Origin of the sequence: Priestia sp. LL-8 (genome assembly GCF_036227845.1) — a bacterium.
GTDB classification, from domain to species: Bacteria; Bacillota; Bacilli; order Bacillales; family Bacillaceae_H; genus Priestia; species Priestia zanthoxyli.
The window spans coordinates 3,402,299-3,457,299 of the sequence record NZ_JAZAQH010000001.1 but is presented as its reverse complement, the minus strand read 5'-3'; the positions used below and the strand labels follow the sequence as shown (position 1 = coordinate 3,457,299).

Below are 55,001 nucleotides of genomic sequence, written 5' to 3'. Positions count from 1 at the left end.
CCATCAGCTAAAAACAGTGAAACTCCCTTTTCATCTTGTTCAAATCCTGTAACGACTGAATTAAAGTGAACGTGTTCTTCAATACCACTAAGTAGAATTTGACATAATGTTCGGCGGTTCACGGCTGTATGTGGAAATTCTTCATCGTTTGGAGCACCAATATGAGGGCGAACACCTACTTCATTCAATTGCTCATCAATTAATACAGCCATTTCACGACGTGGATTTTTTCTTGACGTTTGTACATATAGTTTGTATAGATTTTCTGGAAGAGCAGCACGGAGCGATTCGCCGCCGTCCATATTCATATGTAACCGATATCCATTTTTTGATACTTCATCTTCACGCTCATATATAGAAAAGCTAATTCCTGCTTTTTTTAAATGTTGTCCTAGGCTTAACCCTCCAATGCCTCCGCCCGCAATCAATACATGTAAATTTGACATTTATTATTCCTCCTAAAAAAATATAAAGCAACACTATGTATGTTAAAATTCAAAGTGTTACTTTATATTTTACAATTCAGTTTGAAATCAACAACCATTAATCTTTCAGAAAATGTAGTTTAAGCAACACTTATATAGAGGGTGTTGTTTTAAATCTAAAAAATAATTCAAAAGTAGGAGGTCAATTGGAGATGAAAAAGGTTGATCGACGCATTCGGAAAACAAGAAAGGCCATTATTACCGCATATCTTTCCTTGTTAGAAGAAAAGAATATGCACGCTGTGTCTGTGAGTGATATTACAGAAAGAGCAGATATTAACCGTGCTACGTTTTATGCCCATTATGAGGATAAACAACAATTACAAGAACAAAGTATTAAAGAAATATTAGATGATTTAGAAGAAGCGATCGAAATTGACGAGTCGGGAGAGAGGTCAGCTGAATTTAGTTTAACGATGCTTCATGAAATTTTTCAGCGAATGTTTGAGAATATCTATATCCATAGAGAGTTTTATGCCGTTATGCTGGGGGAACATGGGCCATCCATATTTGCAGAAAAGCTCCAAGATATTATTCGAACGTACACACAAAAAGGGTTAGAGGTTGTTCATGTAAAAGATATTAATTTGATTGTATCTCCAGATATTTATTTAAGTTATGTGACATCTGCACAATTAGGCGTTATTCATTATTGGAGAAAGCATCAATTTAAACAGTCACCTGTTTTTATGGCCGAACAACTTCTTATGTTGTATAAGTTAGGGGGAGCAACAGTAGCTGAATATAAAGAATAAAGAATCACTAATAGCATGAGAACTGAGAACTTTAACTTTTCTTGTGCTTTACTAATTCCCAAGAGAGAAAAGGTATAAGAAAATAAAAAAAATCCTTTGCATACTTCTGCAAAGGATTTTCTTATTTTAACGAACTAAGTTGTAGATTACTTAATAGTATCGTAAAAAATGAACCTAAACATGATCATGATTAGGTTAACTGGTGTTGTATATGGTATACATAGTGCTTCACTGGCTTAATCCCAGACTTTAGGACGATCAACTCCCGTTGTTCTTAAATACTGTAAGAGTTGTCCTGCGTGTACGGATTCATGATAACCTATACGCAATAACATATCACCTAAGGAACGAATATAGCCTACATCTGAACGATCTATTTGAATACATGTTAAATCCTCATGTGAAAAGGTACTTATCATTTCTAAAAATTGTTGATGGTATGTTTCTGCAAATTCTAATTCACTTGTTACAGAAATCAATGGTTTTTTTTCAAAAGGAGAGTCAAATTCTTTTAAGCTACCCTTATTTTTAATAGCTAGATGATAATAATATTCTGATTCTAAGACGTGTCGAACCATCTCCAAGCATGTCATAGCTTCTGTATCTGGCTTCCAATCCAATTTACTTTGAGGAATTGCTTCCCATATCTTTATGCTTCTTCTTCTAATCTCTTTTATGTTTAATAATATGATTTCTGTTGTGCTCATGTTTCCTTCCCCCTTTTTATCTTCTTAGATAATTTCACCAAATTAAAAAGGGAAACATCTAACTAAACTTATTTCAAATGTTTATGGTTCTTATAATACGTTTTATGGTAACATACAGTTTAAAAACAGAAGAAATCTACCATTTAGAGGGGAAGGCTTCTTCTGCTACTTTAATTTTATTCTTAGATAAAATATCCACCGCTTTTTCTAAAAGTATAATCTCCTCTTTCGCAGTTACTTTTAAACTGTCTAAATTAAGGTATACATACTTTTCTAGATTTGAGTCAATAACTTGGACACAAAAAAAACTGTCTCAAATAAGACAGTCTAAAAACGAACGTCTATTAGAAAATAGGTAAATTATCTTCAGTCGATGATTGATAGCCATCACCTAAAATCCAAATTTGCTGATTATCTGGTGCAGAGTTCTTAGTGTATAAGACACTTTTTGGTGAAAGCACAGTGCTAGCTGTACCTGCTTTGATAATGTTAGAACTTGAACCTAAAGTTGGAGAGTATTGATAGTTTACAGCATCTGTATCGATTTCAAAATGTAAGTGTGCTCCTGTAGAATACTTCCCTGTGTTTCCGTAAATACCTAAAGACGTATCTTTTGTGACGCTTTGACCTTTTGCTACTTTTATTGATGCAAGGTGATTATAACGAATTACAATGTCTTTGGTCGCTTTTGTACTATGAATGTATGCTTGAGGATATTTTACTATAATCGTATTACCTAGAACCCCATCATATCCAGTGGCTAAAACTTTACCTTTACCACTTGCCCAAACTGTACGATTACTTGTTGCTGAGACTAAATCCCAACCATAATGTTTGAAGCCAAACTTTTGTTGGTATTTAGTATTGAGGTATCCGGCTGTAATTCGTGCATTATTAATTGGTTGAATTAACTTTTGCGAAGCCGCCTCTGCAAACGTTGGTAAAGCTATTCCCATAGAAAAAACAAATAATGTAACTAGACTAAGTATTTTTTTCATATTACCCTCCTTTTTTGTCTATATTATCATATAAATGTAATAAAAAATCCAAATTTACCAAAAAATAATATTTTACATTAAAAATACAATCTATATACAGCTATGTATTCATGTAGTGACCTTGGTTTAACTATGATTAAAGAAAATCAATAATCTGAAAGAAAGCTATATGTTTTTTTCTAATAGATGCAATTCTTGCTTTAAAGCACATTGAAATAATATTCTTCAAAGCATCATAGGAGACTTTCTATTAGATTCTCTGTAAATAGAAAAAACTTTTTTTAAATATATTAAGGTCTATGAAAGGTACTTCGACCTCTTTTAACGGAAGAGCAAATGGAATAAATTAATTTCACATTGATTGAAGCGTTATATACAAATAAACAAGTTTATCTTACATACTACAAAAAGGGACAAAGTATTACAGAATAGGGATTCATCCAGTTTGTTCATTCCCTGGAGAATTTGTTTGTTTTTATCGATGAAGTATTTGAATTGAAAATAAAATGAGTTTAAGTGAACTAATTGATGTTCAATTTGTGTAAGGATAAAATAGAAAGGCTAGCAAGTTAAATTAGGGTGAAGAATGTGATGATGTATAGTTTATAATTTAAAGTAATATTCTTGAATCCCTCATAAAACTATTAGTATATTAGTTAATCAATTTACTTGTAGTATATTTAGAAAAAGATGAAGAGAATGCATTGAGAGAGATCGTGAACGATATAGACTTCATATCTCATTATTTAACCTCTGAACTTAAGTTACTAAAAGAACCTTACTCTTCTGTTCGTGAGCTGGATGTTTTAAGCATGGTACACATATATGAGCCAAGTATAGTTTATCTTCAAAGGTCTCGTATAAAACTTGAACATGTAAGTGAAATCCTGCGTAGCTATTTACATTTTGAAAAAAAATTCTTATCAAACTAAATCTGCATCTTTTGTAGACATAAATGTTATTGAAGTTAAAATCGTACACCCTGTCAAGGTAATATGCTTTAAAGATAATATTAGATTGATTAAACTCACGTAATTGTCTAATAAAAGCAAAATAGAGAAGAGTGATTAACCTGGAAGAAATGAAGGAGCAAAAAATTGATTTTGATAAAGTATATGACTATGCTGAATTTCCGGATAAGGTTAGTGGCCGGTGCGATAACTGTAATTCAGCTTACTTCAAAAGTTCTGTAAAAGGTGGCGTTTTCTTACGTGAATGACGGGAATGCGGAATGAAGAAGAGTATATAAACATATGATAACTGGGTCCTTCAGAGTTTAAAGGGGCCTTTTTGTTTATATGTAATATGGTTTAGTAATAGATACTTGAGTTTAAGCGAGGAGGCTAATAATTCAAATATTACGGTTTAGGCTCAATGTAAGAAGGAAACTCGGTAGGGTGTTGCATTCCTGTTACAATTAAAAGATAAGAAAATACAAAAAATATAGTAATGATCCCTATCACTACAACGCAACGAAAAAACTTTTTAATTTTTCTATGCCTTCGGAACTCATAAAACTTAATAACATTATTCATAAAAAATCCTCCTCATCTTATTTTTTAGAAACACAGAATAAAAAAGGAAGATAAAATCTCCCCACTTATAACTCATAAGGTAGTTTTATCTCCCAATATACCATTACTTCAACATTAATATACTTAAAATTTAAAATTATCTGTTATTTAAAGTGTTAGCAACATTGTACACAACATTGAGAATTAGACTTTGTGACATTAGAGTTTCTAGATACAATACCTTTTATTTTTGAAAGGTAAGTCTCTTTAGCTAATAAATTAGTAGTATGTCTCTGTTGACGAGATGCATAATTCATTGCACGTTGTTCTTGCATGAGTATAAATTCTAGTTCATACATCATAATCAATCACTCCTTTTTAAGCTTCTTTCTTTTGCTCTTTATTAGCTTCACTTGAGCAACAAGTGCTTTTTTCTTCTTTTACTTCCACAATCTCAATATTGCAACAATCTTTCTCTTTCTTATTTCCTTTGAAAATCGACATTAGACCCATTTTCATCCACCTCCATTAAAGTTCTAATACTAAGAATAAATAGCCTGAAACAGTTGCCATTAAAAAGACTGATACAACAAATGCACTTACTAATTTCTTGTGGAAAATACTCTTCAACATGATGATTTCAGGTAAACTTGCACCAGCACCTCCTATTAGCAGCGCCATAGTCGGAGCAATAGGGAATCCATTAACAAGTAAAGCTTGAGCAATTGGTAACATCGTTGATAGACGAATGTATAATGGAACACCAATAATAGCTGCTAATGGGATAACCCACCATTGGTTTTGATCAGAAATAAACGTTAAGAAATTGGTTGGCACTGCTTCTTTAATAATTGCTCCTACGAATGCACCAATTAATATATATACGAGAACTGAACGAATTAAATCTATAGTTTCCTTAATGGATTCCTTAATATTTAAAACCAGATCTTTTCTGCGACGTTCATCTTGCTCTGGGAGATTCCCTTTAATCATGACTTTCTTTACTTGCTCTTTATAATTTTTCTTATTTAAATACCATCCAATAATCATAGAGAATACAAAAGTTGTAACGGTATAAATAGCTGTTACCTTTACTCCATAGATATAAGCCATTAACCCTAAAATCCAAGGATCTAATAAAGGTGAAGTAAATAAATATGTCATTACTGTTTGGAAAGGAACGTTACGATTGAGCATAGTTACTAGTAACGGAATAGTGGAGCATGAACAGAAAGGTGTTATAAAACCAAGTAGTGCACCAGCTAAGTTTCCTAGAAAAGGATTTTTGCTTCCCATCCATTTTTCAACTTTTTCGAAAGGTACGTATGCTTGAATAAAGCTGATAAAAAATGAAATACCCAGAAATAAAACTAATAAGTTCTTACTTAAAGATAGAAATTCTAATAATACTTTCGTTACTACATCTGGCATAAAGTATTCCTCCTTATAATTTGAATTTAGAAACTATGTACATTTACAATAGTTGCAAAATACAACTATTATTTTTGAAAAAAGAGGCATTAACAGCAACTGCTGTTTCTCATAGCCTCCAAAATTAAATCAATACTTTCTAAAACTTGACCACGTTTATTTTCTGGTACGTTAGAAAGGATTTCTTGAATATATACATTCATCTGTTTAGCAATCTCATCCTCGTATTTCTCTCCTTCAGGAGTAAGCGTAATTGTTACATACCTACGGTCAGTAGGGGATTGTATACGACTTACTAAATTACGTTCTACCAACCCTTGAATATGACGACTTAATGTACTATTGTCTAGCCCTAGTGAAGACGAGAGTTCATTTAATGATGGGTTTTTTGTGCGTTCTACTTCAAATAATATATGACTTTGTACTAAAGAAACTCCACAACATTGTGCACCTTCTTTTTCAAGTAAACCAAAGCGTCTAATTAAAATTTGTAGCATTTGACGAAATTGATGAGATTCTTTTCCTACTTTTACGTTGTTCATACCCTTTTCACCACACCTTATTTGCTTGTTGAAACAATTGTAATCTACAACTATTTCAATTGTCAATAAATTAATTGCCATTTTTTTCAGAATTTTTTTATTGACGCACCTAATAATTGGTTATATCATTTAATTAACAATAGAGAACATTTTTATTTTTTATATAAAAATGTTAATTAAGTTAAAGGGAGTGTTGCAAACATGTTAGCTTTAAATCAAAAATTAAATTCTTATTTTGAAACCTTTTTTACTGAAGCAGTAGAAGGAGGAACATTACCTGAAAGAGAAAAAGTTGTAGCTATTCTAACATCAGCTACTTTGTTAAATGATCAAGCTACATTGAAGAACGCAGTTCTGACAGCTAAACAATTAGGGTTTACAAAAGAAGAAATTGGTCAAATAACAGGTATCGCAATCGCTGTAAACTCTCAAAAATTAAAGGATCAAGTTGAGTTAAAGGTAGAAAGTAAATCATCCTCTACATGCTGCCAGTAAGGAGACGATCTATGGATAATCAATATGTTATTTTAGTTAGCCCTAGAGATAATGAAGTTCAATTGGTACAAGAACAAGGTTATAAAACCATTTTATTAAGAAAAGAGATTTCATTTGATGAAATTTTCGATGTGGATGTGCCTGTTGAGATTGATTTAAACCATGAAGAAACCGTGTTAGAAAAGTGTCTAGAACTGGCTAATCAACTTGATATAATTTCGGTTTTTACTATGAATGAATATCGAATTCCTTTAGCATCTAAGATAAGTGAAATGCTGCAATTAAAGTATCAACTACCTTATGAAGCTAGCTTAAGATGTAGAAATAAAAAAATGGCTAGGCAAAAATTAAATGAATCTGGTGTAGGAGAGGTTCAATATCGTCTTGTTACTTCTGAAAGGAAGCTAGAATCTCAACTTCAAGGCATGGATTTTCCTCTTATCGTCAAACCATCTAACGATTCAGGAAGTAAAAATGTTTACTTATGCCAGAATCAATCAGAAATATCAACAGCTATTAAACATATTGTGCAAAGTAAGAAGAATATCGTGGGTCAAACCATTGATTCAGACATACTTATTGAAGAGTTTTTAGATGGACCGGAGTTTAGTATTGAGTCTGTAACGGTTGATGCCCAAACTACTATTATTGGAATTACAAAGAAACTTGTAACTCCATACCCTCTTTCTATTGAAGTAGGACATGACTTTCCTGCAAACTTAAATGCTAATGAAGAGAATGAAATTAAAAGGCTAGTAGAACAAAGCTTAGCTGCTTTAGGCGTGGATTTTGCTGTTACTCATACTGAAGTGAAATTAACAAAAAAAGGGCCAAGAATTGTAGAAGTAAACGCTAGACCAGGAGGTGATGAGATACCACATCTCGTCAAAGCAGTCACGGGGATTGATCTTAAAGCATTAGCTTTCCTTGTTACTTTAGGTAAAGGCATCGACTCTTTAGTGACATCTTCATCTACTGTTCCATCTGCTTCTATTCGATTTCTTTTAGCTAATCAGGATGGAAAGGTACAGTTTGACGAACAGTTCCAGTCTTCCTGCATAAAAGAACAAAAGTGGTATGTTAAAAATGGGGAATCAGTCAAACGAACCGAAAGTAATTTTGAACGTTTAGGCTACTTCATTGTCTATGGAGATGAACAGAACCTTTCAAGTAGCATAGCATATTCCCTAGAAAAGGAGTTACCCCTAAAAATTGGTAACTTGTTGGAGATTTAAATATGATTATAGACGTTGAAAATAAATTTAAAGCTCTTGGTGATAAAACCAGACTTGCACTTTTAAAGGAAATTTCCTGCTGTAAGGAGTTATGTGTCTCTGATCTACAAAAAAAGTTTAATATTTCTCAATCGAAGTTATCTTATCACCTAAAATTACTTGTAGATGCGGGAATCCTTGTCCGTTGCGAAAGAGGAACTTGGTGTTACTATCAGGTAAACGATAAAGAAGTTAAAAGTATTCTGTCGCCTGTTACCTACCAAGAAATCATAAAAAAACAGTGAGTCCAAGTAACTCACTGTTTTTTATTAAAAGCATTCTTTATAGGAATCTGCAGCTTTCTGATAGTCTCCTAAATGGAAGTAAACGTCGGCCACCTTTTTGCATACATGATCACATGGCATTGCTTGGTTTACTAAAATCTTCTTTGCTTCCTCATAATTCTTTAGTGAGGTCTCTGTATTAGATAATTTATAATTAATATCTCCTAAAAGTTCGAATGCCTGTGCCTTATGCTTATTAACGTCATTTAGCTTTATAATGTCCTCGCATAAAGAAGACGCTTGTACATATTCTTCTTGTAAATAATATACTCTTGCAAGTTCTACCTGCGCATTCATAATTCGTGCTTCTTCAGCGTTAACATTCTTATAAATATTTATAGCTGTTCTCAAATCAAGGTCAGCTTGATAATAGTCTTTTTGGTAAGAAAATAAAATTCCTAGATTTGTATAGGTACCGGCTTCATGGTACTTATTTTCACTAAGTTTAAAGTATTTAAGAGCCCGTTCGTAAGAGATTTTGGCATCTTTATAACGTTTCAACTCCATATTACAAATTCCTAAAGCCATAAAGATTTCCCCAGATTTATAAAAAGTACCTAGATTATCATTTAAATCTCTTGCTTCTTCTAAAAAATTAATGGCAGAATAAAATTCCTTTAATTTACCGTGAACAACCCCTAGATTAACTAAGATTGATATCCTTATCATTCCACTAATTTGGTCATAAATCATAATACGATACGCTTTATTTAAGATATGAAGGGCTTTTTCATTATTGCTAACCTGACTGTGACAAGATCCTAGGGAATCTAAAGAGCGTAGCATCTCATTCGTATGTTTGCCTTTTTCAAGCTGGGAATAACTCTTTTCAAAAAAAGTAATAGCATGATTGTAGTCTTTTTTATACTCATAATACTTTCCATGTATCCACATTAAAATGCCTTTGTCATATTCATTTAAATCGTTACGAGACAAATATTCTTTCTTCTGAATAAATGTTTCAACTTTATCAAATGAATTCGCATTTACTTGGTTTTCTGCAGTTTTTATTTCTTTTTTTACTTGTGATAAAAGTAAGTCTTTGTTTTCTATTGTTTTAAAGAAATCATCAACTGTACAATCAAGTTTTTCGCTTAACTTTTCTAATACATCAAATGAGGGCTGAACAAGGCCTTTTTCAATTTGGCTTAGATAGCTTCTAGTAATGATGCCTTCTGATAAATCTTGCTGCGTTAACTTAGATTCTTTTCTTAATTCTTTTATGCGCTGACCTAACATAAAAACTACCCCAATCTTTTCTTTATTTACCTATCTCTATTATTAACATTTTTGAACAAAATGTAAATAGTTTGTTAAATGTTCAAAATGTGTTGACAAGGAATTCCACATCCATTACTATTTACTTAAAGATTTAACATTTATAACAAAAATAAATAAAAATAAAAAATGTTAACTAATGTTAGTTAATGTTATAAGGAGGAAGATTAGGTTTTAGTTTGAAAACTATTAAAGAAGAGTTAGTCTTATTGTGATTGGTGGACAAATACAGCTTAAATATTTTGAATATTTAAAAAAGGGGATAGGACGATGAAATTAAAATATAAGGTTTTGTTTATGAAGGTTACAATGGCAGCAGCTGTTATTATCATGATGTCAGACCCAGTTTGGCCAAGAGTTTAAATAAATAAATGAAATCAAAATTGAAATGTAAAATTGGGTTTATGTACGCAACGATAGCAGCAACTACTATTATCATGCTGATGACAGATCCAGTTTGGCCATAAGAAGAAATCAGGGGGATTAAATGATGAATATTTTACTAGTTTCAAACTTTGAAGGCGGCTTTCAACCCAACACTATTGCCACAGCAGCAACACCTTTAATCAAAGAAGGATTTAACGTTTCGATTTTAGATACGTATGTGGAAGGAATAGTTGAAGAAAAATTTCTAGATAAAGATTTAATTGCAATTTCGGTTCCCCTATTTGACGCAGTTCATGCTGGAATAGAAATTGCAAAACAAGCAGCTAACCTTAACTCCAAAGCTCACATCACATTTTTTGGACAACATGCTACTATCAATGCTAATCGTTTAGCTGGGAAATATAGTGATTCCTGTATTTGTGGAGAATGGGAACACCCATTAACTTTATTAGCTAAGCATCTTTCAGGCGATGTACAAGAAAAGATTCCAGGATTATTAAGCGCCGAACAAGCTATAAAAGGAGAATCAATACATCCCTATATGGCACGTAATCACCTAGACATACCTTCACGAGATTTACTACCACCTTTGTATAAATACCCTCAAAAACAAATTAATCATATTTTAGGATCAGAAGAAGTTGTAGGCTCAACTGAAATTGCTAGGGGCTGTCATCATAAATGCTTATACTGTTCAGTATTTGCAGCATACGACGGCAAAGTTATTTTAGTTCCAGAGGATATCGTGTTAACAGATATTCGAAATCTCGTAGCAGGAGGAATGACGCACCTTACATTCATTGATGCAGATTTCTTTAATGCGAAATATCATGGAATCAAAATTTTACGTAAACTTCACGAAGAATTTCCTGACTTAACATATGATTTTACCACTCGCGTAGATCACATCTTAGAAAATAAAGAAACTCTTTTAGAAATGAAGAACTTGGGAGTCAAGTTTATTACATCGGCATTAGAATTTCCTTCAGAGGAAGTACTGGATGCCGTCGCAAAAGATACAACGGTTTCAGATATCGAAGAAGCGATTGCTTACTTAAGGGAAATTGATATCAAATTAAATCCAACTTTTATCATGTTTAATCCATGGACTAAGTTTGAAGATCTTACAACGTTCAGATCTTTCGTAGAAGAAAACCAATTAGGGAACATTGTAGATCCAATTCAATATGAAACAAGACTATATTTGTATAAAGGTTCTCCATTATTACACAAGGAATCTATTAAATCCTTAGATTTAGAAGAACATGAATTTCACTACGACTGGAAGCATCCAGATCCCAAACTGGACGAACTTTATTTTGAAATGTTAACGCCAGCTGAAGAGGGCATCTTCAAGCGATGCTGCTTGAAGTGCTAAGGAGGAATAACTAGTGGCTGAGAAATCTATGGTAGCAGTTCCTGTTAGACAAGCACATGTCTTACCAAAGCTAGACCCTTATGCTGAAACAAAGAAAAAATTGATAGCAGAGTTCATTGGGACCTATTTTCTTGTTTTTGCAGGGACAGGAGCAATTGTTGTTGACTCTCTTACAAAGAGTTTAACTCATGTTGGAGTATCCATCACGTTTGGTTTGGTTGTATTGGCTTTAATTTATTCATTTGGACATATCTCAGGAGCTCATTTTAATCCAGCAGTCACACTCGCTTTTCTATTTCTTGGTGAAATCAACAGAAAAGAAGCGACACTATACCTTTTTACGCAATTGATCGCAGCATCTGCATCAAGCATAACTTTATTACTTATGTTTGGGAATGTAGCGCACTTAGGGTCTACTCTACCTAGTGGTTCTTGGATACAAAGTTTCGTTTTAGAGTTTGTTTTAACATTTGTGCTTATGATGGTTATTTTAACATCGGCTGTGCATGGTAAAGCAGTTAAGTCATTTGCTGGCATGGCAATAGGAGCAACTGTAGCTCTAGAAGCAATGTTTGGTGGTCCAATTAGTGGAGCATCCATGAATCCTGCTCGATCATTTGGTCCAGCAATAGTATCAGGTACATTTGGTACTCTATGGGTCTACTTAGTAGCCACGGTATTAGGGGGCATTAGTGCTGCCTTAATTTATAAAATACTTCATGAAGAAGAGTAAAAAACAGGGGGAATGGAAATGAAAACTGCAAAACTAGTGTTACTTGGAGGATTTTTGGGAGCTGGTAAGACGACTACGATGATTAACTCAGCTTTAAAACTTGAAGAACAAGGTTATCGTGTCGCAATTGTAACGAATGATCAAGGAAAAGAGTTAATTGATACTGAGCTAGCTCGTAAAAATGGTCTAGATACAAAAGAAGTAACAGGCGGTTGTTTCTGCTGTCAATTTGAAGATTTATACGAAAACTTAACTGGTTTATTAGAAGAAAAGCAACCAGATGTAATTATTGCAGAGGCTGTAGGAAGTTGTACAGATCTAGCTGCTACTGTGATTCAGCCTTTAAAACAGTATTATTCAGAACAGTTTAAGACTGCACCTTTAACAATTGTGGTAGATCCAGCGAGATTAATGCATGAGCTTAATGCAACGGATGAAACAAGACCTTCTTTTTCACAGTCAGTAAGCTATATTTTTGAAAAGCAATTAGCTGAAGCAGATATCATTGCGCTGAACAAATTAGATCGCTACTCTTCTGAAGAAGTTGAAAAACTATATAACTATTTACAACAACGTTATCCGCAAACTGTCATCCAAACAATCTCCGCAGAAAGGGGAGATAACCTTGATGTACTAACAGAAACATGGTTAACAACAGATTTAGGTGGAGACAAAGTACTTGATATCGATTACGAACGCTATGCAGAGGGAGAAGCTCAATTAGCGTGGATGAATATTTTAGGTGACTTAAGTTCTGATCGAGACGTAGACCCACGTCAGTGGGCAGAAAGCTTCTTAGATAAATTAAATGCCCACTTTATAAGAGAAAAAATGGCTATTGCACATTTAAAAGTTCATGTAGGACTTGAAGATGGATACGTGAAAGCGAGTATGGTTCATACAGGTGATGAACCAACATTTACTGAGAAAAATGTACAAAATGCAAAACAACTACGAGTTGTTTTAAATATCCGTATTGAAGCATCTCCAGCTATCTTAAATCTGGTGGTGGCCGATGCGATTGGAGCTCTGAATAAAGAATTAGGTACGAAATGGAATGAAACATACAATGAGTGCTTTAGCCCACTACCACCAAAACCGGTTCATCGTTTATACGAAGTAATGTAAGGAGGACATATAGATGAAATCAAATGATTTAATCGAAATTTTCCCAAGTATCCCAAGTGGCCAAGGAGATTGTTGTGATACAGATTCAGATTTAGTTACAGATACTGGTTGCTGTGAAGATAGCCAAAATTTTTATGAAGAAAGTCTAGAGTTAAAGGATCAATTAAAAGAGCACTTTGATAAATCAGTAAATGTACATCTTTATAATTATGATATTTCAATGGATCGAGTAATGGCTCAGAAAAAACTCAGTGAATTGATTAAAAAAAGAGGATTTGAGTATATAAGTGAGGATACGATTCTTAAGTATGTAACGCCAGCTGTTGTAGTAAACGGTAACTTAGTAAGCTTTGCTACTAAGCCTCACTTAGAATTGGTAATAAAAGAATTTAATTAAGCGATAAGGAGTCAGCATGCTGGCTCCTTATTCATAGTAAGACTTATAGATAAAACATTGGCTTCCTAAATAAAAAGATAATCTTCCTTAAAGCTAAGGGACTATATCAGGATGAAAGGGTTTGAAGATAGAGATGCAAAATCAAAAGATAAGTACAGATATAGCAGTTCAAACAGGTTTAAGAAAGAAATTAAATATTGGGACTAACCCTTTAACAGGTTTAATTATTGCCATTTTAACTACATCTTTCTTTGTGATGACTAGTATTGTGCCATCAGGGTCTTTTATAACGTTTATAGGGTTATGTGTTGTAGCTTGGTTAGCAGCAGAAAATGGAGGAAACGATGTTTCTAAAGGTGTATCCTCATTAGTAGCTTCTGGCTACGCTAGTGCGTTAACAGCTATAATATATGGCGTTGTCATGACCGTAATTGGAGGAGTATGCTCCTTCTTTCTTGCTTCTAAACTAGTTGGTTTATTTACTGCCGGTTTAATGAATTCAGAATATCAACTCACAGGTATCATGGCTTTGGCTATGGCACTAGGGGCAACTCTTTGGGTAGCACTTGCCACTAAATTTTCATTACCTGTTTCTACAACACATGCCATTATCGGAGCCGTTATCCTAGTTGCATGCATCTCACAAGGTGTATCTAGTGTATTATGGGGGAATCTTGGAAGTAAATTTGTTTTACCTTTACTTCTTAGTCCAGTATTAGGTTTATGTATAGCTTGGTTCCTTAATTTATTTGTAGACAAAATTAAAATCAATCCTCAAGTAGGAAAAGGTATTGCCTGGATCTCTAGTGGTTTAATTTGTTTTGTTCGGTCGGTTAATGATACGCCAAAAATTGTAGCAATTGCTTTACTAGTCTCTGTATTAAATGGTTCCTCAGAGCAAGGCAGTACCTTACCTTTTTCATTCTTCATTTTAGTTACTGTAGCGATGAGCCTAGGGAGCTTAATTAAAGGGCTGCCAGTAACGGAATTATTAGCAAAAAAAGTGACTAAATTAGATGAAAATAGCTCCTTATCAGCAGTGCTCACTACCACCTCGTTAGTTATGGCCTCGAGTCAATTTGGATTACCGGCTTCTACAACCCACGTAAGTACTTCTTCTATTATTGGAGCTGGATTAAAAAATGGACGAGAAGCAATGAATTTCGGAGTTATTAGAGAGATTCTTCTATCCTGGGTTGTTACTTTACCTGGTGCCGGGATTATTGCAATGGTTTTCTACTATATTCTAAAGTTGATCCTTTAACCGCCATTATATCTTTATACAATTGACTAAATATAAGAACATTTTAGAGGTTCATAAAAAAAGCCTGCCTCCGTTAAGAGGTAGGCTTTTCATTTAACAGCAAGAGTTAGTGTTCGGAGCTTTTTCGTCTGGTCCTACATCAGATCCAATTTTGTGAACATCACTATTAGCCTTTGTATAAAAGAATTCCCACTCATTTCCGTCTGGATCCGTTATCCAAAATTTATCTTGAACCGCATAACAACAAGTTGTATCCATTTCTTCACGAGCAAAGAAGCCCTCTTTTTCTAATCGTTCTTTATGAGCAGTTACTTCTTCCGCGTTATCAACTTGAAATCCAAAATGGTTCACTTGGTTCCCGTTCACTTCATCGCGTACATTTAAAGTGAAATTTAGTCCTGGCTCGTCTAGCAGAAACTTAGCATAATCCTCTTTTACCTTCTCAGGTTTTACTCCGAACACCTTTTGATAAAATTCAATTGATTGCTCTAAATTAGTTACGTTAATTCCTACATGAACATATTTCATTTAAAATTCCTCCTTAGTAGTGCAAAGTTTACATTAAATCAAAAAAAATTGATTTATTAGGTAAAAAAACAAGGATAAATTTATCTTTTTGCATTTCTAAATAGACAACATAGCTCCTCAGACAATAAATTATTTAGTTCTTCATTATTTAGATCATAGTAATTCCAAGTTCCCTTTTTTTCTTTCGTAATCAAATTCGCATCCAATAAAATTTTGAGATGGTAGGATAGTTTAGATTGTGATATACCAAAGAATTCGGTTAAATCACAGACACATGTTTGTCCTCTTTGACAAAGCTCATGCATAATTTCTAGTCTTTTTTGATCTGAAAGGGCTTTGAATTTCTGCTCATATTGTTCAAATGTTTGCTTCATATCCTTTACTATTTCCATTCTCTTTCTCCTTAATCAATTTTTTTTGATTTAATAAGTAAAAGTATTATATGCTTTTTCAAAATTTGTATACGTAGTCTTTCCACGTAGCATTGGATCATCGTGAAAAAAACGCTTAAAAATAAGGCTTTTGGCTTCATTCTTTTCTATACGTTGTGTATTGATTACTAATCGAAAATAAGCATGAAAATACTCAACAGATAAGTTTCCAGAATTGTTAATTCTCATTTTTTTTACCTCACATTTAGTTAATCAAACTTTTTTGATGTATTAATCATAACGGGAAAATTTACAAAAAGCAACCAATAAATCAAAATAAATTGATATAATAATTAAAAGCTTAAGATAGGGGGAGTTATAATGAACGTTCGCGTAATGAAAGAAGAGGACTTACCTCAAGTTTTAAAGATTTATAACGAAGGTATTGAGGACCGAATTGCTACTTTAGAAGAAGATAAGAAAGATTTATCTTACATAGAAAATTGGCTATATCATCGTAATGATAGATATGAGGTGATTATAGCCGAAATAGAAAATGAAATAGTTGGATGGGCCTCTTTAAATCCTTATTCTTATCGTTGCGCGTATAACGGGGTAGCAGATGTATCGGTCTATATTAAGCGTGAAAAACGAGGAAAAGGGTTTGGAAAAGTCTTATTGCACAGCTTAGAAATTATAGGAAAGAAAAATAAGTTTCATAAGCTAGTTTTATCAACTTTCCCTTTTAATGAAGCAGGTCAGAAACTATATCGTGGTTTAGGGTTTCGAGAAGTTGGCGTTTTTTATGAACAAGGAATATTAGACAATCAGCATGTAAATGTGATGGTAATGGAGAAAATTCTTAAATAATTCGTAAAATCCTCTAAGGAATAATCTTAGGGGATTTTTCACATATAAACGGAAATCGATGTGAAGGTTAATTATTACATGAATTTCTTTATATATAAGTGAACAGTTAGATGGTTGCATGATAACAAGATGGGACTGATATACCTTGATTTAATCAAAAGGGTTGTAAATGCTTTAAAAAGCAAGTATATTAATATATATAAACATATAAGCAAATTATTATATATTAATTCTGATTAACTAGGAGGTGTATGTACGTGGGTGTGAAAACTGTAGTTGAAATTGAAAAAGCAGCTCAAATCCTAAAATTGTTGGGTGATAAAACGCGGCTATCAATGATGAAGCTTTTACAAACAAATGAATGCTGTGTTTGCGAATTAGTAGAAATCTACAAGGCTAGTCAGCCATCCATTAGTCAGCATTTACGCAAGTTAAAAGATATTGGTTTAGTGAAGGAAAAACGAAAAGGGCAATGGATTTTTTATTCTCTTAACCAAGCACATGAAAATCACGATTTTATAATCAGTTTGCTTGATTCATTACCATGTCAAGATGAACGTTTAACTGAATTAGAAAAACAAGGCTTACGTATTAGTTGTTGTGAGTAATTGGAGGTTTAAAAATTGGCATCAGTTGTCCTGGCATCACTGATCTTTTTAGTGACATTAGTTTTTGTTATTTGGCAGCCGAAAAACCTATCTATCGGTTGGTCAGCTTGTGGGGGAGCCATTCTGGCTTTGCTGGCAGGAGTCGTTGATTTTCAAGATGTTCTGGATGTAACAAGCATCGTATGGAATGCGACCCTCACATTTATCGCAGTTATTATTATTTCCTTAATTTTAGATGAAATTGGTTTCTTTGAATGGGCAGCATTGCATATGGCGAGAGCTGCAGGTGGCAATGGTGTTCGTATGTTTGTATATGTTTCGCTACTTGGAGCCGTTGTTGCAGCCTTATTCGCTAATGATGGAGCAGCCTTAATTTTAACGCCAATTGTACTAGCAATGGTTCGAGCGTTGAAATTTGAAGACAAAATGGTATTTCCCTTTATTATTGCAAGTGGATTTATCGCTGATACGACGTCGTTACCACTTGTGGTAAGTAACTTAGTAAATATCGTATCAGCTGACTTCTTTGGTATTCGATTTTCTGAATTTGCGTCACGCATGATTGTTCCAGATTTATTCGCACTTTTCGCAAGTATAGTTGTTTTATATCTATATTTCCGAAAAAGCATTCCAAAAAAATACAATGTAGCTGATCTACAAAAGCCCGTTGAGGCAATTAAAGATGAAAAAATGTTCAAGTTATCAGGAATTGTATTAGTTGTTTTAGTACTTGGCTATTTTGTAGGTGAATTCTTTGATATTCCTGTTTCCATTATTGCAGGTATTATTGCTATTTTCTTTTTAGGGTTAGCAAGACGAAGTCCAGCAGTGGAAACGAAAAAAGTATTAAAAGACGCGCCTTGGGCTATCGTTTTCTTCTCGATTGGTATGTATGTAGTTGTATATGGCTTACGTAATGTCGGTCTAACGGAAGTACTAGCCGGTGTTATCCAAGCGACAGCCGATCAAGGTCTGTTTGCAGCAACAATTGGCATGGGATTCATTGCGGCCATTCTCTCATCAATTATGAACAATATGCCAACCGTTATGATTGACGCCCTTGCGATTGATGCAACACATGCAACAGGAACGATTAAAGAAGCACTTATTTACGCAAATGTTATTGGATCGGATTTAGGTCCAAAAATCACACCAATTGGTTCTCTTGCCACACTTTTATGGCTTCATGTCCTTTCTACAAAAGGTGTGAAGATCTCATGGGGAACCTACTTTAAAACAGGTATCATTTTAACCATCCCAACATTGTTTATCACGCTTGTTGGTTTATATATTTGGTTACTCATTATTTCATAACATTTTTAAAGGAGATTTGACACATGTCTAAAAAAACACTTTATTTCTTATGTACAGGTAACTCTTGCCGCAGCCAGATGGCAGAAGGTTGGGCAAAAAAATATCTAAATAATGAACAATGGGATGTACGTAGTGCGGGTCTAGAAGCCCATGGACTAAATCCTAACGCTGTAAAAGCAATGAAAGAAGCAGGCGTTGATATTTCAAATCAAACATCGGATGTCATTGATCCTGAAATTTTAAATAATGCGGATTTAGTTGTCACTTTATGTGGTCACGCAGCAGATCACTGTCCAGTCACGCCTCCTCATGTAAAACGTGAGCACTGGGGATTTGATGATCCTGCAAAAGCAGAAGGAACAGATGAAGAGAAATGGGCATTCTTCCAACGTGTCCGTGATGAAATTAGTGAGCGTATTCACCGTTTTGCTGAAACGGGCAAATAATAACTAAAATAAGCCGAGAGCTACTCTCTTGGCTTACTCTTTACCCTCTATATAAGTATATTATTATAAGCTGTTGTTAGGGAGTTGCATTTTACTAAAAGGGGATGTAAGTATGAAAAAAGTAGAGATTTTTGATCCTGCTATGTGTTGTTCAACAGGTGTTTGCGGTCCAAGTGTTGATCCTGAATTAACAAGGGTGGCTTCAGCTGTATTCGCCTTAGAGAAAAAGGGATTCGATATTACACGTTATAACTTAACAAGCGAACCAAATAAGTTTGTTGATCAAGTAGCAGTTAATAAGATTCTTATGAGTAAAGGTCCAGATGCTTTACCAGTAATATTAGTGAATGGTGAAGTAGAGAAAACTGGAAGCTACCCAACCAATGAAGAATTTGCTGAATGGTTTGGTGTTAAAACTGAAGAATTAAAGAGCGAAAAACCACGCATGCCGATCAAATTAAACATTAATAACCCAAAATAGGGAGGTAAAAGAAATGTTCAAATCTTTTCAACCCGAAAAAATGATTCAAACACCCTTTTTATTTTTTACAGGTAAAGGAGGTGTTGGCAAAACGTCCACAGCATGTGCTGTAGCTGTTGGGTTAGCAGATAACGGTCATAAAGTACTGATTGTTAGTACAGATCCTGCTTCAAATTTACAAGATGTATTTGAAATTGACTTGAGAAACGAGCCAATTGAGATACCGATGGTTAAAAATTTATATGCTTGTAACCTGGACCCTGAACAAGCAGCAAAAACATACCGTGAGAAAGTCGTAGGACCTTATCGTGGAAAACTCCCTGATGCTGTTGTTTTTACTATGGAAGAACAATTATCTGGAGCTTGTACGGTAGAGATTGCTGCATTTGATGAGTTTACAAATTTGCTTGCTAATGAAGAAATGGTCAACCAATTTGATTATATTCTTTTTGATACAGCGCCAACAGGGCATACACTTCGCTTGTTACAATTGCCAAGTGCATGGACTGGTTTTTTAAATGAAAGCACACATGGAGCTTCTTGTTTAGGACCTTTATCAGGTCTAGATGAAAAGAGAGGTTTATACGCAAAAACGGTAGAAGCTTTATCAAATCCCAATCAGACGACTTTAATGTTAGTAGCTCGACCCGATGTTTCTTCTTTAGAAGAAGCAAATAGAGCTTCAAAAGAATTAAAAGATATTGGCATTTTAAATCAAAACTTAATTGTAAACGGGTTAATGAATCAATATGTACAAGGCGATGAAATATCTACTGCTTTTTATACTCGACAACAAGAATCATTAAAGAAAATGCCAGAAGAGCTGCAACAAATGGTTATGTATTCAGTGCCTTATGTATCTTATCCTTTAACGGGTATTAATCATTTACGTCGTTTGTTTAAAGGAGAGACATTGCCAGAAACCGAAATTAAAAATGGAGAGCCTTCTCCAGAAAAGTTATCCGAGTTTAAAGATGTTGTAGAAGACTTCTCTAAAAATGGAACAAAAGTTATTTTTACAATGGGTAAAGGCGGTGTTGGTAAAACAACAGTAGCATCTGCGATTGCAGTAGGACTAGTTGAAAAAGGCCATCGTGTTCATTTAACTACCACGGATCCTGCCGCCCATTTAGATTTTATTTTTAGTAATAGTGAAGCAAAGGAATTACTAAGCATCAGTCGAATTGACCCTAAATCTGAAGTAGATGCTTATAAAAAAGAAGTACTTACAAAAGCTAGTGAGGAACTTGATGAAGATGGTATTGCTTATATTCAAGAAGACTTAAATTCACCATGTACAGAAGAAATTGCTGTGTTTCGAGCTTTTGCAGACGTGCTAGCCAAGTCAAATGATGAAATTGTAGTTATCGATACAGCACCAACTGGTCATACGTTGCTTTTACTTGATGCTAGCGAGTCTTATCATAAAGAATTGGAAAAAGCTACAGGAGAGGTTCCAGAAAGCGTTAAAACGTTACTTCCACGTTTACGTAATCCAAAAGAAACGAGTGTAGTTATTGTAACTCTTGCAGAAGCAACGCCAGTATTAGAAGCACATCGTCTTCAGGAAGACTTGAAACGTGCTAAAATTACGCCAAAATGGTGGGTTATCAACCAAAGTTTGTACGCAACAGATACAAAGGATGCTATTTTAAAGGGAAGATCACAAGCTGAAAAAGCATGGATTAAGAAAATAAGGAATGAATTAACGTCTAATTGCGCTATTATTCCTTGGCAATCTGAAGAGAAAATCGGTTACCAAAAAGTCAAAGAATATATTCAATAACCCCAAGTTGGAAGTAACCTAATTTAAAAATGATTCAGACATTAAAATTACAGAGGTGGACAACATGAGTAACAAAAATTATCAATCATTAATTGACAATCGAATTTTTATCGGTGGTGCAGCAGATGTAAAAGAAATGATGGAAAATGATAAAGTAGATGTCATTTATGACTTACGTGCAGAATCATTAGAACATGATGCTCCAGAAATACGCGTTCATACCCCAATTGTAGATGATGCAGAAAACCAAGATGAATCTATTCAAAATGCAATTAATGAAGTAATAAAATCGTACAAGGAAGGGAAAAAGATTTATTTCCATTGTGCAGGAGGAAGTAACCGTACTGGTACGATTGCAATTGGAACTCTGTTAGCACTTGGAGAAGTTGATTCCATTGCAGAAGCTGAAGAAAAAGCAAAAGCAGCTCGTGCTAAAATTAATGTAAAACCTGAAATGAAAGCTTCACTTCAACGTTTATTTCCAGAAGCTTAACTAATAAATATAATTGAAGGTAGGGAGAGATTAGATGAATATCACAGATGGAGCTAAAAGGATGTTAGAAGATGTATTCGCTGAACAAGGAGCTAAAGGCATTCGATTTTACTCTGAAGGTGCTGGATGCTGTGGACCTCAAGTAGGTTTATCATTAGACCAACCTACTGAGGATGATACAGTCCAAGAAATCAACGGTATTCAAGTAGCCATTGAAAATACAGTACTATCTACAACTCAAGGTCTTACACTTGATGTTCAAGAAGGTCCTCAAGGTGCAGGATTTGTATTGGTAGGAATGGATAACAGCTGTTGTTAATTAAATAATTAACTTTGAAACTGTAGAATATATGTGGTAAAAAGAGAAGGTTAAAATCTTCTCTTTTTTATTTACCTTTGTTTACTTCTTTTTAGAACCCGGAAGATACAATTCGTTATGCTGCGACTGATTCTCATTCGATTTTACTCTATCTATAAACTAACTCTATGCGCTTACTATTATATTAGATCATGAATGGCCCCTTTCTCCTGAAATAAATTGGTTTTTATAATTTATCTTATGTGAACTTAAAAAGAAGAAACCTATGTACTTATCAGCAGTACATGGGCTTCTAGTAATTAACACTATGAATATATACAGTAATACTATTACCTCAGTAACTGTTCCATCTTCTCTTCTGTTTCATTCTCCTGACGAGGCTGATAAACAGTCACTTTTAATTCGGGCGCATCATACACTTGGAGCGTAATATGATCCATAATCATTTTTCCTGCTAAAGGGTGAATAATGGTCTTTTTTCCACACGGTGTACCTAAAACTTCATGATTAGACCACCACTCATAAAACTGAGGGCTTTTCTCGCTAAGTTCACTAATCATAGCTTTAAACCACTCATCTCCGACAAAGCGCGTGTAAGCTAGGCGGAATTGGGCAATTAGTCGTTGGGCATGATCTTCCCAATTTTGAAAAAGATTTTGATATTCTTTGGAAGTGAAGCAGCGCCACACTGCATTGCGGTTTCGCTCATCCATCTCGTTAAAATCCCCAAATACCATTACAGCAGCTTTATTCCAGTCTACGATATTAAGTTTTTCATCTGTTACATAGGCAGGGCAATGGCCTAATTGACTTAATAGATTTTTGACAACACGATCTATATTTTCTCTTTCATTCTGCACGGTTGCAGATGGAAGCGGCTGATTGCCTAATAAAAATAAATGCTCCATTTCTTCTTTGTTTAATTTGAAAATACGGGATATGGCTTCTAATACTTCGGAAGATACTTGTATATCTCGTCCTTGTTCCAGCCACGTATACCAAGTTATGCCGACTCCTGCTAGTTGAGAAACTTCTTCTCTACGTAATCCTTTAGCTCTTCTTCTCGGTCCAATAGGCAAATTAAAATCTTTTGGAGACAATCGTGCTCGTCTTATCTTAAGAAAATCTCCTAATTCTTTTCTTCTTTCTTTGTCGCTTACCATGCTTTTACTCCTTTGTGTAGGTAGTACTTTTACTACTAGTATAACTAGACTCCTATTACCATTATAATCCTTATTTTATGATCTAGGTAAGGGAGGTGAAACAGATGATAGTAAAAGATAGCAAAAAGACGTCTGATTTATCAAAAGGATTAGTACTTTTAATGGCTACAGTTTGTGGATTTACAGTAGCTAATGTCTATTTAAATCAAACCCTTTTAGTAAGCATGTCCGCCAGTTTTCATGTTTCAGCGGCTAGTATAGGCATTATAGCTACTTTAGCTCAAATTGGATACGCACTAGGAAATCTTTTGATAGTACCGTTGGGAGACATCTTTGAACGAAAAAAAATGATTTTGTTTTTATTATTCGCTATATGTATTGTTCTCACTTTAAACGCTTTATCTATCAACAAAACGTGGATGATGGTTACAAGTTTAGCTTTAGGAATCGTAACGGTTGTTCCTCAAATTATTGTTCCATTGGCTGCAAATATCGCTTCAGATCATAATAGAGGAAAAGTTTTAGGAAATGTCGCCATTGGATTAGTTTGTGGTATTTTAGGCGCTCGGCTTGCTAGTGGTTTTATTGATGTACATTTTGGATGGCGAACGGTGTATTGGACGTCCGCTGTGGCTACACTTTTTATGATTTTGTTAGTTTACGTCTATTTTCCAAAAAGTAAAGGAGGAAAGGGGACCAGTTATAAACACTTGCTCATGTCGTTAGGTCCGCTGTTTATAAAAGAAAGTGCCCTGCAACAAGCATGTGTAAGTCAGGGAATGATGTTTTGTTCTTTTAGCGCATTTTGGACCACGCTTGTCTTTTTATTACATACACATCCCTATTCGTATGGAAGTGACATGGTGGGGGTAATAGGGTTAGTCGGAATAGCGGGAGCGTTTGCTACGCCGATTATCGGACATTTAATTGATATAAAAGGGGCAAAGTTTGCAAGTCTTTTGTGTATGTCCATATCTTTACTTGCGTTTATAGGTCTTATACGGGGAGGGTACTGGTTGCCTGGATTAATTTTGGGAGCTCTACTAATAACGGTAGGGACTCAAGCGAATCAAGTTGCCTGTCAGTTTACTATTTTCCAACTAGGAGAAGAAAAGAGAAGTCGATTAAATGGGTTATATATGGTTTCCACATTTTTAGGAGGTTCTCTAGGATCTTATGTGGGTTTACTTGCATGGAGTAAATGGGAGTGGCATGGAGTGTGTGCCATAGCCATACTGATGATAGCCATTAGCTTTTGTTCTTTAATTCCAATGAACATTCCTAAAAAAATGATAGGGAATTTAATGAATAAGAAAGGAAGTAATATGTAATGAGAACACATACAGATAACTTTCAACGAGGATTAGATATATTAGCTAAGATTGATCCAGAGAACTACAAGGATATAATGGCAGGCTTTGAACAGTCAGCTCTCCCTGATTTAGGAAAGTTAGCTGTAGAGTTTAATTACGGACAAATTTTCTCGAGACCAGGTTTAGACTTAAAGTCACGCCTTCTTGCTGCAGTGGCTGGCCTAACTGCATTAGGCAATACGGAACAGCTGAAATTTTATATAAACGGGGCGTTGAATGTTGGATGGACACAGGAAGAAATTTTAGAAGCAATGTTACAGATGGTTATTTATGCTGGATTTCCTGTAGCTTTAAATACGATTTTGACTGTCGCTAATGAAGTCTTTTACGAAAGAAATGAAAAGGAGAAACAAAATGATTGTTGATAGTCATGCACATGTGGTTTTACCAATAGAGAAACATATTAAAACGATGGATGAAAGTGGAATAGATAAAACCGTATTGTTTTCTACTCTTGTACATCCAGAAAAAAGCAGCAACGTTAAAGAATTTACAACCGAAATGAACAAATTAAATCAAATTCTAAATAATGAGGTGAATCCCGTACAAGCACGCTTAAATGCGATAGAAGAAGTAAGCGGTGCGATTAAGCAATATCCAAATAGGTTTGTAGGATTTGGTTCAGTTCCTCTTTCTTATTCTCCGGGTGATGTCACTCTAAATGACTGGGTAGAGAAACTTGTCAAAGACCAAAAGATGAAAGGTCTCGGAGAATTCACTCTTGGTTCAGGTCAAATTCCATTGTTAGAACCTATATTTAAAGCAGCAAGTGACTATATGTCTTTGCCTATCTGGGTACATACTTTTAATCCTTTGAACTTAAAGGATATCCAGGAGTTATTTCTTCTCACTCAAAAATATGAAAATGTGCCGGTGATATACGGGCATATGGGCGGAATTTATTGGCTGCAAACGATAGAGACGATAAAAGACACTAAAAATGCTTACTTAGATATATCTGCATTTTATACAACATACGCCTTGTCTTTGGCTATAAAAGAGATACCTGAAAGAACGTTATTTAGTTCAGATTTTCCATATGGAGATCCATATTTAAATTTACAGGCCGTTAAGCGTCATACATCTAGTGGAGAAGTTGCAGACAGAGTGTTAGGTGGGAATATCTCGAATCTGCTACATCTATAAATTCAGCGTTTTTGTGTGATGTTATGTTGTATGGGATAACTAGCACTGAATTTTAAAATTATTTTCTGCGTTGAAATAAAAAAAGGCAGCCCTCTGTTTGGCTGCCTTTTAAACAAGATTGAACAACTAGAATTACGTTTTATCACTACATATGATGAATTCTATTTGAAATATATCATATTCTGTAGTCCTTCAGTTTCTTAATTCCTCTCTCATAGATAACTTTAAAGACTCACATTATAAAATCTACTTACTTAATTTTGTTTATTGCTAACAAGAGTGACATGCGGAGTTTTACCTTTTGATTTCCTAGATGAAAGATAAACACCAGCAAAGATAATAAGTAGTCCAACAATGACACTTGGAGTAATTGTCTCTCCCAGTAGTAAATAACCCCAGACCATGGCCGAGGCAGGGATCAGGTAAGTAACCGTCGCTGCTAATTCAGGGCCACCATTTTTATTGATATAAAAATAGATTAACTGACCTAATCCTGAGCCAAAACAGCCAAGGCCCACAATTGCCAGAAGCGGAAGTGGATGAATCAACAGATCTGATTTGAATGGTTCAGTAAACAACATTCCAATTAAACCGATGATAGCACCTGTTAGTAAGGTGAAGGTTGTTATAGTTAATACGCTCACCCCAGACAAAAACCGCTTTGTTAACTGCCCAGCAAGCCCATAGCAGATACAAGCAACAAGCATTGTTCCAATTCCGACAAACCCTTTCCCGAAAATCTGACCAAATTGAAAATCCATAAGGACGAGTATCCCGAAAAAACCGATAAGAATACCGATCCACTGACGTCCGGTAAGTCGATAAGAAAAAAGAATAAATCCGATAAGACCTGTCCAGATTGGAGTGGTCGCATTTAGAATGGAGGCAGTTGTGCTGTTTATCTCAGTTTCGCTTAAGGAAATTAATCCCCACGCCAAACCACAGTTAAATATACCAACAACAATCAACGCCTTCCAGGGTAGTTTCTCTTTAACTTTTCTACGCTTCCACCACAGAAACGGGAGCAAGATGATAGCACCTGCTAGACAACGAAAAAATACAATTCCCCATATTCCAGCTGAGGGGAGCAGCCACTTCATAAATACAAAAGATAAACCCCAAATGAAACTAAGTCCAATTAAGGCTCCATACAATCGAAACATAATACACCTCCTCACTTCACTTATTATGGCAAATTTTGTTGATTATTTCATTCTGAAATTTTTGCTTTTTAGAACATTTTCTTATGTTTATTTATTTTCGTTATCTCCATATCTTTCTCCATGTATAGAAAGTATTTCTTTTTTAATAATAAATTCGACGTTATTCATAGGAATAATTCGGAAAACTTTAGAGTTTTTGTTGAAAAGAGAACGTTTGTTCTTGTATAATATAGAGAACGAATGTTCTTTTTTCATAGTTTCGTTGGATAGATTAAGAATAGCTGCCAAATAGAGTCGTCATATGCACCGACATGAAGGTATTCCGTGCTTTATTTTTTTCTATTAAACGCAAACGTTGAAGAAGAGGAGAAGATGAGCTTGTTGGAGGATATTATAATCAGCGCGAAAGAAGCCTACGCGCTTGCCAAAACGATTAATTAAATTTGGCTTTCTCTTTAAGAACATCCAATTATACTATCATCTTAAAGGGAAAAGATAACCAAGATAAAAATTATATAAAATTAGTTTCTAAGGAGAAATAAAATTGAACTCTACACTCAATAATTCAGAAGATATAAAAAGGGAAGAAGGACAAAAGCAGCTGCTTGAAAAAAGTCTTCAAGCTCATAGAAATAGAAAATGGATAATCAACTTTACTTGTACTATATCCTTTCTTTTAGCAGTATTATGTTTTTGCTTTCAAGTGCCAGACGCTATAATTATTGCTATTATCTTACTGTTCATATGTGTAACTTTCCAAACCGCACATAAAATGTTAGATAGAAAAATAGAGCTGCGCTTGAAACGTATAAAGCAGGATCATAGAAAGACCATATTCAAGATAAAATAAATCCTAACTTCCTGCCTATAATTCGCCTTACATTTGATTGGTACATTGCATACTCTGTTAGAAACGAAAGTTTTACTGTAATAGATAAGTATGAAATGTATAAAGGAAGCGCTTTTGCAGCTTATTCAAAGTCCAGATATCTAGATTTTATTGAAGTTGGTACCATAGCTGACGATATACATCTTGGCCCGTTTAAACACTATGGAATACATGCTTTAAATCATATAATTGATGTGGTTCCAACTGAACCTCCAAGTATTTCAGTAATACAAAGAGATTGCGAACCAAAGTAAAAAAATGAGGTTAATATGTAGCATATCAACCATATTAAGAGGGTAGAAATGCTTGAGGGATCAAGAGGTGTTATAAGACGAGGATAGCTTTGCTATAACATTTTGGAATATTTAAGATATTCAGACGCGATTTCGAGGGAAGAAATACAAACCACGTATTATTAATTGAAGAGAGTTATAAACATAAGGGGTAAAAACAATGGAATTTTATGAGGCGTTAACCTATGTAAATGAGAACTTTTATAAACCCAATCACTTCGCTATAAAAGCTATTCGAGAAGAAGCTCAGAATTCAGATTATGGAGCTGGTACCTTTCAGTTAAATTCAAAATCTGTACGATTTAGGGTGGCGAAAACTACCCCTAACAAGGTAGGGCAGTTTGTATCCTTTTGGGAAAAAGATGCGACTCATAAAAACCAAGCCTTTTCGTATGGAAAAGCTACCGATCTATTAGTTATTAATACCTTCACTAGTACAAATAGATTTGGGCAATTCATTTTTCCGAAAGAAGTTCTTTTAAAACAAAAAATCCTTAAAACGGCTACCACAAAAGGTAAGATGGCTATTAGAGTGTATCCGATATGGGATAAACCAACTAGCACACAAGCTATGGAAACACAAAAATGGCAATTAGAATATTTTGTTGAAACGAACGATGCAAATAATTTGCTCCATCAAAAATTATTAAAGCTGTACTCCTAGAGGGGTAACGATTGAATCTTTACATACGAATTAACAAGTGCATATAAGGAGGGTCAATGCGTAACAGAGACAGGATTTATTCAGTTTGTTGATGCTCTTAGTAATTTATTTATCTTTATGGATTACATGCGGTTAAGTGAACTAATCGATGTTCGCTTTGTATAGTGAGCGAACCTACTTGAAATGTTTATAATTTTAATAACTATCAAGTCAATTGAAGAAGGGCATTTCCTATATTTGAAGAATAGTAACACCATTAAATGAATTAAAGGTTGCCTGTATGGCTGCTAGAGCCACAGATTAAAAAATTGAATAGGAGTGTTCTTTGATGACAAATAGCAAAATGAATCCTAAGGTTGATGAATTTTTAACTAAAGCTAAAAAGTGGAAAGAAGAATATGAGACGTTGAGAAAGATTGTTCTTGACTGTGAGCTGACCGAAGATTTTAAATGGATGAATCCTTGTTACACGTTTGAGGAAAAAAACATTGTTTTAATGCATGGATTTAAAGAATACTGTGCGCTGCTGTTTCCTAAAGGTGCTCTGTTACGAGATTCTCATGGTGTTTTAATCCAACAAACGGAGAATGTACAAGGAGCGCGGCAAATTCGCTTTACCAATGTGCAAGAAATAGTTGAAAAGGAGGCTATGTTGAAAGCTTATATTTATGAGGCTATTGAGGTAGAAAAAGCTGGATTAAAAGTCAAAGCTAAAAAGCCTGAAGAACTGATTATTCCTGAAGAGCTACAGCATAAATTTGATGATATACCTGCTCTAAAAGATGCTTTTACTACATTGACTCCAGGACGGCAAAGAGCATATATTCTTTATTTTTCTGCGGCCAAACAATCTAAAACTCGACAATCAAGAGTCGAAAAATGCATTCCGAATATTCTTAATGGAAAAGGATTAAATGATTAGTACATTTTATTTAAAACATGGCTAATATAAATTGTTAATGTATTTGAGTTAAAAATGAAATAAGGTTAAATGAACGATTGATGTTCGATTTGTATAAAAGTAGAGTAGATAAAAAAAATTATTTAAGGAGAAAATGCTATGGAAGCTTTTGCAGAATATTTAGCGCGTATAGATAGCCCTGACCACCGTGACCGAATAGAGGAAGTTTTGGCTTGGATTGCTAATACTTTTCCGAATTTGGAACCACAAATCAAATGGAATACGCCAATGTTTACTGATCATGGAACATTCATCATCGGCTTTGCCTCAGCGAAACATCATTTGAGCGTTTCGCCTGAAGAAACAGGCGTTGCGCACTTTAAACATGACATTGCTCAGGCTGGATACAGCGCTACCAAAGGCCTGTTTCGAATTCTATGGACTGAGCCAGTAAACTATGAATTACTTAAAAAAATAATCGAGTTTAATATTTTAGATAAAAAAGACTGTTCAACTTTTTGGCGGAAATAAAAAGCAGATTATGAACGGAGAAGAAGGAGGGTACAGAACGGTGGATTTTGAAATGGTTATGAAAGAACTTGAAGCGCTTGGTACGGAACGAATTAAAAAGACTTACATAAACAATGGTGCACACGATCCGCTTTTTGGAGTGGCAACAGGAAAAATGAAGCCGATTGCAAAGAAAATCAAGAAAAACCAGGCTTTAGCTGAGCAGCTCTATGCGTCTGGCAATTATGACGCTATGTATTTTGCTGGTATCATTGCAGACCCAACAGAGATGACTGCGGAGGATTTTGAGCGTTGGATTGATAAAGCGTATTTCTACATGCTATCCGATTATGTAGTTGCGGTAACTTTGTCAGAAACTGATTTTGCGCAAGCTGTTGCTGATAGATGGGTGGCAAGCGGTGAAGAACTTAAAATGTCGGCAGGTTGGAGTTGTTACTGCTGGCTTTTGGGTAATCGTCCTGACGATGAATTTAGCACAAGCAAGATTGCCGATATGCTTAATCAAGTGAAAAATACGATTCACGATTCTCCAGATCGAACGAAAGCGGCTATGAATAATTTTATCTATACAGTCGGTGTTTCATATTTGCCATTTCATGAGAAGGCGCTTGAAACGGCAAAGGCAGTAGGTCCAGTCGAAGTTAAGAAGGATAAGAAAAAAAGTAGTATTCTTCTTGCTTCCGAAAACATTCAAAAGGATATAGATAGAGGACGGCTTGGTTTTAAACGCAAACATGTAAGGTGTTAGCATGATTTGTAATGGAGCTACACTATCTGAAACGAGACTAACAAGCATTTAATAATAATTAGTTTACTGTACGTAGGATGTTTTGTTCCTTCATAAACCATCCATTGAAGAAGTGGCAGGGGATAAAAGCTAAAAAAATTCTTGAGAAAAGGAGAGGTTAAAAATGAAAACCCAAAAAGGAAATCTAAGAATCTGTCATAAAGGACACAAATATTATAAAAGCAGTAACTGTCCGACCTGCCCAACCTGTGAGCAAGAACGCAAACCTGACAATGGATTTCTTTCCGTGCTATCAGCACCAGCAAGACGAGCATTAGAAAACAACGGGATAACTTCTTTGCATCAGCTATCAAAATTTAGTGAAAAAGAGATATTACAATTTCATGGTATGGGTCCTGCTTCTTTACCTAAACTTAGAGCAGCTTTGCAGGCCAATGGGTTAGCCTTTAAAAATTAAGCATCAAGGATAGTTAAAATAAGAAATAGATATCGATAAAGTGTACGAATACGCTGAATTTCTGGATATGGAAGGATGTTAAGAGATAAGTAGTGGGAAAAAGAAGGGCTGGAGATTTAGATAATGAATAACAAACTAGATGAAGCATTAGCGTTACGAAAGAATGGAAATCACAAAGAATCTAACGAATTGCTAAGTGAATTAGTTAAGGAATGTCCAGACGATGCTTTATATAACTATCAATGTGCTTGGAGCTTTGACCTATTAGGAGAAGAAGAAAAAGCAGTGCCCTTTTACGAAAATGCCATAAAGATAGGATTACCTTCTAAGGATATGGAAGGTGCAGTATTAGGATTGGGCAGCACATATAGAGCCTTGGGGGAGTATGAAAAGTCAAAAGAGACATTTTTAAAAGGGATGGAATTATTCCCAGATAATCATGTAATTAAAGTGTTTTATTCTATGACCTTATACAATTTAAAAGAGCATAGCAAAGCGATGGAACTGATACTGAAATGCTTACTAAATACGACAAATAACGATGAAATACTAAGTTATAAAAAAGCCTTACATTTCTATTCAGATAAACTAGATCAGACTTGGAAGTAGCTTATAAAGTTCACTGCATATAAGTTCTTTTCCTGAAACGAGGAGAGGACTTTTTTGTAACAATATTGGCAGACTTCCTTTGATAAAATGACTTTTAAAATGATAGACTGTGAAGAAATACATTTAAACTATAGGAGGCTTTGTTGAATAAGAAAGCCCTTACATATTATATATGTCTAATATGTAAGGAGCCCTATACGAATTACATTTGAAATAGGAGATTCCTGCTTTGGATCTTGCGCTTCTTTTTTTGTTGAAGCACTTATGTTTGTACAACCCTATCCTTACTAAACTCTTCTTCAATTAGCTTATCCATGAGAAAATGATAAAAAACGTGATAATTTGTTTTAGTTAGTTTGTCCAGTTCCTGGTGAGTGATGATATTATGTTGGATTAGTAAACCTATAGCAGCTGATATACAATTTACTTTTAAATCTTCTTCCCCTAACATATAAATCACCTTCCCTTATTTACTAAGTAACCCATTCTATATAATAGGCATACTTAAGACACGGACTGATATAAGCTCTTTTCTCAAATTATTGCTCTCGTGCTGATAGAAAATGATGATAAAATGTTCTCAACACTTTTTGATGCATACTGTTATCTTTATATACTTCGCTTTCTTTTCCTGCAAAAAAAACAAAATGGTTTAAATTTTCCCTTATTATGGAATTTTTCGTTTATTTTTGATAGTTAGGGAAGCTTCTGAATGCTCAGTATGTATCTGAATGCCAACACCAAGAGCTTATGAAGGCCGTCCAAGGAAAGTGAATAATGGAATTTATTTTAATTGGTTCTTATTATTTAGCTTATGTAAATGTGAAATAAATGTGGTTTTCCTTTAAGTGAAAAAGGCAACTTTAACTATGTCATAAACCTCCCTGTAGGTAATTATTAAATTATATAGGGAAATTTACATCTCAATAAAATACTGTTATTACAAGTTAGTGAGGTAGAAGTATGGAAGAAACCAATAGTAAGAATTTAAAATCTGAAATTATCAAAAAGCACGAGGTATTATTTGCAAAGAGATTGGAACTTGAGAGTGAAGCAAGCCGTTTGATGTTAGAAATTAATTTATTGGATGCACAGAATACTCTTAATAAAGTAAGTCAGTTAAACCAACAGATAGATGATATAACCTCCGAAATGGATTATTTGAAACAAGCTCTTGAAGCCATTAATTAAGCTATATATCAAAGTGTAACTAATTCTATAAGTATAAGCACGCGCAAATTTTAAAAAGGGATCAACATGGAAGAGAAAGAAGGTATTTCTATGAAATCTATATTATTAATTGGACAATCAAATATGGCAGGCAGAGGATTTATTGAGGATGTACCGCCGATTTATAATGAGCATATAAAGATGTTGAGAAACGGTAGATGGCAAACGATGGCAGAACCACTTAATTTCGATCGTCACATATCTGGCGTTGGGCCAGCAGCCTCTTTTGCCCAAGCTTGGACAGAGGATCATCCGGGCGAGTCCATTGGGGTCATACCATGTGCCGAGGGAGGAAGCTCAATTGATGAATGGACAATTGACGGACTATTAACAAGACACGCGATTTCTGAAGCAAAATTCGCAACGGAAACAAGCGAGTTAGTGGGAATTCTGTGGCATCAAGGAGAAAGTGACAGTTACGGAGAACGTTATAAGACGTATGAAGATAAATTGCTTTCGTTATTTAAACATTTGAGAGAAGAATTGAATGCACCAGATATCCCCATTATTATCGGTGAGTTGGGGCATTACCTTGGAGACGTCGGATTTGGAAAAAGCGCCGTAGAATATAAACAAATAAACCAGATATTATCTAAAGTTGCCCATACTGAAAAAAATTGTTATTTTGTAACATCAAAAGGCTTAACAGCAAATCCAGATGGCATTCATATTGATGCCGTTTTCCAAAGAAAGTTTGGATTAAGATACTATGAGGCTTTTTCAAAACAAAAGCATGTGTTAGATGTTTTGGACATTGAGCATGAATGGATTGAAAAGCAAGCAAAGCGTGAACTAACTAAAAATGAACGTATATTTGTTGAAAGTATGAAGTTTGCCTTGGGACAAGTAAGTTTTGAGGAGTTTTCTATTAATGTCTCTACTATTAATGAAAGTAAGTAAAGCAAAATTAATCCCATTTTATGAGGAGAAATCAATTGATTCCACTTTTAATCTTAGGTTTGTTAAAAGAAAAACGCGGTTCATATGGATATGAACTTTTGGCAATTATGAATGAGTAGAGTTAGTATAGATTTGTTAATTATGAAAACTAAAAAAAGGAGAATCCTTTAAACAGGAACTCCAAAAAGCCGGTATTCAAGACACGCGAATTTTTCAAATGCAACCAGTGAAGAAGTTGCAGACAGAGTGTTAGGTGGGAATATTTCAAATCTGTATTTCTCCTCTCGTTTCAGAGAAATGGAAGAACATTCGGGAAAAGTTTATTCAACGAATTTCAGAAGACATTGCCTATGTGCAGCGCAATGGATTAGCCCGTAAAGATGTACATAATGAGCTAGTAGCAAGAGGGTGGTTTTTCACTAATGAAATGTACCTTTGGGAAATTGTTCGTAATGAGTATGAGCATCCTGTAGAACAAATTGCTAAGAATATCGCTTCTATTTATATTAAAGGACTCTATTTATAATTTCGGTGCACAGATTGCATTTGTCTGAAACAGTATATGATATCCCGTTAATATTCAACATTTTCTGCAGAAAAAAGACTGTTTCCCAATATACTCTCTCACGGATATAGATAATAGTATAAACATAAAAAGCTCACTAAATGTTGAACGTTTAGTGAGCTTTTACTGTATGGAAAAGTATTATTTAATTTGAACTTTACTTCCGTTTATTTCAATGTACCATTTACCTTTTGCATAACTATCTTTTGAAACCTCAAATACGTCAACATCCGTAACTTTGATACCTGGATTTAAATCACTTGCAATCTTAGAGTCATCAATGTTAGTTTCAACTGCATAATTTGATGTTGCATCAATATCAGCGTCGTATTTTGTCCCTTTTTCATCAACGAGGTTAATTGTTGGGGTTGAAAAAGCACCTAATGGTTTGTCAGAGATGTTTTTAACAGTCCATTGAATAGCAACAAGTGTACCGCCTTCAGAAGCTTTTTTGTTTGCATATTGGTTTCCAACTTGTTCTCTTTCCTCTACTTTTGTTACAGAAACTTCCGCTTTATCATCTACTGTAAAAGTGTCTCCCACTTTATGAGCTTTTTGTTCTTCTGATTTTGAAGAGTTAGAACTAGATCCAGAACCACTATCGTCTCCACCTGATGCTACGACAGCAATTACTACAATAAGTGCAATCAGAATAATAAATCCTAAACAGCCAATCTTAAAAAATTTTTTCATTTTAGTGCATTTCCTCCTGTACCATTAAACATGCATTTATTATGTATTTATAATGCATGTTTAATCTTTACATATAAATAGTTATATTACAATATTAAATTTCCTTATTTTAATAATAGGTTAGATCAAACTGCTTAATATACATTAATAAGGACTTATTATCCTGAAATTAAGCCTTGATATGTTTCGTGGTTAATTTTTGTATATATAAATTATTTTACCAATATATAAATATTGAAAATAGTGTGTAAGTATGTATATCAAAATACTTAGCAGAAACTTATAGCAACAAGAGAGAGGAATTGTAAAGGTAAGACCCAGTATACAGTTCATCAAAAGAGTTGCACTCCCTTCCTCGTTTGGATATGGTTATTTAGGCATTCATTTTTATAGTGCTACAGCAGAGGAAAAAGAGAGGATCTAGAAAAGTAATGAACAAATATGACTATATTAAAAGACAATTAGCGAAAACAAATAAAAAAAACGATGAGAATTATATCATTACAAGGATCTGGCATTTGCTTGATAATTACGATATAAAAATAAATACTCAACAGTATGTAGTACGTTCAAATAAAAACCAAAAGGTCGAATACGGATTAATTGATTTATATTTTCCACAGTTTAATTTGGCTGTTGAGATTGATGAAGCCCATCATAAGAACGATATAAATCAAACAATGGATGAAATTAGAAAAAATGATATTGTAAATGCGTTAGATTGTGAATTTATTAGAATAGATGCTACTCAATCTTTTGAAAAGATTCACGAAAAGATTGACCAGATAGTAGAAAAAATTAATCTGCTAACAAAGGAAAAATGGTTTATTCCATGGGATGTGGAGAAGGAATACGATCCAAATACTTATATTGAACAAGGATATATAGATGCTGATGACAATGTTTCTTTACGGTTAGTTGCAGACTGTTGCAATGTGTTTGGAGCTGGCTATGCTCACGGAATTCAAAAAAGTGGAGCCCCGCACAAATTTGAAGAAGATACAGATATTAAAAGATTAAAATTTTTCCCTAATGAAACTTGGAACAATCAACTTCTTGAAAATGAGGAAATATTTATTGAATATAATACAATTCCAGAAGAGAACGAAGCCTACTTTCAAAAAAGAATGTATCAGCTGAATCAGAAGATCGCGCTATTTGCATACGCTAAAACTTCTTCTGGACGATTTGAAGCGATATTTAAAGGACTTTATGTACTAAATCGTGAAAAAAGCAAAGATACAGGCGTTCTAACTTATAATCTTATATCGACCATAATGCCGACCTACTATCCAAAAGATGTTAAACAACCTCTTAGAATCGCAGAAGCCTATAATAACGACGGATATAAAGTAGCACACTTTTATACAGAGAATCAGGTTAGAAAATTTGAAGGTAAATATAAAAAGAGATATAAGATAATATCGTATTCATAAAAAAATGTTTTTATTATAAGTTTCGGAAAGAATGGTTATGTTAAGCTACACTTTTTTATTTTGTTATAATACTTAACGATTATCTAATGTGAGATACTTTCTTTTTATTTGAATTCTGTTTTCATAATAGAATTCAAATTCTTTTTAGCTTGGTGCCTCTTTTTCACATAAGTCTTCTTCACTCTAAAAAAGAAACCTCAGTTCAAGTCATACATTTGAACTGAGGTTTCTTATTATCCTCGAAAGGTTAAATTTATTTTTTATTTACTTGGCGTCCACTTTTTTTCTGGCTCTGGGAACTTGTGTTGCCAGTTTGAAATTCATTCCCTAATTCAACATCATTTCTTTTATCTTGCTTTTCTACTTGCTCTCTTGTCTGATTCTTTTTCTGTATCCCTTGTTTTGACATTACTTATCTCATCTCGCTTTCACCTAGTATTGTTTTTAATATGTACAACTATAAGAAAAAACATATAAATTAAATAAATAAATTGTTAGTTGCTTCTGAATCAAAGCCCTATTTGCCACTAGGCGAACCCCAGCATATAAACAACCGAGCACATCTTACATTACTACCTACACCTTACCTAATGCAGTAATTTTTCTTTTTTAGTTTTAGGGTGGACGGACAAGCTCTATGGGATTAATTTGATTTTGGAATAAGTGAGAATAGGATCGTAAAAAGGACACATAATTAGTAAAACAATTACTGTTGTTTAATATGTCAAGAGATGAAGATTTTACTCATTTTTGGAGGAAGTTGCAATGGAGAATGATCAAACGTTGAAAAATGCGATGAATGAATGGGCACGTGTAACTAAGGATCCACAAATGTTAGTGACTTACGAAGTAAACCAGGAATTCCAAGTAGATGAAACATTGACATTAAAAAAAGCTGAAAAACAAGGGAAAAAAAGAGCTATTAAGAGAGTAGCGTTAAGAATGCTACAAAAAGGTATGGATAATCAAACAATATCTGAATTAACGGAGCTTACAGAAGAAGAGATTGAACAGATTCATAAATAACGAATGTAAACCGAGGGTAGGAAGAAATAGATCCAAAACAAAATTTTATTTTATTACGATAAAAAAAGGGCTACCCCAAAATAGGAAAGAGGTAGCTTGCTCGACTCAAGCTAAAAATTGAATACATCGGTTGAGTTAAAACAACTACATTATTTTAACATGTATAAAAATTTTGGTAAAACGCTATCATTTCCAGTTTTATTAACTAATTTCCTCTGCTAAAATGGAATTATAGGGATCAAGAGAGAAGGGTAGATGAGGCATATGAGTACGAGTCTATTGCTAACTTTAGGGGTTATATTTTTGGCAACAATAGCTATGGCCATTTTAATTAAGATTCCAGAAGAAGATTAAACCGTATAATAAAATAAAAAGCTATCTCAAATAATAAAGGAGATAGTTTTTTTATTGCTTCATGTCTCATTTGAAAAATTAAAATTGATTTTATATAGAGGAATTAGAGGCATAAAAATTAATTAAAAACAAATACTTTCACTGTCATAAATAAAAAGGAGGCTAGATAAAGATGGATGCACAAAGAGCACAAGAAATTGCCGATTCAGTCGACATGGCCAATGTAACATATAACGGGAAAAGCATTTACATTGAGCATGTAGACCAACAAAATGGGGTAGCTACAATTCATAACCTGGATGAACCAAGTAATAAGCAAAGTGTTTCTATATCTGAACTAGCAGAACAATAATTTACTCTTAGAATAAAAAAGCCGTTTTATGTAGGCTTTTTTTATTTTTCTCTCATTTTTATGGAGAGGGGATAAGAAGAAAAAATAACCACATTAGAAAAGTGTTGTTAGATCAAGGATGTATAAAAATCTAACCGTAATGAACTTTACTTTTAAATGAAGGACTCAATATAATGAAACACGACTCCTTATAACTTCCATCTTTCAAAGAAATCCCTTCCCAACAGCAGTAAATCAAGCAAATAAGAAAACATTGCAGGTTAGAAGTTGTTTTTTCGTTTATGTTGACTTCTACGAAATTTTATTGTAGGATAATCTATATCATCAATAAACACATTAAATACTTATCCTACGATGTACGTTATGCCCTATTTGTTTTGAACCGTACTGTTTATTTGGGATTCCTACATTTGTTGACGGATGCCATGCCTGTCTTTGACACAGGATTGCTGGAACGTTAATATGCGGAAACCCACCTGCGAGATCGCGGGTTCACAAAACAGATTGGGAGGACGACATAGGTGGGAATCCCTTAACTATACATACCGTGCTAGACGGGGAGATGGCGGTGCCCTGTAACCTGCAATCCGCCTTAGCAGGGTTTAATTCCTAACAGAGGTATGAGTCAGGTAAGGTCTGACTTGGACAAGTGGTGTTGACAACTAGGTCCTGCACAACAGAAACCTATGAACATGGTCAGGTCCGGAAGGAAGCAGCCATAAGTAGATTCTTCTGTGTGTTGCAGCACAACCCGGTCGAGCTAACTGTACAAGTAACGCTTATTTGATCATGTCAATGACGGGTGCACGGTGTTTTTACTTAGTAATTTTTATTTAGTGTTAAGAAAACTATCTTTAATAGGTCTGGTGGCGATAGCAGAGAGGTCACACCCGTTCCCATATCGAACACGGAAGTTAAGTTCTCTAGCGCCAATGGTAGTGGGGACTTTGTCCTCGTGAGAGTAGGACGTTGTCAGGCAAAAAACAGCCCATCATATCAATGATGGGCTGTTTTTTTGTATATTAATTTCGTTTAAATTGATTTCTACGAAATTAAATGTTATGTTTTACGTAATTTATTAGTATATGTAGGAGGATTTAGAGTGAAAAAAAATAGCCTAGAAGTTATTCCGTTGATTGATGACTTTAGCCAATGGTTAATAGAATCAGGCAAATCTGATAATACGATTAAAACCTATCGAGCAGTGCTAAACCAATTTCATGAATGGCTTCTAAGTAAAGGTGAACATTTAGATCAAGTAACAAGAAATAATGTCCAAACTTATATGATTAACCTTGAATCTAATAATAAAAGTGCGTCGACTATAGAAAAAGCTTTTGTAACAATTAGCGTTTTTGCACGCTTTCTTGAAAAACCAGAAATTGTTCAAAATATTGAACGTAAACGAAAAGAGAAAAATAACGAGGTTGTACCACAGTCATTAGAAGCAAGTGAGCTTGACCGTCTTTTAGCTGAAGTAAAGCAACAGGGAAATCTTCGTGATATTGCTATTGTATATACTTTATTACATACAGGGATTCGGGTATCAGAGATTTGTGCTTTGAATCGTAAAGACGTAGAGATTAACAAATCTGACGGTTTTTTAATTATCCGTAATGCTAAAGGATGTAAAAAGCGATTTGTTCCTCTTTCTACAGAAGCAAGGAATAGTTTAAAGAAATATATTGATTCACTTGATTCTAATCATGAAGCTTTATTTGTCTCTAATTTTGATAGAAGAATGTCTGCACGTACGGTTCAGTACATGTTAAAAAAATATAATGTAAATCCCCATAAATTACGCCATACTTTCTGTCATGAGTTAGTTAAGAAAGGGATAGATATTGCAACAGTTGCTGAATTAGCAGGCCATTCTGATGTGAATGTTACAAAACGATACCTAAAATCTTCTACAAGAGATTTAGAAAATGCGATTACGCAAACCTTTTTATAAAGAAAACTCTGTAACAAGAATCATGATTCTTGTTACAGAGTTTTCTTTATTTAGGTGTATGTTCCTAATTAATAATTGCAAAATTAAGTATTAAAACACAATTTACATAGATGTTGACTTCTACGAAATTATAAGGTAAAATAATTTTTGTTGGTAACAAAACAGATATCAATTATTTAATTACTAGTCCATGTTTTATATGAAGGAGTAGCATACAGATAAACACGACTGACTGTAAATCCTTTCCATGATTATTGGTGGCATAGTCAAGTGGTAAGGTCAAGGTCTGCAATACCTTTTGCCGTCTCTACATTCTAATAGAGAGCTTAGAAAAGACCTTTAGCTCAGCTGGTTAGAGCAGACGGCTCATAACCGTCCGGTCGTAGGTTCGAGTCCTACAAGGTCCACCATTGAACCTGACATATGGAGGAATACCCAAGTCTGGCTGAAGGGATCGGTCTTGAAAACCGACAGGGGTGTCAAAGCCCGCGGGGGTTCGAATCCCTCTTCCTCTTCCATTATATCTTTGTTATTATCGCGGGGTGGAGCAGTTCGGTAGCTCGTCGGGCTCATAACCCGAAGGTCGCAGGTTCAAATCCTGTCCCCGCAACCATTTTTCACATGCGGATGTGGCGGAATTGGCAGACGCGCTAGACTTAGGATCTAGTGTCTTATGACGTGGGGGTTCAAGTCCCTTCATCCGCACCATTTTAGGAAGCGCCCGTAGCTCAATTGGATAGAGCGTTTGACTACGGATCAAAAGGTTAGGGGTTCGACTCCTCTCGGGCGCGCCATAAACGGGAAGTAGCTCATTTTGGTAGAGCCCAATTCTGATAAGCGTGAGGTTGGTGGTTTAAGTCCACTTAGGCCTACTATTATTCCACAGTATCTCAGTGGGAAATCCATACAGAGAAGTACCCAAGTGGCTCAAGGGGCTCCCCTGCTAAGGGAGTAGATCGTTAACGCGGTGCGAGGGTTCGAATCCCTTCTTCTCTGCCATTTTATAATTTTATCTGGTCCGTTGGCCAAGTGGTCAAGAGATTATCCTTTTAAAAAGGTAACACGGGTTCGAATCCCGGACGGGTCATTACAAAAAAGGCAGTTTGCTGATAAAGCAAGCTGTCTTTTTATTGGATAAGAGATATTGCTTTAATCCATTATGTAAAACTAATTTAAATGTTATTAGAATGAAGATAAAAAGCATTTGATAATAGTGCCGATAACTCGGAGTATGTCAACAGAGATATTTAATAAATTTCAACATTGTAGAAACGCTCCAGATATAACCCAAAAAGAACCACCCCCAACAAAAAAGCACTCACTAAAAGTGAGTGCTTTCCTCATTAAATAAACAATCCAACCATAATACCTGTTAAAATCGATCCCATTGTTGCGACTAGCAGCATTTTCAAACCAAACTTCGCAACGCGTGAAGCTTGTTCCCCGTTGATTGCTTGGATCGTACCAAGAACGATACCAATTGAGCTGAAGTTGGCAAATGAGATTAAGTAAGCTGATACGATACCAATCGTTTTTTCAGAAAGGTTAGGCATCATTTTTTGGAAGTCAAGCATGGCAACGAATTCGTTTGCTACTACTTTTGTTCCCATTACGCCGCCGGCTCTCATTAGTTCGTCTGCCGGGATACCCATGATAAAGGCAATTGGGTAGAAGATATAGCCTAAAATGTCTTGAACCGTTAATCCGATTACGCCATTTAATACGTAGTTCACTAATGCTAAAAGACCAACGTATGTAACAAGCATTGCTGCTACGATTAACGCAACGCGTCCGCCGTCTAGTGCTCCGTCACCGATTGCTTCAAACAGCGTGCCTTGCTTAGCAGGCGCTTTAATATCGACTTCGTTTTCATCTTCCACTTTTACAGGTGCAACGATAGAAGAAACGATTAAACCAGAGAATACGTTTAGCGGAAGGGCAATTAATACGTATTCAGCCGGGATCATCTGCATGTATGCGCCTAGAATCGAACAAGAAACGGATACTAAAGATGTTGTTGTAACGATAAATAAACGGTTTGGTGTTAAACCTCCGATGTGGTTTTTCACCGCAATTAGCGCCGTTGTATCACCAAAAATCATCGCATTCACCGCTGTGAAGCTTTCAATTTGGGGAAGTCCGGTAATTTTTGAAACAAGTCCTCCGATATATTTGATCCCAAAGGGTAAAATACGAGAGTAGTTTAAAATACTTAATAATGCTGAAACGAATACAATCATAACTAACGTTTGGATAAAGAAAATGCCTTTTCCTGCAAGATCTCCAAACACGAACGAAATTCCGTCGTTACCAAATGATAAGATCTTTGTAAATACACTTGTGATAAAGTCAAGCACCTTGCGACCAATCGATGTATTCATCATAAAAGCAGAGATAGCAAGCTGAATAACCAGCATGACTGCGATGCCTTTGTAGTTGATAAGTTTTTTGTCGTTTGACATGAGGAATGCAACTGCTAAGATAATTACAATCCCGATAATTCCCATTAAAATTGACATTTACTTTTCTCCTTACATGTATTCTATATTTATAAAAGAGGGACGTGCATAGAAATGACTATGCAAATCGGCCTCTATTTTATACAAAAACGGAACTTCTACGCCAATTTTGTTAAAAATGGGCAAAATTTTTTAGGCCATTGTAAAAAATGACGTAAGTGTAAAATAATATTTACTATGTGCTAATATGTAAAAAAACATGCAGAACTGACATAATAACTTATATTTCGACAGCCTCTACTATCTTAAATCATTTCGAACAAAAGAAAAAGAGGAAATGAAGATATTTTTAATATAATTGTGAAATATTTTTTAAACTTTCATGATATTGCCAAGATTTTAGTGGAATACACAAAAAATAAGAGCGCCATCTTTAAAATGTGGTAAAATATGACGTAATTAGTAAGGGAAAACGGGGAAGGGAGAGGTACGAATGAATCAACGTAAAATAATTCATTTAGCAACCGGCATGCCTGAACAAATGGCATACAGTCCTGACAAAGAAATGCGCACAGGCATATGCAAGAAGCAAGTAGACGAGACCTTTTTAGCAAAAGAAGGGTTTCAAGGCGACGGCGTTGCGAATTTAAAGTATCACGGCGGACCGGATCGTGCGGTGTGCGTGTATCCGTATGAACACTACAAAAAATGGAACGAAGAATTTGATACGGAGCTGCCGATGTCTGCGTTTGGAGAAAATCTTGTCTTAGCGGGCATGGTTGAAAAAGACGTATGCATTGGAGACGTTTATCAAGTGGGGGACGCTGTTATTCAAGTGACGCAAGGTCGAAATCCATGCGACACGATTACAAAGAGAACAGGCGTTAAAGGTCTTTTAAAACGAATGATTGAGACAAGCTATACCGGCTACCTTTGCCGCGTGTTGAAAGAAGGCACAATTACGAAAGACGCGGAAGTGAAATTAATTCAAGCCCATCCAGACCAAGTATCCGTTTGGTTCACGCTTGATTTATATTTCCATCATTCAAAAGATGTAGAAGGGATGAAGCGAGCGTTAGAAGTTTCTGAACTTGCGGAAGACTGGAAAAATAAATTTCAAACGCGGATTGAAAAGGCTCTTTCTGTCGCGCAGCGATAAAAAGTAAATGCCCTCCAATCGTTAGAACGTATCTAACGATTGGAGGGCATTTTTTTCTTAGAAGCGTCCGTATCCTAAGAAATGATCTTGATAGTAAGAAACATCTAGGTCAGCTACTGCTACACCGTGTGAACCAGCATGAATCATTTGGCCGTTTCCGATGTAGATTCCCATGTGAGATGGGCCGCTCGTGTATGTGTTTTGGAAGAATACTAGATCGCCTGGTTGTGGAGACGAAATTTTTGTCGCCATGTTCCAGTAGTTTGCTACGCTTGTACGTGAAATGCTGTGACCGCTATGGTTGAACACGTATGCGATAAAGCCTGAGCAGTCAAATCCGCTTGGTGTGTTTCCTGCCCATTGGTAAGGTGATCCTACTAAACTACGTGCAACATTTACTGTGCTTCCAGAAGCCGTGCTTGTTGTTGGAGCAGGTGCTGGTGTGCTTGTTTCTTTTGCTGCAGATGTAGATGCAGATGCTGTAGAAGTAGAAGGAGTTGATGTGCTTACACCTTTTACTTGGCTTGTTGTGCTTGGTTTACCTGATGCAATTGTTACGTAGCTTGAGCTTTTTGAAATCCATTTGTTTGGTGCAATTTCAACTAAGCCGTTTGCTTCTTTTAAAATAGCAAACTCTTGGCCTTGTGTTGCAGTTCCAACGACTGGAGATGAAAAGCTAGCTCCTTGACGAATATTTAACGCACTCACGTTTACGATGACTTTTTGATTAGTAGTAGTAGTTGCTTGTTGTTGAGGTACGCTTGGCGTTACCTTTTCTTGTACGGGTGCTGGTGCAGCGCCTCCGTCATTTGCACTTGCTGAAGTTGTGCTAAATGTTAGGGCAGCGGGAACAAGTAATGCTGCTAACCCCATATTCATAACTGTACGATTTGCTTTCTTTAGCATGTTCTTTCTCCCTTTCCATAACTTGTTTTATTCACAACTGTGAGTCTATCAATCCTGACAGGAAAAGTAAACATCTAATTCCAAATTACGACATTTTGTAACATAGTTTTAATATTAAAGGGCGATATAAGTAGAATTGTCACCTTCTCTGTAATAATTCTGACAATTTATCTAGGTAGAAATGTTTAGGAGATTCATAGATTTATTAGAAAATATGTAAGCTAAATGAAAAAGGGGAACAGAAACCCAGCAGCTGAATGGCTTCAAGGCTTTTAGGATGTATAAAAGCTATAGGTAAAAAATGATATCGTCACTAGCCATGCACTTTATTTTTTTCTAAATGAACACATTAGAGAAGAATGATACGCTGTCATAAAAGAAACTCAGTTACTATAACTGCTATACATAAATTACATCAAAAGCATCCAGTTGAAGCGAGTGAAAAAGAAGCGTAGTATACAAGGAGGAATGAACGCGTGAATCATTTACATTCATATATGTAGGAGTGGTTGTTGTATGAAACAGTCATCATCTTTTATTAATGGGATTCTTTTAGCTGCTCTTGTACTGATTTGGGGATTAACATGGCCGATATCGAAGCTGGCGCTTGGCTATTCATCGCCTATTTTGTTATCTGGCCTGCGGTCATTAAGTGCGGGAATCATCTTATTAGCAGTCGCACTTCCAAGATATAAACAGCTTCACTGGAAGCAGAACTGGCGTAAATATATGATGTCAGGTCTATTTAATTCAATCTTATTCTACGGCCTTCAAACAATTGGACTTATGTTTATGCCAGCAGGCGTCTTCAGTGTGATTGTCTACTTGCAGCCGGTGCTCATCGGCATCATTGCATGGCTGTGGATTGGAGAAAGCATGAACGTTGTGAAGATAGGGGGCTTGCTTCTTGGTTTTGTAGGTGTAGCTACCATCAGCATGGGAGAATTATCTGCTAATGCTTCAGCCGTTGGAATTCTTTTAGCTGTCCTTACGGCACTGAGCTGGGCGATTGGAACTGTCTATATCAAACGTATTAGCAATAGCGTAGACGGCATTTGGCTTATTACCATTCAAAGTCTTGTCGGCGGAGTGGTTATGACAGCAGCCGGAAGCGGAGTGGAAGGATGGTCTCATATGGTGTGGAATTCATCATCTGTGCTGCTTCTTTTATTTTTAGCGCTGTTTTCTGTTGCCGTTGCATGGCTCATTTATTTTTATTTAATCAGTCAAGGAGATGCCAGCAAAGTGGCGTCGTTTAATTTTCTTGTGCCCATTATTTCAATTATCATCGGCACGCTCTTTTTAAATGAACCGTTTACGTCTTCCCTTTTTGTAGGCTTGGTGCTGATTATTGTCAGTATTTATTTAGTGAATAAAAAAGCGAAGAATCAAAAGTTTAAGCCCTCTGATGGAGGAGACCAGGCGGCTTAAAGCTAGCTATAAAAAAACCGTATTCGCAACCCGAATACGGTTTTTCGTTTATTCAGCGACTTCTGCTTCATTTGCTTTTAGCTTTTCATAAAATACGCCAAGCGAAGTCGTTACATACGGAACGAGCCATAATAACCCGATGCCAAGCGTAATCATACTTAAAATTCCCCAGCCGATAAAGCTTAACAGGAGTAAAAAGTAAGTCCACTTGTAGCCGTTCATTAACCGTCTGCTTTCAGTAATAGACTGGTTGACCGAATAATCTGGGTTATCGCGGAATACGTAGTAAGCCTGTGAATAGGCAAGACTTTTGATGATGCCAGGAATAATTAATAAAATACTCCATAGCACGGTATAGATAATCGTTAGTAAGTAAAGTCCGAGTGTTCTAAAATATAAGCCTGCAGATGAAAACGAATCAAACACACTTTTAACGCAGACGTTTTCTCCTCTTACTAAACGCAGCAGTACCCAGTAGTAAGAAAAAAAGAGCGGTACGAGCAGCAGGGATACAATATTAGCTAAGGTAGACTGAGAGTATTCGGTTTCAGACCCGCTTGGAAATCCGTTAACAAGAAAGTCAATAAGTCCTGGAATACCGGCAGCAATTAGATACGTAACGAACGTAAGCAGTACGGCAAATCCCCAGCGGTTTTTCAGCGCTGCGAGTGCACCTTGCTTCACTTCTTTTATTTTCATAACGTGATGTCCCCCTCTAGATGAGTTTATACAGAGAATTTAACCTGTACATTAGTCAATATATTAGCGATTTTTAAATATATGAATGCTTGCACTAATAAGTTGGATAAAGTTTTTTTAGATGCTTGAAATTTATGGAAAGTCCTTTAAAATGGAAGTATAAGGATATTTTAAATTAGAAGGAGGGACGGAAATGACGCTTGTGTATTTGCTGATCCTGGCGGTTGTCTATATCTTTTTGGATCTTTTTATGCGAAAAAAGCTGCATACAAAGATGAAAAAAAGCTATTGGAGAAGCTTTAAAGGAAGGCGTCCGCTGTTTATCACACTTGAAATGGTGATGCTTGCTGCGTTTTTAGTGCTGATTTTCGTTATACCTCCAGTCTACACCTCCGTTTTTATGTTTCTTTTCTTTTTTCTCCTGTACGTAATTCGAGGATTTGAAGAATGGAAGTTTGAAAGAAAGCAAAAAGAGCACTACCACTCGTGGTTTGGTGCAACTTTTTTCTTATTTGGGACGTTTATATTACTGATGACAGATATGTAAAAAAACAAGAGAACGAAAAAAGTTCTCTTGTTTTTTTATGTAAAGTATTGAACAACTGTGCCCTTATCTCTTTCTACGTTAACACTCGCATACGCGCCGTTAATAAGTGTGAGCTGAGGAGGGAGGTGGCCGCAGTCGATGTCATAGATAACAGGAATATATAAGTCAGAGGCAAGGTCATGATACACATCTTCAGCGGTGTAGGAATCAACGGGTTGATTAGCGATGCTTCTGCCAAATAAAATACCCGAGCAGTTATCAAACCAGCCCGCTAGCTTAAGCTGAAGAAGCGAACGGCGAAGGTCTACAGTCGTCAGTTCACAGTTGTCAAAATACCAAATCACCGGTTCAGCAGGAATATATTTTTCTCGAAAAGCTTTTACATCTCCAAAAGGAGTTCCTACCAAGTGCCTGATTACGTCAATACATCCTCCGAGCAGGCGTCCTTGTATATGAACGTCGCTTGACGCTGTGTGCTTCCAAGCCGTTTGCTCGGTTAAATGAAACACGCATGGTGACGGGTTATCGTGCTGCCATTCTGTTTGATAGCAATCAGAAGAAACTTGAGCTACGCTTTCTCCTTTTTTGGTCGTCAGCACCTGCTGCCACATCGCAGTCGTTGGATCCCAGTATTCTCCTCGCAAGTCCACAAAGTTGGTTCCATGAGCCGTTGCAATCCCGGTATTAAGTATAATAGCCAGCAAAAGAACGCTGGTGTCAGAGTAACCAAGCACCCATTTTGCTTTCCATTTCGTAAAGTCGAGATGTTCAAGAATTTCAATCAGCAGCTCGCCTCCCCAAGGCGGGATAATGATATCAATGTTTTCATCTTCTATCATGGCTTGAAGTTCACTTGCCCGTTTTTTAGGAGAAGAAGATTTTGCTTTGTGCTGTGTCCAAACGGTTTCTCCCGGTATAACAGAAAAGCCTTTTTCTTTCATTCGTTCACACGATAAAGAAAACATGGAATGAAGAGCTTGAGGTACACCAGAAGAAGGTGCGGTTACGCCGATAGTTGGGTTGGATGTCAGAAAAGGATAGGTAATCATAGCGGCCTCCTTCAAAGGTTTTAGCTTATTTTACCAGCGGGAGAAATACTGAACAAGCTTATTTTTAATTTAATGTAGGAAGATTGATAGGTTTTGTAAAAAGAATCCGTATTAATAGATGTAAAAGCAATCGGAAAGGAGCAATGTCATGGAAGATGACTGGATTGTTGCGTGTATAACACGGAAAAAAGAAAAAGGATTAGAGCTGTTAATCGATCAGTACGGAGGGTTAATTACGGCCATTGTACGTAAGCATCTAGGCACGCTGAAAGGTTATGAAGAAGAGTGTGTAAACGACGTATTGTTAGCCGTGTGGCATCATATTCACCGCTTTGATTCGGAAAAAAATACGTTTAAAAACTGGGTTGCGGCTGTTGCTAAGTACAAAGCCATCGACTATCAGCGCAAATACATAAAAACGCAGCACGAAGCGCTTGGCGAAGCGGAGTTTGGTGAAACATCAGGAGTTCATAATGTTCAAGGGGACGACGTGGAAGAACTTTTAGGTCACTTAAATGAAGGAGACCGCGAGCTGTTTAAAGCGTATTACTTACAAGAAATCGAGCTGAAGCAAATTGCTAAAAAGCAGCAGACCACCATCAGCAATTTATACAACCGGCTGTCGCGCGGACGAAAAAAGTTAAAAGCTATTTTTAAATAAGAAATAAGGAGGGACAAAGATGAAAAATCATTACGACTTATTAAATGGATCTTCTATAGATGTTGGTGAATATGAAGAAATCGAGCTAACGGCAAGCGAGAAAAAACGAATGAAAAAACGTTTAAAACGTGAAATAAAGCCGGCGCGGAAAAAAGCGCGTCCGCTGATTGCCGCTGCGGTGCTGCTGCTTGCTGTGACGCCTGTGATGATACAAAACGAAACGGTATGGGCATCGGCTGTGCGAATCAGTCAGCAGCTTGGTCAGCAAATCGAGCTGCTTATGAACAAGCCTGAAGGCAGCTTGAGCAGCTATAAAAAAACGGTAAATGAAACGGCAACGGACCAAGGCATTCAAGTAAAAGTAAATGAACTGATGCTTGATGACGGACAGGTGCTGCTCGGGCTGACGATCAGCGCAGATGAAATTAGAAGAACCGCACTAGGACTTAACCAAAACGCGCCAATTCGACCGGGAGAGCTGCGTGTAAAAATTGGAAACATGTCGTTTTTTGATTCCGCTTCAAGTATTAGAGAGGAACCAATCAAAAACAAAGACGGAAGCTGGGACTACTTGTATGCTTTAAAATTAACGCAAGCGGACACGAACGGAGACGGGAAAATCGATGTGGAAGGCTACAACGTGCTAGATCATATTGATCCAAACAAAAACTATCAAATCAGCGCGCAGTTCACAAGCCTCGAATTTGAAAAGAATCCTGGTCAGACGAAAAGCGGGAACTACCGGGATTCGTACGGAGAAATTAAAGGGAATTGGACCGTACACACCAGCGTAAACGGCTCAAAAATTATTGCTGATACTAAAGTGTATCCGTTAAACAAAGAAATTCCGATTAACGAAAAAGGAATAGAAGGTGTATTGTCCATTAAAGAAGTTCGCGTATCGCCTGTTTCGATTAAAATGCACTATACGTTTACAGCATCAAAAGGAAGTATCCGAGGCGGAATGGATGTCGGTGTAGACATAAAAGACCAAAACGGAAGAAATCTTTCTGAAAGCGGCAGTGGAGGAGGAACAGACAGAGTGCTAGAGATGGACGGAGAGTACCGAAATGATAAAGACGTCATTATGCTTAGATTTATTCCATATGTAAGTGATCATGAAAAAGACTGGTCAAAAGACTTAACCTCGGACGCCTTTAATTTGAAGGTAAACAACAACTAACCAAAATAAAAACCAGATGCCTGCTTAGCTTGCATCTGGTTTTGTATTAGATATCCATTTTATTTAACAAGCGAAGAAACGTCTGTAATTCTTCATCCGTAAAATGGCTAAGCTTTTCACCATATTCTTGGGTGAGTACTTTTTCCATTTCCTCTGCAAACGCTTTTCCTTTATCCGTAATCGATAAGTAGACAACGCGTCGGTCTTTTTGACTGCGTACGCGCGTGACAAATTCTCTTTCCATCAGACGGTCGCTGATGCACGTCATGCTGCTGTTTGAGATGTGCATATGCTCGGCAATCTCAGAAACGATATGATTGCCTTCTTTATACAGCAGGCGAAGCGCTAAAAATTCATTTAAAGGAATATATGATTTTAAAGTGGGGATAACCGATAGCTGCATTTTTTTCGTTTGGTTTCGCATCGTGGAAACCACATTTTGGATAAGTTGATCTCGTGTATTCATAGAGGTTGCATGCTCCTTTTTCCGTTCAAACAATTTCTTTTCTTTTCTATTGTACCATATTGTATATAAAGAGAAGCGGCAGGTTTTTTAGAGGGAAAAAGAGAAGTAGTACATATCTGTTGCAATAGAAAGGGGCTTGAGTGATGGAAAAGGTAATTGAGTTTAAAACGACGCTGCTTCCTTTTGATGGAGCAAAAAAGCTTGTGAACGCAAATAATTCGGAAAGTGACTTATTATACAAAGAATATTATGATCTCGGAGACGGCAAGCAGATGTGTACGCTTGTGTTTGAACGCTATTTTTTCCGCACCGGCGGCAGAGGATCTTTAACCATTATTTTAGAAAATGTGTCGGGTCCAAACAAAGTTAAGTGTATTCCTTCAGGAAGCGCAGAAGGGATATTAAATATTGACTGGGGAGCAAGCAAAGATTTTGTACGATGGGTAGAAAACGCACTGACTGCTTATACGCTAGAAGAACCGCAAAGATAAAGGCAAAGCTGGAGAAGGCAATAAGCTTCTTCAGTTTTTTTGTGAAGCGAAGGGCGAGTAGAGAAATGAAAAGATGCAAAAGCTACTGTAGAAATAAGAACTTTATGTGGACAATAATCATTTTTTCTCTTTTTACCAGATAAATGAGTATAATATGAAATTGCAGGAAGACTTCACATTTACATAACAAAGGAGAACAACATAATGAAAAAACTCAGCATCGTGTTATTTGTGTTAATGATAGCTATAGTAGGCTGTTCAAAAGCAAATGATTCACGTTCAAAAGAAGTAAAAGGAACGATTGAAGTACCGGAATCCATTCAAGCAAATGAACAAGTCAAGCTTAAAGTCCTTGTGACGCAAGGAGATAAAAAAGTGGAAAACGCGGATGACGTACAGTTTCAAGTTGAAAAAGAAGGCTATATCAATCAAGAAATGACAAAAGCACCGCACGAAGGAAAAGGTGTATACAGCACGGGCTATACGTTTAAAGAAGACGGCGAATATACGATTACCGCTCACGTGACGGTAGACGGTGACATGAAAATGTTTACGAAAAAAATAGAGGTAGGCAAGTCTAAAGAGTAGTACCTTATATAGCCATTTAAAAAGAGAATGCCTTGTGCATTCTCTTTTTTTTATAAGGTCGTTTTAATCTAAGTAATTCGATAGCTCAATCAGATTGTGATCAGGATCTCTCACATAGACAGAAACAATAGGCCCTACAGCACCTGTACGTTTGACCGGTCCTTCTTCAATTTCTACATTATGTTTTTGTAAGTGACTAATGACGCTTTCAATTTTTCCCTCCGTAATAAAACATAAATCAGCGGAGCCGGGAAGAGGATGCTTTGCTTTTGGCTCGAATTCATGGCCTGCTTCATGTAAGTTTATTTTTTGTTCACCAAAACGAAGCGCTATTCTTCCTTCTCCGAATGTTTCTTTTTGCATGCCTAAAATAACCGTATAAAAGTGAATCGTTTTTTCAACGTCCTTTACCGTTAGTACAAAATGGTCTAATTTTTTAATCATTTCGTTTCCTCCTCACATTGTGAACTTTCTTCCTCTGACGGTAGGGTAAGTACTGGGTGAGATCTGAGAGGTTTTTCTATAAATAAGTATATCATTTGTAAATTAGAAAATAGCCAAAGACAGCTTTATGTCCATTTCCAGTTCAAATGAGAGTTTTATAAATAGCCTGTTTTCTAAAATATTGTGGTTTTACACAATGCATGAAAGGTTTATGGGATTTTATGTTAATATTGGATGAAGAGTAGCATTTATTTTAGTAACTTATTACGGAAAGTTTGTTGATTAGATGTGTTAAAAATTTAAATACATATATGAATGGAGATGCTCGTATGTCTATGGGGATACTTTCTTTAATCACTTTTGTTATCTGGTTTGTAGCCATTCAAGAGTTTTTAAAACCTGAAAAGAATCAGAGTAACCGAAAGATAATGATGTTAACATCCGCAGGCTCCTTGCTGACGTTAGTTTTGACCATTTCACTTTTTCAAACGCTATAAAAATACTTCTAAAAGCGGTTTTTCCTAGGCTATAAGAAGCGGAATAGGGCTCACCTTTCTTTTTTGCTCCGCTTATTCTGCAGAAAAAAAGAAAAAGAAGCATGTGAACTGATGGTTCGCAGGCTTCTTTTTTTATGTTTTTTTGTATGACGATCTTATTTATAAATGCTGGAAGGAATTTTAAACGTATGAATGCCGTTAGAATACGGGCCGTACTCATACTCACCAAATATAATGGCAATGCCGCTACTTGTGTAGTAAAACTGATCTTCTTTTAAGTTTACAGACTTAAATTCATTAATCCAGAATTGAGCACCTTTTTTATTACGAGCGATCATTTCATTGCGAATATAGTTATTAACTTTATTTAACTTAGTGTTGGTGTTAATAATATCCTTTAAGTTAATTTGTCGAGCTTTTAACAAATCGTAGTTATAAGTATCAATCCAAGCGTTGCCGTGAACGCCGCCAGCGTACGCATCATTCGTAATAGCAACACTTAAAATATTATCTTGGTTGTAAGGTACAGAGTATGTCATATTACGAGAATAAGGACCTGGCGCCCAGCCGTTTTTGCGGTCTTCCTTCTCTTGTTCTTTTAGCTCGTGGTGTTCTTTTTGTGCTTCTTTCGCAATATTTAAGAACTTTCGATTATAGCTAGCCTCAAATGGTTTATTGATAAGACCCGATACCTGCGGATAGCTAATGTTGCTTGCTAAAGATTTCTTCGTGACCGTTACTCCTAAGGCCTGAACTTTGTCACTAGGCGCTTTTTCATACTTAATACTTGATGACTTTTGAGCATAGGTACCCTTTGATACGCCGTAAAGACCACCAAATTTACTAGATTCAGAATACACGCGGAATACTTGCCCTTTTGTCACTTTTCTAGCCGCTACTAACTTGTTGTTTTTAATGTTGTAAAGATTCGTGTTCTTTAAAACTGTAACGCGTCCTATTTGCCCTTTAACCAGTTCCTGATTCCCCCACACGACTTTTGCTTCTGCAACTGTTTGCGGAGCAAGCGGGGAAAATAATAAAGCAAAACCTAAAACAACTGCGCTAACCCTTTTGAACCTTTTCATAAAAGCCCCCTAAAGTGATTTTGTAGGTTTTAAAGCTAATCAATACTTTATTTTCCAAAAAAGCTCATTCACTAGTATAGCACAACTTTACATTTTTTTACTTTTATTAATTTCTTTTTACTGAATTATTTTTTGACTTACTTTTATTAGATAAAATAGACCCGTGTTTAACACTTTATGACTTCAGTAGAAATAAGTAAAAAGTCAATTATTTATCCTAGACTAAAAAAGTTTCCTGTGGTAAACTTTCGGTATCATGACACGTACAAACTGAAAATTTCAAATAAATGATGCTGACATGTTCATTTTTCTGCACCAGCAGAATACCCTATTAAAAATCAACGAGCATATTTTTTTACTCTAAAAGTTGGTCTAATGAAAAAAATATAACCATAGGTAAAAAAAAAGAAGGGATGAAAAATAGATGGCTAGTGTAAATAATTATCCATTGTCTACATTTACGACAGGTGAAACAGTACAGTTAGAGCGAATTGAGATCGAAGGTGCCTTAAAGCGCCGCTTGTTAGATTTAGGATTTATTCCAGGGGCCATCATTAAAGTGCTTCAAAAAAGCCCGTTAGGAGATCCTGTTGCTTATCAAGTCAGTCATACAACGATTGGTC

General features: G+C 35.6%; 64 protein-coding genes, 6 tRNA genes, 1 rRNA gene and 2 other RNA genes (2 of these 73 running past the window's edge). 52 read left to right on the top strand and 21 right to left on the bottom strand.

The window, feature by feature from the left end; genetic code table 11:
* Positions 1-446 carry the 5' portion of an FAD-dependent oxidoreductase gene (locus U9R83_RS18015; protein ID WP_328575344.1) on the bottom strand. 751 nt of this gene lie to the left of the window's left edge, so 446 of the gene's 1,197 nt are visible here — the first part of the coding sequence; its start codon is at positions 444-446; the stop codon falls past the left edge of the window.
* A gap of 191 nt (positions 447-637) precedes the next feature.
* Here U9R83_RS18015 and U9R83_RS18010 point away from each other — a divergent pair, with 191 nt between their 5' ends.
* Entirely contained in the window at positions 638-1,240 is a 603-nt protein-coding gene (locus U9R83_RS18010; RefSeq protein WP_014458932.1) for a TetR/AcrR family transcriptional regulator, read from the top strand.
* Between the two features lie 236 nt (positions 1,241-1,476).
* On the opposite strand, the gene U9R83_RS18005 is transcribed toward U9R83_RS18010, so the two are convergent.
* The 5 genes from U9R83_RS18005 to U9R83_RS17985 form a co-directional block, all read right to left on the bottom strand.
* Complete coding sequence (locus U9R83_RS18005; protein ID WP_014458933.1) at positions 1,477-1,947, bottom strand: DinB family protein; 471 nt, start codon at positions 1,945-1,947, stop codon at positions 1,477-1,479.
* Positions 1,948-2,291: 344 nt separating this feature from the next.
* A complete protein-coding gene (locus U9R83_RS18000; protein WP_328575343.1) occupies positions 2,292-2,945 on the bottom strand; it encodes a M23 family metallopeptidase in 654 nt (217 codons plus the stop codon).
* A 1,892-nt stretch (positions 2,946-4,837) separates the two neighbouring features.
* Positions 4,838-4,972 carry a hypothetical protein gene (locus tag U9R83_RS17995; protein ID WP_262984123.1) on the bottom strand — a complete coding sequence of 45 codons (135 nt, stop codon included), beginning with the start codon at positions 4,970-4,972 and terminating at the stop codon, positions 4,838-4,840.
* 15 nt (positions 4,973-4,987) lie between these two features.
* Complete coding sequence (locus U9R83_RS17990) at positions 4,988-5,890, bottom strand: permease (RefSeq protein ID WP_047751986.1); 903 nt, start codon at positions 5,888-5,890, stop codon at positions 4,988-4,990.
* A gap of 89 nt (positions 5,891-5,979) precedes the next feature.
* On the bottom strand, positions 5,980-6,432 hold the full coding sequence (locus tag U9R83_RS17985) for a MarR family winged helix-turn-helix transcriptional regulator (protein WP_047751985.1): 453 nt from the start codon (positions 6,430-6,432) through the stop codon (positions 5,980-5,982).
* Between the two features lie 201 nt (positions 6,433-6,633).
* Between U9R83_RS17985 and U9R83_RS17980 the strand changes: the two genes are divergently transcribed.
* From U9R83_RS17980 to U9R83_RS17970, 3 genes are read left to right on the top strand one after another with little or no spacing between them, the layout of a single operon-like run.
* Positions 6,634-6,927 (top strand): carboxymuconolactone decarboxylase family protein, encoded by a 294-nt coding sequence (locus U9R83_RS17980; protein ID WP_047751984.1) that lies wholly within the window; start codon positions 6,634-6,636, stop codon positions 6,925-6,927.
* A gap of 11 nt (positions 6,928-6,938) precedes the next feature.
* Positions 6,939-8,162 (top strand): ATP-grasp domain-containing protein, encoded by a 1,224-nt coding sequence (locus tag U9R83_RS17975; protein ID WP_047751983.1) that lies wholly within the window; start codon positions 6,939-6,941, stop codon positions 8,160-8,162.
* A gap of 2 nt (positions 8,163-8,164) precedes the next feature.
* Positions 8,165-8,446: an ArsR/SmtB family transcription factor gene (locus U9R83_RS17970; RefSeq protein WP_243549721.1), complete on the top strand. Its 282-nt coding sequence runs from the start codon at positions 8,165-8,167 to the stop codon at positions 8,444-8,446.
* Positions 8,447-8,470: 24 nt separating this feature from the next.
* On the opposite strand, the gene U9R83_RS17965 is transcribed toward U9R83_RS17970, so the two are convergent.
* On the bottom strand, positions 8,471-9,724 hold the full coding sequence (locus tag U9R83_RS17965) for a helix-turn-helix domain-containing protein (protein WP_047751981.1): 1,254 nt from the start codon (positions 9,722-9,724) through the stop codon (positions 8,471-8,473).
* 529 nt (positions 9,725-10,253) lie between these two features.
* Here U9R83_RS17965 and arsL point away from each other — a divergent pair.
* From arsL to U9R83_RS17940, 5 genes are all read left to right on the top strand, one after another.
* A complete protein-coding gene (gene arsL / locus U9R83_RS17960; protein WP_228307814.1) occupies positions 10,254-11,528 on the top strand; it encodes an arsinothricin biosynthesis radical SAM protein ArsL in 1,275 nt (424 codons plus the stop codon).
* Between the two features lie 13 nt (positions 11,529-11,541).
* Positions 11,542-12,261, top strand: a complete 720-nt coding sequence (locus tag U9R83_RS17955) for an aquaporin (protein WP_243549719.1) — start codon at positions 11,542-11,544, stop codon at positions 12,259-12,261.
* An 18-nt stretch (positions 12,262-12,279) separates the two neighbouring features.
* Positions 12,280-13,389, top strand: a complete 1,110-nt coding sequence (locus U9R83_RS17950) for a GTP-binding protein (protein WP_243549717.1) — start codon at positions 12,280-12,282, stop codon at positions 13,387-13,389.
* A gap of 13 nt (positions 13,390-13,402) precedes the next feature.
* Positions 13,403-13,786, top strand: coding sequence for an ArsD-related vicinal cysteine protein VcpD (gene vcpD, locus U9R83_RS17945; protein ID WP_243549715.1), 384 nt, complete (start codon positions 13,403-13,405; stop codon positions 13,784-13,786).
* A gap of 121 nt (positions 13,787-13,907) precedes the next feature.
* The gene (locus U9R83_RS17940; RefSeq protein WP_243549713.1) at positions 13,908-15,050 is read left to right on the top strand and encodes an inorganic phosphate transporter; all 1,143 of its coding nucleotides are present in this window, start codon (positions 13,908-13,910) and stop codon (positions 15,048-15,050) included.
* A 93-nt stretch (positions 15,051-15,143) separates the two neighbouring features.
* On the opposite strand, the gene U9R83_RS17935 is transcribed toward U9R83_RS17940, so the two are convergent.
* Both U9R83_RS17935 and U9R83_RS17930 read right to left on the bottom strand, forming a co-directional pair.
* Entirely contained in the window at positions 15,144-15,578 is a 435-nt protein-coding gene (locus U9R83_RS17935; protein WP_243549710.1) for an ArsI/CadI family heavy metal resistance metalloenzyme, read from the bottom strand.
* Positions 15,579-15,658: 80 nt separating this feature from the next.
* Positions 15,659-15,970 (bottom strand): ArsR/SmtB family transcription factor, encoded by a 312-nt coding sequence (locus U9R83_RS17930; protein ID WP_279401013.1) that lies wholly within the window; start codon positions 15,968-15,970, stop codon positions 15,659-15,661.
* Between the two features lie 360 nt (positions 15,971-16,330).
* Here U9R83_RS17930 and U9R83_RS17925 point away from each other — a divergent pair, with 360 nt between their 5' ends.
* The 8 genes from U9R83_RS17925 (at position 16,331) to U9R83_RS17890 (ending at position 22,266) form a co-directional block, all read left to right on the top strand.
* Positions 16,331-16,819: an arsinothricin resistance N-acetyltransferase ArsN1 family A gene (locus U9R83_RS17925; RefSeq protein WP_243549707.1), complete on the top strand. Its 489-nt coding sequence runs from the start codon at positions 16,331-16,333 to the stop codon at positions 16,817-16,819.
* 257 nt (positions 16,820-17,076) lie between these two features.
* Positions 17,077-17,427: an ArsR/SmtB family transcription factor gene (locus U9R83_RS17920; protein ID WP_243549705.1), complete on the top strand. Its 351-nt coding sequence runs from the start codon at positions 17,077-17,079 to the stop codon at positions 17,425-17,427.
* A gap of 15 nt (positions 17,428-17,442) precedes the next feature.
* The gene (locus U9R83_RS17915; protein WP_243549703.1) at positions 17,443-18,741 is read left to right on the top strand and encodes an arsenic transporter; all 1,299 of its coding nucleotides are present in this window, start codon (positions 17,443-17,445) and stop codon (positions 18,739-18,741) included.
* Positions 18,742-18,764: 23 nt separating this feature from the next.
* On the top strand, positions 18,765-19,187 hold the full coding sequence (gene arsC, locus U9R83_RS17910; protein ID WP_116740057.1) for an arsenate reductase (thioredoxin): 423 nt from the start codon (positions 18,765-18,767) through the stop codon (positions 19,185-19,187).
* Between the two features lie 112 nt (positions 19,188-19,299).
* The gene (gene arsD / locus U9R83_RS17905) at positions 19,300-19,668 is read left to right on the top strand and encodes an arsenite efflux transporter metallochaperone ArsD (RefSeq protein WP_116740055.1); all 369 of its coding nucleotides are present in this window, start codon (positions 19,300-19,302) and stop codon (positions 19,666-19,668) included.
* Positions 19,669-19,681: 13 nt separating this feature from the next.
* Entirely contained in the window at positions 19,682-21,454 is a 1,773-nt protein-coding gene (gene arsA / locus U9R83_RS17900) for an arsenical pump-driving ATPase (protein ID WP_243549701.1), read from the top strand.
* A gap of 64 nt (positions 21,455-21,518) precedes the next feature.
* Entirely contained in the window at positions 21,519-21,947 is a 429-nt protein-coding gene (locus U9R83_RS17895) for a protein-tyrosine phosphatase family protein (protein WP_116740052.1), read from the top strand.
* 34 nt (positions 21,948-21,981) lie between these two features.
* On the top strand, positions 21,982-22,266 hold the full coding sequence (locus tag U9R83_RS17890; RefSeq protein WP_116740050.1) for a HesB/IscA family protein: 285 nt from the start codon (positions 21,982-21,984) through the stop codon (positions 22,264-22,266).
* A gap of 329 nt (positions 22,267-22,595) precedes the next feature.
* Here the strand turns inward: U9R83_RS17890 and U9R83_RS17885 are convergent, their stop codons facing one another.
* Positions 22,596-23,429, bottom strand: a complete 834-nt coding sequence (locus U9R83_RS17885) for a helix-turn-helix transcriptional regulator (protein ID WP_243549699.1) — start codon at positions 23,427-23,429, stop codon at positions 22,596-22,598.
* Between the two features lie 104 nt (positions 23,430-23,533).
* On the opposite strand from U9R83_RS17885, the gene U9R83_RS17880 reads away from it, so the two are divergent.
* Genes U9R83_RS17880 through U9R83_RS17870 form a run of 3 tightly spaced genes read left to right on the top strand, consistent with a single transcriptional unit; the run spans position 23,534 to position 25,948 of the window.
* Positions 23,534-24,760 (top strand): MFS transporter, encoded by a 1,227-nt coding sequence (locus U9R83_RS17880; protein WP_243549697.1) that lies wholly within the window; start codon positions 23,534-23,536, stop codon positions 24,758-24,760.
* Positions 24,760-25,167 carry a carboxymuconolactone decarboxylase family protein gene (locus tag U9R83_RS17875; RefSeq protein ID WP_243549695.1) on the top strand — a complete coding sequence of 136 codons (408 nt, stop codon included), beginning with the start codon at positions 24,760-24,762 and terminating at the stop codon, positions 25,165-25,167. Before U9R83_RS17880 ends, U9R83_RS17875 begins: the two co-directional genes overlap by 1 nt.
* The gene (locus tag U9R83_RS17870; protein ID WP_243549693.1) at positions 25,157-25,948 is read left to right on the top strand and encodes an amidohydrolase family protein; all 792 of its coding nucleotides are present in this window, start codon (positions 25,157-25,159) and stop codon (positions 25,946-25,948) included. Before U9R83_RS17875 ends, U9R83_RS17870 begins: the two co-directional genes overlap by 11 nt.
* 254 nt (positions 25,949-26,202) lie before the next feature.
* Here U9R83_RS17870 and U9R83_RS17865 read toward each other — a convergent pair whose 3' ends face one another.
* Positions 26,203-27,111, bottom strand: coding sequence for a DMT family transporter (locus U9R83_RS17865; RefSeq protein ID WP_243549691.1), 909 nt, complete (start codon positions 27,109-27,111; stop codon positions 26,203-26,205).
* A 544-nt stretch (positions 27,112-27,655) separates the two neighbouring features.
* On the opposite strand from U9R83_RS17865, the gene U9R83_RS17860 reads away from it, so the two are divergent.
* From U9R83_RS17860 to U9R83_RS17830, 7 genes are all read left to right on the top strand, one after another.
* Positions 27,656-27,961: a hypothetical protein gene (locus U9R83_RS17860; RefSeq protein WP_049165879.1), complete on the top strand. Its 306-nt coding sequence runs from the start codon at positions 27,656-27,658 to the stop codon at positions 27,959-27,961.
* 492 nt (positions 27,962-28,453) lie between these two features.
* A complete protein-coding gene (locus tag U9R83_RS17855) occupies positions 28,454-28,957 on the top strand; it encodes a MepB family protein (RefSeq protein ID WP_243549689.1) in 504 nt (167 codons plus the stop codon).
* 328 nt (positions 28,958-29,285) lie between these two features.
* Positions 29,286-29,879, top strand: a complete 594-nt coding sequence (locus U9R83_RS17850) for a YdeI/OmpD-associated family protein (protein ID WP_243549687.1) — start codon at positions 29,286-29,288, stop codon at positions 29,877-29,879.
* A gap of 138 nt (positions 29,880-30,017) precedes the next feature.
* Positions 30,018-30,389 carry an iron chaperone gene (locus tag U9R83_RS17845; RefSeq protein ID WP_226555070.1) on the top strand — a complete coding sequence of 124 codons (372 nt, stop codon included), beginning with the start codon at positions 30,018-30,020 and terminating at the stop codon, positions 30,387-30,389.
* Positions 30,390-30,429: 40 nt separating this feature from the next.
* Entirely contained in the window at positions 30,430-31,137 is a 708-nt protein-coding gene (locus tag U9R83_RS17840) for a DNA alkylation repair protein (protein ID WP_328575342.1), read from the top strand.
* Positions 31,138-31,300: 163 nt separating this feature from the next.
* Positions 31,301-31,594, top strand: coding sequence for an RNA polymerase alpha subunit C-terminal domain-containing protein (locus U9R83_RS17835; RefSeq protein WP_328575341.1), 294 nt, complete (start codon positions 31,301-31,303; stop codon positions 31,592-31,594).
* A gap of 123 nt (positions 31,595-31,717) precedes the next feature.
* Positions 31,718-32,203: a tetratricopeptide repeat protein gene (locus U9R83_RS17830; protein WP_328575340.1), complete on the top strand. Its 486-nt coding sequence runs from the start codon at positions 31,718-31,720 to the stop codon at positions 32,201-32,203.
* 262 nt (positions 32,204-32,465) lie between these two features.
* On the opposite strand, the gene U9R83_RS17825 is transcribed toward U9R83_RS17830, so the two are convergent.
* Positions 32,466-32,654 carry a hypothetical protein gene (locus tag U9R83_RS17825; RefSeq protein WP_014458940.1) on the bottom strand — a complete coding sequence of 63 codons (189 nt, stop codon included), beginning with the start codon at positions 32,652-32,654 and terminating at the stop codon, positions 32,466-32,468.
* A gap of 512 nt (positions 32,655-33,166) precedes the next feature.
* On the opposite strand from U9R83_RS17825, the gene U9R83_RS17820 reads away from it, so the two are divergent.
* The 3 genes from U9R83_RS17820 to U9R83_RS17810 all read left to right on the top strand — a co-directional run bounded on the left by U9R83_RS17820 (position 33,167) and on the right by U9R83_RS17810 (position 34,859).
* Positions 33,167-33,394, top strand: a complete 228-nt coding sequence (locus tag U9R83_RS17820; protein ID WP_098626338.1) for a hypothetical protein — start codon at positions 33,167-33,169, stop codon at positions 33,392-33,394.
* A 90-nt stretch (positions 33,395-33,484) separates the two neighbouring features.
* Positions 33,485-34,333, top strand: a complete 849-nt coding sequence (locus tag U9R83_RS17815) for a sialate O-acetylesterase (RefSeq protein ID WP_328575456.1) — start codon at positions 33,485-33,487, stop codon at positions 34,331-34,333.
* A 253-nt stretch (positions 34,334-34,586) separates the two neighbouring features.
* Complete coding sequence (locus U9R83_RS17810) at positions 34,587-34,859, top strand: hypothetical protein (RefSeq protein WP_286171479.1); 273 nt, start codon at positions 34,587-34,589, stop codon at positions 34,857-34,859.
* A gap of 180 nt (positions 34,860-35,039) precedes the next feature.
* Here U9R83_RS17810 and U9R83_RS17805 read toward each other — a convergent pair whose 3' ends face one another.
* Positions 35,040-35,591 carry a DUF4352 domain-containing protein gene (locus tag U9R83_RS17805; protein ID WP_182421786.1) on the bottom strand — a complete coding sequence of 184 codons (552 nt, stop codon included), beginning with the start codon at positions 35,589-35,591 and terminating at the stop codon, positions 35,040-35,042.
* 431 nt (positions 35,592-36,022) lie between these two features.
* On the opposite strand from U9R83_RS17805, the gene U9R83_RS17800 reads away from it, so the two are divergent.
* Complete coding sequence (locus tag U9R83_RS17800) at positions 36,023-37,027, top strand: AbaSI family restriction endonuclease (protein ID WP_328575339.1); 1,005 nt, start codon at positions 36,023-36,025, stop codon at positions 37,025-37,027.
* Between the two features lie 253 nt (positions 37,028-37,280).
* Here U9R83_RS17800 and U9R83_RS17795 read toward each other — a convergent pair whose 3' ends face one another.
* A complete protein-coding gene (locus U9R83_RS17795; protein WP_013058266.1) occupies positions 37,281-37,436 on the bottom strand; it encodes a hypothetical protein in 156 nt (51 codons plus the stop codon).
* A gap of 356 nt (positions 37,437-37,792) precedes the next feature.
* Here U9R83_RS17795 and U9R83_RS17790 point away from each other — a divergent pair, with 356 nt between their 5' ends.
* From U9R83_RS17790 to U9R83_RS17735, 12 genes are all read left to right on the top strand, one after another.
* Entirely contained in the window at positions 37,793-38,053 is a 261-nt protein-coding gene (locus tag U9R83_RS17790) for a hypothetical protein (protein ID WP_328575338.1), read from the top strand.
* A 526-nt stretch (positions 38,054-38,579) separates the two neighbouring features.
* Positions 38,580-38,759 (top strand): small acid-soluble spore protein H, encoded by a 180-nt coding sequence (locus U9R83_RS17785; RefSeq protein WP_182421789.1) that lies wholly within the window; start codon positions 38,580-38,582, stop codon positions 38,757-38,759.
* Between the two features lie 343 nt (positions 38,760-39,102).
* Positions 39,103-39,291: non-coding RNA, 6S RNA (gene ssrS, locus U9R83_RS17780), on the top strand.
* A gap of 13 nt (positions 39,292-39,304) precedes the next feature.
* An RNA gene (ffs, locus tag U9R83_RS17775) (signal recognition particle sRNA large type) lies at positions 39,305-39,569 on the top strand.
* 52 nt (positions 39,570-39,621) lie between these two features.
* Positions 39,622-39,737, top strand: a 5S ribosomal RNA gene (rrf, locus tag U9R83_RS17770).
* Between the two features lie 124 nt (positions 39,738-39,861).
* Positions 39,862-40,713, top strand: a complete 852-nt coding sequence (locus U9R83_RS17765; RefSeq protein WP_182421790.1) for a tyrosine-type recombinase/integrase — start codon at positions 39,862-39,864, stop codon at positions 40,711-40,713.
* A gap of 333 nt (positions 40,714-41,046) precedes the next feature.
* Positions 41,047-41,123 (top strand) — tRNA-Ile (locus tag U9R83_RS17760).
* Between the two features lie 15 nt (positions 41,124-41,138).
* A tRNA-Ser gene (locus U9R83_RS17755) sits at positions 41,139-41,231 on the top strand.
* Positions 41,232-41,249: 18 nt separating this feature from the next.
* Positions 41,250-41,326: transfer RNA gene (locus tag U9R83_RS17750), tRNA-Met, on the top strand.
* 10 nt (positions 41,327-41,336) lie between these two features.
* Positions 41,337-41,421: transfer RNA gene (locus U9R83_RS17745), tRNA-Leu, on the top strand.
* Positions 41,422-41,430: 9 nt separating this feature from the next.
* Positions 41,431-41,507, top strand: a tRNA-Arg gene (locus tag U9R83_RS17740).
* Positions 41,508-41,621: 114 nt separating this feature from the next.
* Positions 41,622-41,712: transfer RNA gene (locus U9R83_RS17735), tRNA-Ser, on the top strand.
* A 344-nt stretch (positions 41,713-42,056) separates the two neighbouring features.
* On the opposite strand, the gene U9R83_RS17730 is transcribed toward U9R83_RS17735, so the two are convergent.
* The gene (locus tag U9R83_RS17730) at positions 42,057-43,232 is read right to left on the bottom strand and encodes a NupC/NupG family nucleoside CNT transporter (RefSeq protein ID WP_034267114.1); all 1,176 of its coding nucleotides are present in this window, start codon (positions 43,230-43,232) and stop codon (positions 42,057-42,059) included.
* Positions 43,233-43,665: 433 nt separating this feature from the next.
* Here U9R83_RS17730 and U9R83_RS17725 point away from each other — a divergent pair, with 433 nt between their 5' ends.
* Positions 43,666-44,331 carry an MOSC domain-containing protein gene (locus U9R83_RS17725; protein WP_116740021.1) on the top strand — a complete coding sequence of 222 codons (666 nt, stop codon included), beginning with the start codon at positions 43,666-43,668 and terminating at the stop codon, positions 44,329-44,331.
* Between the two features lie 57 nt (positions 44,332-44,388).
* On the opposite strand, the gene U9R83_RS17720 is transcribed toward U9R83_RS17725, so the two are convergent.
* Complete coding sequence (locus U9R83_RS17720) at positions 44,389-45,237, bottom strand: C40 family peptidase (RefSeq protein ID WP_048019390.1); 849 nt, start codon at positions 45,235-45,237, stop codon at positions 44,389-44,391.
* A gap of 516 nt (positions 45,238-45,753) precedes the next feature.
* Here U9R83_RS17720 and U9R83_RS17715 point away from each other — a divergent pair.
* Positions 45,754-46,668: a DMT family transporter gene (locus U9R83_RS17715; RefSeq protein ID WP_243549685.1), complete on the top strand. Its 915-nt coding sequence runs from the start codon at positions 45,754-45,756 to the stop codon at positions 46,666-46,668.
* Between the two features lie 48 nt (positions 46,669-46,716).
* Here U9R83_RS17715 and U9R83_RS17710 read toward each other — a convergent pair whose 3' ends face one another.
* Positions 46,717-47,367 carry a DUF975 family protein gene (locus tag U9R83_RS17710; protein WP_243549683.1) on the bottom strand — a complete coding sequence of 217 codons (651 nt, stop codon included), beginning with the start codon at positions 47,365-47,367 and terminating at the stop codon, positions 46,717-46,719.
* Between the two features lie 193 nt (positions 47,368-47,560).
* On the opposite strand from U9R83_RS17710, the gene U9R83_RS17705 reads away from it, so the two are divergent.
* Complete coding sequence (locus tag U9R83_RS17705; RefSeq protein ID WP_014458949.1) at positions 47,561-47,914, top strand: DUF4181 domain-containing protein; 354 nt, start codon at positions 47,561-47,563, stop codon at positions 47,912-47,914.
* A 35-nt stretch (positions 47,915-47,949) separates the two neighbouring features.
* Here U9R83_RS17705 and U9R83_RS17700 read toward each other — a convergent pair whose 3' ends face one another.
* The gene (locus U9R83_RS17700) at positions 47,950-48,963 is read right to left on the bottom strand and encodes a S66 family peptidase (protein WP_328575337.1); all 1,014 of its coding nucleotides are present in this window, start codon (positions 48,961-48,963) and stop codon (positions 47,950-47,952) included.
* Between the two features lie 148 nt (positions 48,964-49,111).
* On the opposite strand from U9R83_RS17700, the gene U9R83_RS17695 reads away from it, so the two are divergent.
* Positions 49,112-49,624 (top strand): sigma-70 family RNA polymerase sigma factor, encoded by a 513-nt coding sequence (locus tag U9R83_RS17695; RefSeq protein ID WP_182421713.1) that lies wholly within the window; start codon positions 49,112-49,114, stop codon positions 49,622-49,624.
* Positions 49,625-49,643: 19 nt separating this feature from the next.
* On the top strand, positions 49,644-50,807 hold the full coding sequence (locus U9R83_RS17690) for a DUF4179 domain-containing protein (RefSeq protein ID WP_243549679.1): 1,164 nt from the start codon (positions 49,644-49,646) through the stop codon (positions 50,805-50,807).
* A 46-nt stretch (positions 50,808-50,853) separates the two neighbouring features.
* Here the strand turns inward: U9R83_RS17690 and U9R83_RS17685 are convergent, their stop codons facing one another.
* Positions 50,854-51,273, bottom strand: coding sequence for a MarR family winged helix-turn-helix transcriptional regulator (locus tag U9R83_RS17685; protein WP_243549676.1), 420 nt, complete (start codon positions 51,271-51,273; stop codon positions 50,854-50,856).
* 143 nt (positions 51,274-51,416) lie between these two features.
* Here U9R83_RS17685 and U9R83_RS17680 point away from each other — a divergent pair, with 143 nt between their 5' ends.
* Positions 51,417-51,764, top strand: a complete 348-nt coding sequence (locus U9R83_RS17680; RefSeq protein WP_243549674.1) for a DUF6054 family protein — start codon at positions 51,417-51,419, stop codon at positions 51,762-51,764.
* Positions 51,765-51,968: 204 nt separating this feature from the next.
* Positions 51,969-52,352 carry a FixH family protein gene (locus U9R83_RS17675; protein ID WP_168761094.1) on the top strand — a complete coding sequence of 128 codons (384 nt, stop codon included), beginning with the start codon at positions 51,969-51,971 and terminating at the stop codon, positions 52,350-52,352.
* 63 nt (positions 52,353-52,415) lie between these two features.
* Here U9R83_RS17675 and U9R83_RS17670 read toward each other — a convergent pair whose 3' ends face one another.
* A complete protein-coding gene (locus U9R83_RS17670; protein ID WP_168761093.1) occupies positions 52,416-52,796 on the bottom strand; it encodes a VOC family protein in 381 nt (126 codons plus the stop codon).
* Positions 52,797-53,125: 329 nt separating this feature from the next.
* Here U9R83_RS17670 and U9R83_RS17665 point away from each other — a divergent pair, with 329 nt between their 5' ends.
* Positions 53,126-53,293, top strand: a complete 168-nt coding sequence (locus tag U9R83_RS17665; RefSeq protein WP_013058248.1) for a hypothetical protein — start codon at positions 53,126-53,128, stop codon at positions 53,291-53,293.
* A 155-nt stretch (positions 53,294-53,448) separates the two neighbouring features.
* On the opposite strand, the gene U9R83_RS17660 is transcribed toward U9R83_RS17665, so the two are convergent.
* The gene (locus tag U9R83_RS17660) at positions 53,449-54,378 is read right to left on the bottom strand and encodes a DUF3298 and DUF4163 domain-containing protein (protein ID WP_168761092.1); all 930 of its coding nucleotides are present in this window, start codon (positions 54,376-54,378) and stop codon (positions 53,449-53,451) included.
* Positions 54,379-54,802: 424 nt separating this feature from the next.
* On the opposite strand from U9R83_RS17660, the gene U9R83_RS17655 reads away from it, so the two are divergent.
* Positions 54,803-55,001, top strand: the 5' portion of a protein-coding gene (locus tag U9R83_RS17655; protein ID WP_013058246.1) for a FeoA family protein. It continues 59 nt past the right edge of the window; 199 of the gene's 258 nt are visible here — the first part of the coding sequence; the start codon lies at positions 54,803-54,805; its stop codon lies off the right edge, out of view.

What these genes read in the sequence shown, in the direction of transcription:
- U9R83_RS18010 (WP_014458932.1), top strand. Translation starts at nt 638, where the DNA reads ATGAAAAAGGTTGATCGACGCATTCGGAAAACAAGAAAGGCCATTATT.
- U9R83_RS18005 (WP_014458933.1), bottom strand. Translation starts at nt 1,947, where the DNA reads ATGAGCACAACAGAAATCATATTATTAAACATAAAAGAGATTAGAAGA.
- U9R83_RS18000 (WP_328575343.1), bottom strand. Translation starts at nt 2,945, where the DNA reads ATGAAAAAAATACTTAGTCTAGTTACATTATTTGTTTTTTCTATGGGA.
- U9R83_RS17995 (WP_262984123.1), bottom strand. Translation starts at nt 4,972, where the DNA reads ATGGGTCTAATGTCGATTTTCAAAGGAAATAAGAAAGAGAAAGATTGT.
- U9R83_RS17990 (WP_047751986.1), bottom strand. Translation starts at nt 5,890, where the DNA reads ATGCCAGATGTAGTAACGAAAGTATTATTAGAATTTCTATCTTTAAGT.
- U9R83_RS17985 (WP_047751985.1), bottom strand. Translation starts at nt 6,432, where the DNA reads ATGAACAACGTAAAAGTAGGAAAAGAATCTCATCAATTTCGTCAAATG.
- U9R83_RS17980 (WP_047751984.1), top strand. Translation starts at nt 6,634, where the DNA reads ATGTTAGCTTTAAATCAAAAATTAAATTCTTATTTTGAAACCTTTTTT.
- U9R83_RS17975 (WP_047751983.1), top strand. Translation starts at nt 6,939, where the DNA reads ATGGATAATCAATATGTTATTTTAGTTAGCCCTAGAGATAATGAAGTT.
- U9R83_RS17970 (WP_243549721.1), top strand. Translation starts at nt 8,165, where the DNA reads ATGATTATAGACGTTGAAAATAAATTTAAAGCTCTTGGTGATAAAACC.
- U9R83_RS17965 (WP_047751981.1), bottom strand. Translation starts at nt 9,724, where the DNA reads ATGTTAGGTCAGCGCATAAAAGAATTAAGAAAAGAATCTAAGTTAACG.
- arsL (WP_228307814.1), top strand. Translation starts at nt 10,254, where the DNA reads ATGAATATTTTACTAGTTTCAAACTTTGAAGGCGGCTTTCAACCCAAC.
- U9R83_RS17950 (WP_243549717.1), top strand. Translation starts at nt 12,280, where the DNA reads ATGAAAACTGCAAAACTAGTGTTACTTGGAGGATTTTTGGGAGCTGGT.
- vcpD (WP_243549715.1), top strand. Translation starts at nt 13,403, where the DNA reads ATGAAATCAAATGATTTAATCGAAATTTTCCCAAGTATCCCAAGTGGC.
- U9R83_RS17935 (WP_243549710.1), bottom strand. Translation starts at nt 15,578, where the DNA reads ATGAAATATGTTCATGTAGGAATTAACGTAACTAATTTAGAGCAATCA.
- U9R83_RS17930 (WP_279401013.1), bottom strand. Translation starts at nt 15,970, where the DNA reads ATGGAAATAGTAAAGGATATGAAGCAAACATTTGAACAATATGAGCAG.
- U9R83_RS17925 (WP_243549707.1), top strand. Translation starts at nt 16,331, where the DNA reads ATGAACGTTCGCGTAATGAAAGAAGAGGACTTACCTCAAGTTTTAAAG.
- arsC (WP_116740057.1), top strand. Translation starts at nt 18,765, where the DNA reads ATGTCTAAAAAAACACTTTATTTCTTATGTACAGGTAACTCTTGCCGC.
- arsD (WP_116740055.1), top strand. Translation starts at nt 19,300, where the DNA reads ATGAAAAAAGTAGAGATTTTTGATCCTGCTATGTGTTGTTCAACAGGT.
- arsA (WP_243549701.1), top strand. Translation starts at nt 19,682, where the DNA reads ATGTTCAAATCTTTTCAACCCGAAAAAATGATTCAAACACCCTTTTTA.
- U9R83_RS17895 (WP_116740052.1), top strand. Translation starts at nt 21,519, where the DNA reads ATGAGTAACAAAAATTATCAATCATTAATTGACAATCGAATTTTTATC.
- U9R83_RS17890 (WP_116740050.1), top strand. Translation starts at nt 21,982, where the DNA reads ATGAATATCACAGATGGAGCTAAAAGGATGTTAGAAGATGTATTCGCT.
- U9R83_RS17885 (WP_243549699.1), bottom strand. Translation starts at nt 23,429, where the DNA reads ATGGTAAGCGACAAAGAAAGAAGAAAAGAATTAGGAGATTTTCTTAAG.
- U9R83_RS17880 (WP_243549697.1), top strand. Translation starts at nt 23,534, where the DNA reads ATGATAGTAAAAGATAGCAAAAAGACGTCTGATTTATCAAAAGGATTA.
- U9R83_RS17875 (WP_243549695.1), top strand. Translation starts at nt 24,760, where the DNA reads ATGAGAACACATACAGATAACTTTCAACGAGGATTAGATATATTAGCT.
- U9R83_RS17870 (WP_243549693.1), top strand. Translation starts at nt 25,157, where the DNA reads ATGATTGTTGATAGTCATGCACATGTGGTTTTACCAATAGAGAAACAT.
- U9R83_RS17865 (WP_243549691.1), bottom strand. Translation starts at nt 27,111, where the DNA reads ATGTTTCGATTGTATGGAGCCTTAATTGGACTTAGTTTCATTTGGGGT.
- U9R83_RS17855 (WP_243549689.1), top strand. Translation starts at nt 28,454, where the DNA reads ATGGAATTTTATGAGGCGTTAACCTATGTAAATGAGAACTTTTATAAA.
- U9R83_RS17850 (WP_243549687.1), top strand. Translation starts at nt 29,286, where the DNA reads ATGACAAATAGCAAAATGAATCCTAAGGTTGATGAATTTTTAACTAAA.
- U9R83_RS17845 (WP_226555070.1), top strand. Translation starts at nt 30,018, where the DNA reads ATGGAAGCTTTTGCAGAATATTTAGCGCGTATAGATAGCCCTGACCAC.
- U9R83_RS17835 (WP_328575341.1), top strand. Translation starts at nt 31,301, where the DNA reads ATGAAAACCCAAAAAGGAAATCTAAGAATCTGTCATAAAGGACACAAA.
- U9R83_RS17830 (WP_328575340.1), top strand. Translation starts at nt 31,718, where the DNA reads ATGAATAACAAACTAGATGAAGCATTAGCGTTACGAAAGAATGGAAAT.
- U9R83_RS17825 (WP_014458940.1), bottom strand. Translation starts at nt 32,654, where the DNA reads ATGTTAGGGGAAGAAGATTTAAAAGTAAATTGTATATCAGCTGCTATA.
- U9R83_RS17820 (WP_098626338.1), top strand. Translation starts at nt 33,167, where the DNA reads ATGGAAGAAACCAATAGTAAGAATTTAAAATCTGAAATTATCAAAAAG.
- U9R83_RS17815 (WP_328575456.1), top strand. Translation starts at nt 33,485, where the DNA reads ATGAAATCTATATTATTAATTGGACAATCAAATATGGCAGGCAGAGGA.
- U9R83_RS17805 (WP_182421786.1), bottom strand. Translation starts at nt 35,591, where the DNA reads ATGAAAAAATTTTTTAAGATTGGCTGTTTAGGATTTATTATTCTGATT.
- U9R83_RS17800 (WP_328575339.1), top strand. Translation starts at nt 36,023, where the DNA reads ATGAACAAATATGACTATATTAAAAGACAATTAGCGAAAACAAATAAA.
- U9R83_RS17795 (WP_013058266.1), bottom strand. Translation starts at nt 37,436, where the DNA reads ATGTCAAAACAAGGGATACAGAAAAAGAATCAGACAAGAGAGCAAGTA.
- U9R83_RS17790 (WP_328575338.1), top strand. Translation starts at nt 37,793, where the DNA reads ATGGAGAATGATCAAACGTTGAAAAATGCGATGAATGAATGGGCACGT.
- U9R83_RS17785 (WP_182421789.1), top strand. Translation starts at nt 38,580, where the DNA reads ATGGATGCACAAAGAGCACAAGAAATTGCCGATTCAGTCGACATGGCC.
- U9R83_RS17730 (WP_034267114.1), bottom strand. Translation starts at nt 43,232, where the DNA reads ATGTCAATTTTAATGGGAATTATCGGGATTGTAATTATCTTAGCAGTT.
- U9R83_RS17725 (WP_116740021.1), top strand. Translation starts at nt 43,666, where the DNA reads ATGAATCAACGTAAAATAATTCATTTAGCAACCGGCATGCCTGAACAA.
- U9R83_RS17720 (WP_048019390.1), bottom strand. Translation starts at nt 45,237, where the DNA reads ATGCTAAAGAAAGCAAATCGTACAGTTATGAATATGGGGTTAGCAGCA.
- U9R83_RS17715 (WP_243549685.1), top strand. Translation starts at nt 45,754, where the DNA reads ATGAAACAGTCATCATCTTTTATTAATGGGATTCTTTTAGCTGCTCTT.
- U9R83_RS17710 (WP_243549683.1), bottom strand. Translation starts at nt 47,367, where the DNA reads ATGAAAATAAAAGAAGTGAAGCAAGGTGCACTCGCAGCGCTGAAAAAC.
- U9R83_RS17705 (WP_014458949.1), top strand. Translation starts at nt 47,561, where the DNA reads ATGACGCTTGTGTATTTGCTGATCCTGGCGGTTGTCTATATCTTTTTG.
- U9R83_RS17700 (WP_328575337.1), bottom strand. Translation starts at nt 48,963, where the DNA reads ATGATTACCTATCCTTTTCTGACATCCAACCCAACTATCGGCGTAACC.
- U9R83_RS17695 (WP_182421713.1), top strand. Translation starts at nt 49,112, where the DNA reads ATGGAAGATGACTGGATTGTTGCGTGTATAACACGGAAAAAAGAAAAA.
- U9R83_RS17690 (WP_243549679.1), top strand. Translation starts at nt 49,644, where the DNA reads ATGAAAAATCATTACGACTTATTAAATGGATCTTCTATAGATGTTGGT.
- U9R83_RS17685 (WP_243549676.1), bottom strand. Translation starts at nt 51,273, where the DNA reads ATGAATACACGAGATCAACTTATCCAAAATGTGGTTTCCACGATGCGA.
- U9R83_RS17680 (WP_243549674.1), top strand. Translation starts at nt 51,417, where the DNA reads ATGGAAAAGGTAATTGAGTTTAAAACGACGCTGCTTCCTTTTGATGGA.
- U9R83_RS17675 (WP_168761094.1), top strand. Translation starts at nt 51,969, where the DNA reads ATGAAAAAACTCAGCATCGTGTTATTTGTGTTAATGATAGCTATAGTA.
- U9R83_RS17670 (WP_168761093.1), bottom strand. Translation starts at nt 52,796, where the DNA reads ATGATTAAAAAATTAGACCATTTTGTACTAACGGTAAAGGACGTTGAA.
- U9R83_RS17665 (WP_013058248.1), top strand. Translation starts at nt 53,126, where the DNA reads ATGTCTATGGGGATACTTTCTTTAATCACTTTTGTTATCTGGTTTGTA.
- U9R83_RS17660 (WP_168761092.1), bottom strand. Translation starts at nt 54,378, where the DNA reads ATGAAAAGGTTCAAAAGGGTTAGCGCAGTTGTTTTAGGTTTTGCTTTA.